Origin of the sequence: Arsenicicoccus sp. oral taxon 190 (assembly GCF_001189535.1) — a bacterium.
Classification (GTDB): Bacteria; Actinomycetota; Actinomycetes; order Actinomycetales; family Dermatophilaceae; genus Arsenicicoccus.
The window spans coordinates 1,344,392-1,399,262 of sequence record NZ_CP012070.1 but is presented as its reverse complement, the minus strand read 5'-3'; the positions used below and the strand labels follow the sequence as shown (position 1 = coordinate 1,399,262).

The window sequence follows — 54,871 nt, the reverse complement described above, 5'->3', positions numbered from 1 at the left end:
GGCAGAAGTGCTCGGCCGCGTCGCTGGGGATCCTCGTGGGCTCGGTGGCGCGGTCCGAGAGGTTCCGCCGCCAGCTGGTCGACGCGGTGCGCTCGCTGCGGGTGGGCTGGCCGCACGACCTCGGCACCACGATGGGGCCGATCATCGAGGAGCCCGAGGGCAAGCTGCGGCGTGCCCTCACCACGCTGGAGCCGGGCGAGTCCTGGCTGGTCGAGCCGCAGCAGCTGGACGACACCGGGCGGCTGTGGTCCCCCGGCCTCAAGGAGGGCGTCCGGCCGGGATCCTTCTTCCACCTGACCGAGGTCTTCGGTCCGGTCCTCGGCCTGATGACGGCCGACACCCTGGAGGAGGCCGTCGCGCTGCAGAACGCCACCGCCTTCGGGCTCACCGGCGGCCTGCACAGCCTCGACCAGGACGAGATCGACTGGTGGACCGAGCACGTCGACGTGGGCAACGCCTACGTCAACCGGCACATCACCGGGGCCATCGTGCGACGCCAGAGCTTCGGCGGCTGGAAGGACTCCGTGGTCGGCCCCGGCGCCAAGGCGGGCGGCCCCAACTACGTCGCGCTGCTCGGCACCTGGTCCGAGGAGCACCCGCCGCGGCAGGGCTGCGAGCCGAGCCCCCGGGTCCGGGAGACGGCGGAGCGACTGGCGCCGCTGGTGCCCGACGCCGACCGCGAGTGGCTCGCGGCGGCGCTGCGGTCGGACGCCCAGGCGTGGCGCACCGAGCTCGGGACGGAGCGCGACGAGACCGGCCTGTCCGTGGAGACCAACGTCTTCCGCTACCGCCCCCACCCGGAGGTGCTGGTGCGGCTCGAGCCCAGGGCACGCCCCGTCGAGCTGGTCCGGCTGCTCGCCGGCGCCCGGCTGGCCGGGTCGCAGGTCACGGTCAGCGTGGACCCGGCGGCCGCCGAGCCGTTCGAGGCGCTGCGCGCCGGGGACGGGCAGGCACGGCAGGCCGCGGACGACCTGGCCGGGATGCTGCGGGTCGAGTCGCGCGCCGACCTGGTGCGCCGGCTGGCCGACCTGGGCCCGGTGCGGCTCCGGGTCGTCGGGGAGCCCCAGCCGCTGCTGCGCGAGCTCGCCCAGAGCTCGGCGACGCCGCTGGCCGGTCCCGTCCTCGCCAACGGCCGGCGCGAGCTGCTGACCTTCCTGCGGGAGCAGGCGATCAGCCGCACCCTGCACCGCTACGGCCACGTGGCGCCCGAGCTGCAGCCCTGACCGGGGCACGACAGGGGTCCTGACGGGCCGGTACGGTCGAGGAGACCGACCGGCCCGTCACCGACCGCTCTGGAGGCACCTCGTGGCCCAGCCCGCCGCCCGACCCCGCTCCTGGACCTCCCGCCTGGGCGAGGGTCTCGTCATGGCCCTGTCGTTCCTGCTCTTCCGCCTGCTGATGGGCTGGATCGGGCTCTTCCGGCCCGAGTCGTTCTGGAGCACGCTGGTCAGCGCGCTGCTCTTCGGTGCGGCGTGGGTGGGGCTCACCCTCGCCTTCGACGCCTACCGCGCTCGCCGGGCCCGCCCATGACCTCGCGCCGGGAGGCCACCGACCCCGTGACCCGGCTGCTGGCGCCCGCGGACGCGCGCGCGTCCTGGGACCTCGGGGCCGAGTCCTTCGGCTACCCGGGGCCGGTCCCCGACCCGCTGCCCGACCCGACCCGCGACGAGCAGATCGCCGTCGGCTCCTTCGTCGGTGACCGGCTCGTCGCCCGGGCCGTCGCGCTGGCCGACCGGTCCTGGTGGGGTGGCCGTGAGGTCGCGACCGCGGGGATCGCCAGCGTGGCCATCGCCCTCGAGCAGCGCGGCGAGGGCCTGCTGGCGCCGCTGCTGGCCGACCTGCTCGACCGGGCGCGCCACCGCGGCGACGCCCTGGCCACGCTCTACCCCACCGCGCAGGGCATCTACCGCTCCAGCGGCTTCGAGACCGTGACGTCCTTCGACCAGGTCGAGCTGGACACCCGCGACCTGCTGGCCGCCCGGGCCGACCGGGCCGACCGGGCCGACCGGGCCGCCCGCGGCGCGGACGCCTCGCCGGTCACGCTGCGCCGGGGCACCGGGGCCGACCACGACGCGGTCCACCGCGTCTACACCGCCTGGGCGCGGCGGCACGACGGGCCCCTCACGCGCAGCGGACCGCGCTTTCCCGCCGACGCGGAAGCCTTCCTGCAGGCGCTGGACGGGGTCCAGACCACGGTGGCGGAGCAGGACGGCGAGGTCACGGGCTACGCCCTGTGGCAGCGCGCCGACGGCTACCACCGCGGCGTGACCGCCGTCGACGACCTGCTGGCCACCACGCCCGAGGCCTACCTGTCGCTGCTCCACCACCTCGGCAGCAGCTATGCCGTCGCACCCCGCACCACGCTGTGGACCAGCGGCGACGACGTGATCCGGGTGCTGCTGCCCAGCAACGCCTGGCGCCGCGTCGACTGCCGCCCCTACAAGCTCGCGGTGCTCGACGTCCCCGCCGCCCTCGCGGCTCGGGGGTGGGCGCCGCACGTCGACGCGGAGCTGAGGTTCGCCGTCACCGGGCCCGCGCCGGTGGCCGGGTGCTACCGCCTGCGGGTCGAGGCGGGCCGCGCCACCTGCGAGCCGGACGCGAGCGGGCGGGCGGACGGCATACGGGTCATGTCGCCCCGGTCCCTGGCTCTCACGTATGCCGGGGCCCGCTCCTCCGCCTCGCAGCGGGCCGTGGGCCTGCTCGACGGCCCCACCACCAACGACGCCACCTGGGACGCCCTGACGGGGGGACGGGCGGTGCAGGTGCGCGACTACTTCTGAGCCGCGACCTGGCGCAGCACCACCTCGGCGACCTCGGCCGCGTGCTCGACGGGCAGGCCGTGCCGGGCCCCGGGCAGCACCAGCAGCTCGGCCCCGGGGATCCGCTGCGCGAGCAGCTGGCCGTTGCGCAGCGGGTTGACCAGGTCGGCGTCGCCGTGCAGCACGACCGTCGGCGCGGTGATCCGGCCCAGCGAGCCCCAGGAGTCGTGCCCGTGGGAGGCGCGGAAGTGCAGCCCGCGCTGCGCCGAGCGCGTCGTCGTCGCCTGCGCCACGGCCTCCACCACCTCGCCGTGCGCCCCGAGCCAGGAGGGGGTGTGGTTGAGCAGCGCCATCTCCACCGGGTCGCAGCGGGCGATGGCGGCGTCGACGTCGCCCGAGCGGGGCTCGCCGTGGCGCTCCCCCGGCGAGGTGCACAGCAGCGTGAGGCTGCTCACCCGGCCCGGGTGGTTGATGGCGAGCCACTGCGCGATGCGGCCACCCATCGAGTGGCCCACCACGTGCGCCCGCGGCACGCCGAGCTGCTCGAGCAGGTAGGCCGCGTCGTCGGCGAAGCTGCCCATGGTCGGCGGCTCCCGCCGGGACATGTCGTCGCTGTCACCGGTGCCGCGCTGGTCGATCGCCAGGGTCTCGACGCGACCGTCGAGCGCCGCGACGAGGCGGTCCCACAGGCGGTGGTCCTGGCTCATCCCCGGCAGCAGCAGCACCGGCGCGCCGGCACCCGTGCGCCATACGGCCAGCCGGGCGCCGTCGGCGAGGGTGACCACGTCCTTCGGCATACGATCCGCTCCTCCCCGGGCGACGGACGACCGGCACGGTCGTCCCGGCCAACCTAGCGCCCGGTGACCAGCGTGGTCGGCGCCGCCGTGGGGTCGGTGCGCACCGTGACCCGCCCGGAGTCCATCTGCCAGACGAGCTCGTGCGGTGCCTGGGTGCCCCGCAGGGTCACGCCCTCGGTGGCCCAGCCGACGATCTCGCCCCGCCACTCCGCGGGCACGATGTAGGACGCGCGCGTGCCTAGCTCGCCCACGCGGTAGGCCTCGAGCCGCTCGCCGCCGTCGTCGTGGATCGCCACGACCACGAAGCGGCCGTTGGGGCTGGTCGCAAAGCTGCGGGCCGACCCGTTGCCGGCCGACGCGAGCACGATCGCGGACCCGTCGCTCGCCACGCTGAGCAGCCGCGCCTGGTTGGGCGGGGCGGAGTCGGTCGTGGAGTCGTGGGACCCCACGAGCGCCAGGTAGCGGTCCCCGGCCCGGGTGCCCGCGATCTTGACGCTGGCGCCGGTCGGGAACGCCACCGCGCCGAAGGGCGTGTCGAAGGTCGACCCCGGCGCCGCGGTCCCGGCCGTCGACGGGCTCGGGAGGTCCGTCGGCGTGGCGGAGGGCGAGGCGCTGCCGGTGTCCGTGGCCGTGGGGCTCGCGGGCGGCTGCGACCGCTGCGGCGACCGCTCGGTGGTGGTCGTCGGGCGCGGGGCCCGGGTGGTGCGGGAGGGGTCCGGGGACGGCGTCGTGGTCGTCGGCGCCGGCTGCAGAACCGTCCGGCTGACGGTGGGCCCGGCGGGCTGCGGCTGCTGCGGCTCGGCGCCCAGCCGCGGCACGATGACGGCCGCCGCGACCACCGAGGCGAGCCCGGCGGCCACGCCCGACGCGACCGTCACCCGGCGGCGCCGCTGCACGACCCGCCCGCGCTCCATGACCCACTCGCCGAGGTCCGGGGAGGGGTGCACGTCACCGGCGTGACCGTCCAGCGAGCGCCGGATCAGCCGCCCGATCTCGTCGTCATGCAACGTCCCGCCCCCTCTCCAGCTGCGGCTGCGCCGGCATCGCCTTGCGCAGGTTGGCCAGCCCGCGGGAGATCTGGCTCTTGACCGTGCCCGCCGAGCAACCCATGACGGCCGCGATCTCCGCCTCCGGCAGGTCCTCGTAGAAGCGCAGCACCAGCGCCGTCCGCTGCCGGGCGCCCAGCGTGTGCAGCAATGTCCACATCCCGTCACGTTCGTCGATGTCGTGCCGGTCCTCGTAGGGCCGGTCCGGTGTCGTCTCGGTCGTCAGCTCCCGGCGGCCGACCTTGCGCCACATCGAGATGTTGGTCCGCGTCAGGGCCGTGCGCGTGTAGGCGTCGACCGAGCCGCGGTCCGCGATCTTGTGCCACGACAGGTAGACCTTCACCAGCGTGTTCTGCAGCAGGTCCTCCGCCGAGGCGTGGTCACCGGTCAGCAGGTAGGCATATCGCAGCAAGGCTCCGGAGCGCGCCGCCACGAAGGCCGTGAACTCCTCGTCCCGCTCATCCATGCAGGTCCTTCCTCCCCCGAGGCACTGACACCCCCAGGACGCGGGCGCCGTCCCCCAAGGTTGCACGCCCCGCCGGGTTTGGCCAGCGCGAGGGCCGGGAGGCACCTTTGGTCACGATCTGCGCACCGTTCGGCTCATCCGGTGGCTCGGGCTGCGCGGTATGTCGCAGGTCACCGTTACTCTCCCGGCATGAGCACTGCCGCCACCCCGCCTGCCGGCGACCCCGCCGCCGAGCAGCCTGGAGCATCCCGCGCCGAGCAGCCTGGCACGTCCCGCGCCGAGCAGCCTGGCACGTCCCGCGCCGGGCACCCCGGCTTCTCCTCGGACGAGCGTCGACCGCTCGTCGTCATGGAGGGGGTCAACAAGCACTTCGGTCCGCTGCACGTCCTGCAGGACATCGACCTGACCGTCCACGAGGGCGAGGTCGTCGTCCTCATCGGGCCCTCCGGGTCGGGCAAGTCGACCCTGTGCCGCACCATCAACCGCCTCGAGACCATCGAGTCCGGCACCATCACCATCGACGGGCGACCGCTGCCCGAGGAGGGCAAGGCCCTCGCCCAGCTGCGCTCGGACGTCGGCATGGTCTTCCAGTCGTTCAACCTCTTCGCCCACAAGACGATCCTCGACAACGTCACGCTGGGCCCGACCAAGGTGCGCGGCGTCGGCAAGAAGGACGCCGAGGCACGCGCCCGCCAGCTCCTCGAGCGGGTCGGGGTCGCCCACCAGGCCGAGAAGTACCCCGCCCAGCTGTCCGGCGGCCAGCAGCAGCGCGTGGCCATCGCCCGGTCGCTGGCGATGGAGCCCAAGGTCATGCTCTTCGACGAGCCCACCTCCGCGCTCGACCCGGAGATGATCAACGAGGTGCTCGACGTCATGACCGGGCTCGCCCGCTCCGGCATGACGATGATCGTGGTCACCCACGAGATGGGCTTCGCCCGCAAGGCCGCCGACCGCGTGGTCTTCATGGCCGACGGCCAGATCGTGGAGCAGGCCACCCCCGAGCAGTTCTTCACCAACCCCCAGTCCGATCGCGCCAAGGACTTCCTCGGCAAGATCCTCACCCACTGAGCCACCTGGCTCAGCCCACAACCCGAGGAGACATCATGACGATCCGTCGCACCCTCACCGCCGGCGCCGCCGTGGCGCTCGCGGCCTCCCTCGCCGCCTGCGGCAGCTCCAACGACAGCGGCTCCGGCTCCTCCGGGGGCTCCGGCGGCGGCTCCGGCGACAGCATCAAGGTCGGCATCAAGTTCGACCAGCCGGGCATGGGCCTCAAGGAGGGCTCGTCCTACTCCGGCTTCGACGTGGACCTCGCCACCTTCATCGCCAAGGAGATGGGCAAGAAGCCCGACTTCGTCGAGGCGGTCTCGGCCCAGCGCGAGAAGATGCTGCAGGCCGGCCAGGTCAGCTACATCGTCGGCACCTACTCGATCACCGACAAGCGCAAGCAGTCGGTCGACTTCGCCGGCCCCTACTTCATCGCCGGCCAGGACCTGCTGGTCCGCAGCGAGGACTCCTCGATCACCGGCCCCGACGCCCTCTCGGGCAAGAGGCTCTGCTCCGTCAAGGGCTCCACCTCGGCGACCAAGATCAAGAGCAAGTACCCCCAGGTCCAGCTGCAGGAGTACGACACCTACTCCAAGTGCGTCGAGGCGCTGTCCTCCGGCTCGGTCGACGCGCTGACCACGGACAACACGATCCTCGCGGGCTACGCCGCCCAGTCGCAGTACAAGGGCAAGCTCAAGGTCGTCGGCCAGCCGTTCTCGGAGGAGAACTACGGCGTCGGCGTCAAGAAGGGCGACTCCGAGACCTGCAAGAAGGTCACCGAGGCGATCAACAAGTGGATCTCGTCCGGCGAGTGGCAGAAGTCCATCGACAAGAACCTCGGCCCGGCCGGCTTCAAGGTCGACACGACCAAGAACCCCCCGAAGCCCGCAGCCTGCGCCTGACCACGGTGACCAGGCCGTATGCCGGGGCGCCCCGGCATACGGCCTGATCCGCCCCCGCGGTGCCCAAGCCCCCCACCGTCCCCCCACTGCCCAAGGAGTGCGGATGCAAGAGCTCTTCAGCGAGTTCGACATCCTCGGCGCGTTCTGGATGACCATCAAGCTGACGGTCCTGTCCGGCATCGGCGCGCTCGTCATCGGGACGATCCTCGCGATCTTCCGCCTGTCGCCCGTCCCGATGCTGCGGTTGCTCGGCGCGCTCTACGTCAACGTCGTGCGCAACACCCCGCTGACGCTCATCGCGGTCTTCTGCAGCCTCGGGCTCGTCGCGCAGCTCGGCTTCCACCTGGCCGACACCCGGTCCGCGACCTTCATCAAGGACAACAACTTCCGCATCGGCGTCATGGCCCTGTCGGTCTACACCGCGGCCTTCGTCTGCGAGGCGCTGCGCTCCGGCGTCAACACCGTCCCGGTGGGTCAGGCCGAGGCCGCCCGCTCGCTCGGGCTCGGCTTCCGCCAGACGTTGTCGCAGGTGGTGCTGCCGCAGGCCTTCCGCGCCGCGCTCGTGCCGCTCGGCAACACCCTCATCGCGCTGACCAAGAACACCACCGTCCTGTCGGTGATCGGGGTCGCGGAGATCTCCTACCTGCAGGCGCAGGTCATCGAGGACCGCCCCGACGCGATGTACACCTTCTTCGCCATCGTCGCGCTCGGCTTCGTGATCCTCACGCTGCCGACCGGCCTGGCCTTCACCCGCGCCGCGGACCGCCTGGCGGTGAAGCGATGAGCTCCGACGCCTCCGTCCTCTTCGACGCCCCCGGCCCCCGGGCCCGGCGCAACCAGCGCATCGTCGCGGCCCTGCTGCTGCTGGCGGCCATCGGCCTCGGCGTGTGGGTGCTCATGCAGTTCGCCGCCAAGGGGCAGCTGACCGCGGCCAAGTGGCGCCCGCTGCTGTGGACCGACGTGTGGTCCAACTACCTGCTCCCCGGCGTGCTCGGCACGCTGCAGGCCGCGGCGCTCGCGATCCTCGCGGCCGGCGTGATCGGGCTGCTGCTCGGCATCGGCCGGCTCTCCCCCGTCGCCCCGGTGCGCTGGCTGTGCTCCGTGGTCGTCGAGGTCTTCCGGGCCGTGCCGGTGCTGGTCATGATGCTGTTCTCGTTCAACCTCTACCTGGCGCAGGGGTGGTTCCTCGGGCACGAGCCGCTGGCGGGCGTCGTCACCGGGCTGATGCTCTACAACGGCGCGGTCATCGCCGAGCTGGTCCGCTCCGGCGTCAACAACCTGCCCCGCGGGCAGGCCGAGGCGGGCCTGTCGATCGGGCTGACCCCCGGGCAGACGCTGGGCTCCATCCAGCTGCCGCAGGCGCTCACCGCGATGCTGCCGTCGCTGGTCTCCCAGCTGGTCGTGGTGCTCAAGGACACCGCGCTGGGCTACGTCATCCTCTACGGCGAGCTGCTGCGCAAGGCCGACCAGATCGGGTCCGCCTTCGGCAACGTGCTGCCCGCCATCATCTTCGTGGCGGTCCTCTACATCGCCATGAACTTCGCGCTCACGTCGCTCGCCCACACCATCGAGCGGCGGCTGCGCCGTCGCGGTCACACGGCCGGGCTGGCGCCCGCGCCGACCACCGACGAGCTGGCCACGCCCACGGCCGGGGCGGCGCCGACCCCCTGACCCTCAGTGCCCCCTCAGTGCCCCTCGACACCCGAGCCCGGTTCCGGCAGCAGCGCCGGCGCCGGGCTCGGGTGCTCCAGCGGCACGATGCACCACGGCAGCAGGTGCTGCACGATCGGCCCGATGCCGACGGCATACAGCACGGTCCCGAGGCCCACGCCGCCGCCGAGCAGCCAGCCGACCGCGAGGACGGTGACCTCCAGCGAGGTCCGCACGAGCCGCAGCGACAGCCCGGTGCGGTACGCGATGCCGGTCATCAGCCCGTCCCTCGGGCCGGGCCCCAGCTGCGCCCCGATGTACAACGCCCCGGCGAGGCCGTTGAGCGCGATCCCGGCCACGAGCAGGACCGCGCGCACCCACAGCGAGGACGGCGCGTGGAGCCAGCCGAGCGTCCAGTCCGTGGCGACGCCGATCCAGACCGCGTTGGCGACGGTGCCGAGGCCGGGCCACTGCCGCAGCGGGATCCACGCCAGCAGCACGGCCACCCCCACGACGATGACGGTGACGCCGATCGACATCGGCAGGTGCAGGGCCACCCCGACGTGGAAGACGTCCCACGGGTCGAGGCCGAGGGCGGCGCGGATGATCATGCTCATCGAGACGCCGTAGAGCGTGAGCCCCACCATCAGCTGCGTGATCCGTCGTGGCAGGCGGCCGGCGCGCAGCTGCTGCACCGGGGTCATCGGCTGGAGGTGGCGGGGCGGGGGCGTCATACGACCATCATCACCCACAACTGGACTGGTCTGACATAGCCACTTGAACCATAGTGGCCCGTATGACGCCCCGCCGCCTCTCCCCCCACCGCCTGGCGCAACTGCTCGGGCCGGCCGGTCGCGGCGTCCCGGCCTACCGTTGGCTCGCGGACGGGATCCGGCTGCTCGTCGCCGACGGTCGGGTGCTGCCGGACACCACGTTGCCGAGCGAGCGCGCGCTCACCGCCCAGTTGGGGGTGAGCCGCACCACCGTGGCCCGGGCCTACGCCGACCTGGTGGAGCGGGGCTACGCGGAGGCGCGGCAGGGCTCGGGCACCCGGACCCGCCTACCCGGCCCACCTGCCCCGGCCGGGGAGGAGCCGTTCGGGCCGGTGGGGAGGGTGCTGGGCGCCGACCACCCGCCCGGGGTGGCCGACCTCACGGCCACCGTCCCGCCGGCGGCGCCTGGGCTCGTGGCGGCGTTCGAGCGAGCCTCGGCGCAGCTCCCGCGCTACCTGGCCGGCAGCGGCTACCACCCGGCGGGGCTGCCCGAGCTGCGCGAGGCGCTGGCCGAGCGCTACGAGTCCCGGGGCGTCCCGACCCGCCCCGACCAGATCATCGTCACCAGCGGCGCGCTCGCCGGGGTGGCGGCGGTCCTGCGGGCCCTGGCCGCCCCGGGGGACCGGGTGGTGGTGGAGTCGCCGACCTACCCCAACTCCATCGCCGCGCTGCACCGGCAGGGGGCCCGGCCGGTCGCCGTCCCGATGGCCGAGGACGGCTTCGACGTCGAGGGGATCGTGGCGGCCGCGGCCGCGGGGGCGCGGGCCACCCTGCTCATCCCCGACTTCCACAACCCGACGGGCCACCTGCTCGGCGACGACGGGCGGGCCGCGCTGACCCGCGGCCACGCGCGCGCCGGCGTCCCGCTGCTGGTCGACGAGACGTTGCAGGACATGGCCCTGGACGCCCCGCGGCTCCCCCTCCCCACGGCCGCTCACGGGCCGACGATCACCGTCGGGTCCTGCAGCAAGTCGCACTGGGGTGGGCTGCGGCTCGGGTGGGTCAGGGCCGACGGGCGGCTGCCGGCGGCGATCCAGCAGGCCCGGCTCTCCCTCGACCTCGGCGCTCCCGTCCTCGAGCAGCTGGCCCTGGCCGACCTGCTGCGCCACCCCCGCCCCGACTCCGAGCGGCGCGCCGCCCTGGTCCGCCGCCGCGACCACCTGCACGCCCTGGTCACCGCGGCCCTGCCCGGGTGGGAGACGCAGGTGCCCCGCGGCGGGCTCAGCCTCTGGTGGCGGCTGCCCCGACCACGGTCGTCGGCGCTGGTCGCGGCCGCCGCCAGGCGCGGGGTGCGGCTGGCGTCGGGGCCGGCGTTCAGCCCCGACGGGACGGGGCTCGAGGGCTACCTGCGGACGCCGTTCACGCAGCCCGAGGAGACGCTCGGGCGCGCAGCAGCCGTCATCGCCGACGCGTGGGCCGAGGTCGGCTAGAGCGGGAGCACCTCGAGCTCGTACCTCAGGGTGTGCCGGTCCCCCGGGGCCAGGGTGATCTCGTCGGCCATGACGTTGCCGCCCTCGACGCAGAGCATCCCGGTCCACTCGTCGTCGCCGAGGTCGGACATCTGGGCCGCCTTGTCGGCCCACGGGTTCCACACGATGGTGCTGGCGGAGCCGGTCTTGGCGACCCGCAGCCGACGCCCGAGCACCGGGTCGACCACCGTCACCGCGCACGCCGAGCGGTAGACCCGGTCGGTCTCCCGGGTCAGCCGCAGCGGCCCCTCCTGACGGTGGGTGCGCCCCTGGTCGGTCTTGTCGACATAGCTCGCCCGGTCCAGCCCCTCGACGGTGACCTGGCGGACGTCGCCGACGGTGAGGTAGGCGTGCAGCGCCTCCTCGTAGGTGAGCTCGTCGGCCCCCGTGTTGGCCACCGTGAGGCTGAGCGTGAGGCGCTCGCCCGCCTCGACGACGTAGGTCGCCTCCAGGTCCGCGACCCCGAGCTCCGCCCCCGTGACGGCGTAGGTCACCGTGCCCGGCCCCTCCTCCACCAGCCGCCACGGCGTGATCCGCGCCGGGCCGTGCGAGGGCTTGCGGTCACCCGACCGCCCCGGCCCGAACCACGGCAGGCAGATCGGCACGCCGCCCCGGATCGCGACGCCCTCCTCGAGCAGCGTGTGCTCGCTGCACCACAGGACGGGTCCGGCCCCGTCCGGCGTCCACGCCACGAGGTGGGCACCCTGGTCGTAGACCGAGGCGGTGGCCGCGGTCCCGGTGATCTGGCGGGGCGGGGGCAGCGTCGTCATACCCAGACCGTATGCCGCGCCGCTGCGCGGCGGCACCCCGGGGCGGGGGCTTACATCGTGACGAGGCAGGACCGGGGCACGCCCGCCGCCACCAGCGCGTCGCCGAGGGCGCCGGGCAGCACCCGGATCTCGGCCTCGCCCTGGACGTGCCGGCCGACGAGGGAGGCGATGGCTGTCAGGGCGGTGGGGCTGACGTAGCCCGCCTGGCTGAGGTCGAGGGCGTGGGGTCGGCTGGGGCGGGCCACCGCGGCGAGGGCGTCGCGCAGCTGGGGCACGACCGTGCGGGCCCGGGCGACGTCGACGTCCCCGGCCAGGGAGATGAGGACGTGCCCGTCGACGCGGCGGGACTCGACGGTCGGGGTGCGCAGGTCGGGGCCCCAGGCCGCGTGCCCGTCGCGCACCGGGAGCAGGGTCTCGGCGCTGCGGGGGTCGAGCAGGGCGGACAGGTAGGTGTCGAGCTGCGAGGCCACGGCGGGACGGGTGCTCGCGGCGGCGGCTAGGCGGTCGGCGATGACCCGTACGCGGGTGTTGGTGCGCTGGGAGTACCACCCGAGCAGCTCGAACGCGTCCTCCGCGGTGATGCCGTAGGCGACCATCAGGATGCCCTTGGCCTGCTCGATGACGCCGCGAGCCTCCACCACCTCGCGGAGCTGGTGGGTGACCTCGGCGGAGACGGTCTCGTGCAGCAGGGCGCGCACGTCGAGGAAGACGCCGCTCACGGCGGTCAGGGTCCCGTCCTCGGAGTAGTCCCCCACGCCCACCACGAAGACCTCGAGGCCCTCGCCGTGCCGCAGCACGCGCCGCCGGTGCGCGAAGGCCCGGCCTCGGTGCAGCGCGTCGCCGGCGTCCTCGGCCAGCTGCACCTCGGACGCGTCGAAGCTGGACAGCAGCAGGTCCAGGCCCTGCAGCTGGCCGTCGGGCTCGGCGCCGAGCAGCTGGTAGACCTCCGGCGACAGGGACCATCGCAGGTCGCTGGGGCCGCGCACCCCGACACGCCACCAGGCCGTCGTCGGGGTGGGGGAAGGGTTGGTCACATCGCTCCAGGTGCCGTGGGGACGAAACCGCCTGCTGGGGGTGGCGGCGGGTCGTCGCTACGGTCTGAACGACGCACGTCCCGGCACGGCCAGGACGTATCGGCGCTCATCATAGGCACCTGGTCATGACCGTCCAAAGCGGCGCGGACGAGTGTCACGGCGGTGCGTCGCTGCTGGTCGGCGCGTGCGTGGCACAGTGAGGGCAGCGCCGGTTGACCACAGAGGTGACCCATGACCAGCCCCGTCCTCCCCCGTGCCCGGCAGGCCGCCCTGGTGGCTGCCGGGGTCGTGCTGCTGTGCGTGCTCGCGCACCTGGCGCTCGGCTGGCTGCGCCGCACGGGACCCGGCGCCGCCCCCACCGTCAACCCGGCCGTCGTCCTCGCGGGCCTGGCGGTCGCCGCCGGGCTGTCCGGGTGGGCCGTGCTGGGCCGCGCGCAGGACCGCGTCAGCGAGCGGATCCGCCGGCACCGGCCCGAGCTCCAGGTGGTCCTCTCGACCGCCGAGCTCCCCGGCCTCCCGGGCCTCCCGGACACCGGGTGGGCGCAGGCCGCCACCGAGACCGACCCCTCGTATGCCGACCCCACCGCCCCCGGCGCCACCGCCGGGACGGAGCCCGGGGCCCGCGAGGCGTGGCGCGCCCTGTGGCGGCCCCTCCTGCCCGTCGCGGCCCTGGCGGCCGGCTCGGCCGTGCTGCTGGCGCTGACCACGGCGATGACCGCGATGGCGGCCGGCGAGCTCACCGCCCGAGGGGTGCGGACCCCGAGCCAGGTCACGGCGACCGGCTGGTCCTTCACCGGCCTCGGCCACTCGCCCTGGGCCCGGGTGACCCACGTGGAGGACGGCCGCACCATCACCTCGACGGTCCATGGCGTCGACCCGGTCGTGCTGCCCGTGGGCACGCAGCTGACGATCCTGGTGGACCCGGACGACCCGGAGACCGTGCAGCTGCCCGACGCGGCCAACGTGTCGGCCGTGACCCAGTGGTGGCGGGCGGCGCTGGTCGTGGCCCTGGTGGTCGCGCTGGCGTGGCTCGCCGCAGCGGCGGCCCGCCGGCTCGCCTGGCGTCGGTCGATGCGGACCTCGCGCTGGTCGCGGTGGGAGCTGAGCGCCGACGAGCCCGGGCGTCACGTGCGGCTGCGGCCGGCCGAGAGCACGGCGGGCGGCATACGACCGGTGGTGGCGTCCGCCGCGCGACCGGTGGAGTCGGGTGAGGTGGGGCTGCTCGCCGGGCCGGCCGACTCGGTCCTGCTGCGGCGTTCGCTGCTGCTCGCGACCCCGGGCGGACTCGTCGAGGCCCGGCTGCCGGCGACGGTGGCCGAGGCGACCCGCTGGGGCGCCGCGACCGACCCGCTCCCCGCCTCCTAGCGCTCGAGCACCGCGACGAGGAAGTCGCTGGTCGGGCGCCAGGGGCGCAGGTCCCAGGTGGCGAGCAGCAGGCTCTCATGCAGGCCCGCGACCCGCGCGTCCATCCGGAACGCCCCGAAGTCGTAGTCGCGGCCCGCCCCGAATCCCACCACCAGCCGTCCCTCGGGCGCCAGGTGGGCGCCCATCCGCCGCAGCACCTCGACGCGGGTGGACAGGGCGAGGAAGGTCATCACGTTGCCGGCGCACAGGATCACGTCGAAGGGCTCGGCCACACCCCGGGCGGGCAGGTCCAGCTCGGCGAGGTCGCCGACGAGCCAGGTCGGGCCCGGGTGGTCGGCCTCGGCCGCCTCGATCAGCACCGGGTCGACGTCGACGCCCACCACGGTGTGCCCGACGGCGTGCAGGAAGGCGCCCACCCGCCCGGGCCCGCACCCGGCGTCGAGGATCCGCGAGCCGCGAGCCACCATGGCGTCGACCATCCTGGCCTCGCCACCCAGGTCGGCACCGTCCCGCTCCATCCGCCGGAACCGCTCGACGTAGCGCTCGGAGTGGGTCGGGTCGGCCGCCACGATCTGCTCCCAGCCGCTGGGCACTCGGGTCACGCGTCTCTCCTTCGCAGCTCACGCCGGATGCGCACGAGCCCCACCACCCGGCCCAGGATCGCGAGCCCCACGAGGCCCACGAAGATCAGCGACCCCGGCCGCTCGCTCATCGGCACCACCACCGCCACCAGCAGCAGGAGCCCGACGATCCACAGCACGCACCTTGTCGTGGGGGACATGCTCCCGAGTCTAGGCACGAGGCCGTATGCCGCCCGCCGCTGCCCCACTCCCAGTCGCAGCGGGGCCCCGTCTCGGCGGGTCGTCTCAGCGGGAAGCAGGCTCGTCCCAGCGGGGCCGTCTCAGCGGGCCGCGGCCAGCCGGGCCCGGCCTCGCGCCAGCGCCGCCTCGACCACGCTGCCTCCCGCCGCCTCCTCGACGAGCTCCAGCACCCGCGGCCCGATCGCGTCCACGGCCTCGATCAGCTGCGCCTCGGACCACCCCAGGGCGCGGGCGTGCTCGTGGATCACGCCGCCGGCGTTGGCGACGAAGTCCGGGACGAAGGTGATGCCGCGGGCGGCGAGCAGGGCCTCGCACGAGGCATCGTCGAGGACGTCGTTGGCCGCGCCGGAGATCACCCGGCACCGCAGCTGCGGGACCACCTCGCGGGTGACGACCCGGGCCACGGCCGCGGGGGCGAGCACGTCGCACGACGCGGTCACGACCTCCTCGACCCCGACCACGGTGCCGCCGCACTGCTCGGCGACCTGCGCCGCCCGGTCCTCGTCGACGTCAGCGACGAGCACCCGCGCCCCGTCGGCGGCGGCCAGCCGGGCCAGCTCGCCCCCGACGTTGCCGGCACCCTGGACGGCCACGGTGAGGCCGTCGAGCGTGGGGGCGGCATACGTGCTGCGGACCCCGGCCCGCATCGCCACGAAGGCTCCCCGTGCGGTCCACGGCGCGGGGTCGGCGTCCGCGCAGTAGACCTTGGCGCCGCGGCTGCGGAGGACGTCCATGTCGGCGAGCGTGGTGCCCATGTCCACGCCGGGGATGTAACGGCCGTGGGTGCGCGCCACGGCGTCGCCGAAGGCCTCGAGCAGGGCCCGGCGTCGCTCGCCCGTCAGCGGGGCGCCGTCCGCGAGGATCACGGACTTCGCTCCGCCGTAGGGCAGCTCGGCGAGGGCGTGCTTGTAGGTCATGGCGCGGGCGAGGCGCTGGGCCTCCTGGATCGCCGCCTCGGTCGAGGGGTAGGCCCGGTAGCGGACGCCCCCGAACCCCGGCCCGAGCGTCGAGTCGTCGATCGCGACGACCGCGCGCAGGCCGGTGGCCGGGTCGGCGCAGGTGATGACCTGCTCGGAGGTCCAGGGGTCCAGCCGCGGGGCGTCGGTGCTCATGCCTCGACTGTGCCAGACCGGCTGGTGCCGCGCTCAGCCGTCGGTGCGGGTGGCGCCGTCCGCCCGGGCGGCCCGGTCCTGGTAGGCGGACAGGTCGACCTGCGGGGTCGGCTGCAGCCGGTCGGCGGGGTTGACCGGCGACGGGACGCGACCGGGGCGGACCTCGGTGGCGTGCGGGTCGTCGTCCAGCGTGGCGTAGTCGAACGGCCGGTCGCCGGACAACACCGCACGCGCCTGCTCGTGGTTGAGGGTGCCGGTCCAGCGACCGATGACCAGGGTGGCCACCGCGTTGCCGGCGAAGTTGGTGACGGCGCGTGCCTCGGACATGAAGCGGTCGATGCCGACGATGATGCCGACGCCGTCCAGCAGCTCGGGGCGGTGCGCCTGCAGGCCTCCGGCGAGGGTGGCCAGGCCGGCACCGGTGACGCCGGCGGCGCCCTTGGACGCGATGATCATGAAGACCAGCAGACCGATCTGCTCGCCCATGCTCATGGGCTTGCCCATCGCATCGGCGATGAAGATCGACGCCATGGTCAGGTAGATCGCGGTGCCGTCGAGGTTGAAGGAGTAACCGGTAGGGACGACGACGCCCACCGTGGAGCGGTCCACGCCGGCGTGGGTCATCTTGGCCATGAGGTGTGGCAGCGCCGACTCCGAGGACGACGTCGCCACGATGAGCAGGAACTCCCGCCCGAGGTACTTCAGCAGCGTGAGGATGTTGATCCGCGCGACCAGCCACAGCACGGAGCCGAGGACGACCACCACGAAGAGCAGGCAGGTGAGGTAGAAGCCGAACATCAGCTTGAGCATCTCGCCGACGGCCTTGGGGCCAGAGGTGCCGACCACCGCGGCGATGGCGCCGAAGGCACCGATCGGGGCGAGCCACAGCACCATCGTCAGGATGCGGAAGACGACCTTCTGCAGCACCGCGACCGCGGCGAGTGCCGGCTCCCCGGCGCGCCCCATCTTTTGGATCGCGAAGCCCACGAGCAGCGCGACGAACAGGGTCTGCAGCACGGACCCGGAGATGAGCGAGCTGAACAGCGTCTCGGGGATGATCCCCTGGACGAACTCGACGGTCCCGCCGCCGTGCTCGACCTGCTCGGCGTACTTCTTGCCGGCGCCCGCGACGACCTTGATCCCGTGCCCCGGCTGCAGGAGGTTGCCCACGACCAGGCCGATCGCGAGGGCGAAGGTCGACATGGTCAGGAAGTAGGCGAGGGCCATGGAACCCGCCTTGCCCACCGTCGCGGCGGCCCGGACCGAGCCGATGCCGATGCCGATGACGATGACGATGACGATGGTGCAGAAGATGACGGGGCTGATCATCATCTTGATCAGGCTGACGAACGAGTCACCGACCCACTTCCAGCCCTTGGCCGCGTCCGGGGCGAGCATCGCCGAAGGCGATGCCCCCCAGCACCGCGATGATGACCGCGATGTAGAGCCAGTGCGAGCGATCCCGAGGGCGTTCCTTGGGCTCCGGGATGGTGGGGTTCGAGCTGTAGGCCATGTCAGCGTTCCTGTCACGTCGTTGGGCAGCGCGCAACAGGATGCGGGCAGGCGGGACCGCATACGACTCAGAAGTCTGAACGTCACCTGACCGATATGGACGGTGGCACAGTGTCGGCATGAGATCCCTGTGCGTCTTCTACGGCTCCTCCCCCGGCCGGTCCCCGTCGTATGTCGCCGCGGTGGCCTCCCTCGGGGCCGCCCTGGCCGCGCGCGGCACCCGCGTGGTGTACGGCGGGGCGCGGGTGGGCACCATGGGCGTGCTCGCGGAGGCCACCCTGGCGGCGGGCGGTGAGGTGGTCGGCGTCATCCCGCAGCACCTCATGGACCACGAGGTCGGCCACGACGGGCTGACCGAGCTGCACGTCGTGGGCTCGATGCACGAGCGCAAGGCGCTGATGGCCGACCTGGCGGACGGGTTCGTGGCCCTGCCGGGTGGGATGGGCACGCTCGACGAGCTCGCCGAGATCCTGACGTGGGCGCAGCTCGGGCTGCACCGCAAGCCGGTGGGTGCGCTCGACGTCGACGGCTACTGGCAGCCGCTGCTCGCCTTCCTGGACCACGCGCGCGACGAGGAGTTCCTGCGTCCGGCGCACCGCGAGCTGCTGATCGCCCGCCCGACGGTGGACGCCCTGCTGGACGCGTTGGAGGCGCACGCGCCGGCCGACGGGGACGCGCCCGACACGTGGGTGGACCGCTGACACCGCCCCGCCCCTCCAGACGGCCCGAACTGAGCCCCCAGCCACAGCCCCCAACCCACCGCCCACGCCCGCACGATCCCGGGGGCGCGAGGCGAGGGAGCGGTCAGGGGGCGAGGGCCGCCATGACCTCGGCGGCGGGCAGCTCCTGCGCGGCCTGCCAGCCGGCCCCCGCCCACAGCGACACGCCCTGCGGATCGCCACCGGCCGCAGCAGCAGCGCGCAGCGGCTTGGTCAGCTGGTCGACCTGCGGAAACACCGCGGGCGCCTCGCCGTCGTGCGCCTCGACGAAGGCGTTGCGCAGCCCCCGAGCGGGACGCCCGGAGAAGGCCCGGGTCACCACGGCCGAGGCTGCCGGCAGGCGCAGCCCCGTCCGGTGCGCCGCCGACGTGCCCGCCTCGGGCGTGAGGAGCAGCGCCGTGCCGACCTGGACGCCCACGGCGCCCGCCCCCAGCAGCCGCCGCACGTCCCCCGCCGTGGCCACCCCGCCGGCGGCGACGCAGGTCACGCCGAGATCGCTCACCGCCGGCAGGAGCCCCAGCGCGTCGAGACGGTTGGGCTCGTCCTCGACCCGGTGCGTCGAGCGGTGCCCACCTGCGTCGAAGCCCTGCACCACGAGCACGTCCACACCGAGCGCGGCAGCGTGGGCCGCCTCGTCCTCGCTGGTGACGGTGACCCACACCTCGCTGCCGGCCTCCTGCAGGGCTCCCACGACCTCCGGCGACGGAAGCCCGAAGGTGAACGACACGATCGCCACCGGTTCGGCGAGGGTGAGCAGGGCGATCTTGTCGTCATACGCGTCAGTGTCGGACCAGTCCGGCTCGGGGAGGGTGACGCCCAGCCGCTCGGCATCCGCCTGCAGGGTCGCGCGATAGGCCTCGACGGCCGCCGACCCGCGGGCCCGCACTGACCCCGAGGGCACGAAGACGTTGACCCCGAACTGTCGGTCGCCCACGAGGTCGTGGGTCTCGGCGATCTGCTCGGCGACCTGCGCCGGAGTCTTGTAGCCGGCGGCGAGGAGGCCCGTGCCGCCTGCCGCGCAGCAGGCCGCGACGAGTGCGGGGGTCGAGGGGCCACCCGCCATGGGAGCGCCGACGAGCGGGAGGTCGAGGGTCTCGATCAGGCTCATGCATCCAGCCTGGCAGACCGGCCCTCACCTCGCCGACCGGTCACTTCCGTGCGTCCCCCTCGGTCGTACGGAAGTGACCACTCGGCGGTGGTGTGGGGCGAGGATCAGTCCTCGGGCATCAGGATCATCAGGGCGAGGTAGATCAGCACCTGCGACCCGGGGATGATCAGCGACGCGATGAAGACGAGGCGCACGATGTTGGCGTCGATGCCCAGCTTGCGCCCGATGCCGGCGCACACGCCCATGGCGACGCGTCCGCTGCGGGGGCGGGTGAGGCCGTTGCGGCGCATGGTGGCGTAGATCGATTCCACGTGGGTCCTCCTCGGTAGTGGGTGTGGCACCAGCCTGGTAGACCTCGGTGGGCGCCGCCATGAGGGTCGTCCCTGATCCGACCCCGTCCGACCCTCAGGGGGCGGGCAGGATGCGCACGCCCTGGGCCTTGACGGCGAGGGTGACGGCGGTGCCGGCGCGCAGCCCGAGCTCGGCGCAGGCGAGGGGGGTGACGTCCGCCCCGACGCGGACCCCGGAGGGGGTGCAGGCCCAGAGGCGGACGGCACCTGCGTGGGTGGCCAGGTCGGTGACGACGGCCGGTATGACGGTCCGCGGGCTGCCGGTCACGGGTCCGACGTGCACGGCGATGTCGGCGGGATCGCAGAGGGCCACCGCCTCGCTGCCGACGGGCAGGTCGCCGCGGCCGTGCACGACCAGACCGTCGGGCAGTCGCACCTGGCCAGGAGCGATGACGGTGCCGCGCAGGAGGTTGCGTCCGACGAACCGCGCGGCGAACGCGCTGCGGGGGGCGTCGAGCAGCGTGACGGCGGGGCCGCGCTCGGTGACCCGGCCGCCCTCGACGACGGCGACGTCGTGGGCGAGGGACACGACGTCAAGCAGGTCGTGCGTGACGAGCAGGACGCGGGTGTCGCTGCCGTGCAGCAGGTCTCGCAGCACCTGACGCACGTCGGCGGCGACCTCGACGTCGAGGGCGGACAGGGGTTCGTCGAGCAGGAGCAGGTCGGGCCGGCAGGCCAGCGCGCGGGCGAGGGCGACGCGCTGCGCCTGGCCGCCGGACAGCTCGGAGCCGCGCCGCCCGGCCAGGTGGGCGATGTCGAGACGTTCGAGCCACGCGTCCGCGCGCGCCCCCGCCTCGCGGCGCGGGACCCCCTGGGCGCGGGGTCCGAAGGCTACGTTGCCCCGCACGTCCAGGTGGGGGAAGGCGAGCGGGTCCTGGCCGAGCAGCGCGACGCGGCGTCGGTGGGGTGGCAGCCAGGTGCCGGCGTCGGTGTCGACGAGGACGCGGTCACCCAGGACGACGCGGCAACGGCGCGGGCGCAGGAGCCCGGCGACGGCGGCGAGGACCGTGGACTTGCCGGCGCCGTTGGGCCCGACGAGCGCGGAGACCCCTGCGCCGTCGAAGGTCTCGTCGACGGCAACGCCCCGCTCGGGGATCTCCACGCGAACCTGCAGGGCCGTCACGCGCGGCCTCCGACGGGGCCTCCCGCGGGGCGGTGCACCAGCGCGACGACGACGCCGGCGACCACGACCAGCACCAGCGAGAGCGCCACGGCCGCAGCCGGATCCGTCTCGCGCTGCAGGTAGACCTCGAGCGGGAGGGTGCGCGTCACGCCCTGCAGGGACCCGGCGAAGGTCAGGGTCGCCCCGAACTCGCCCAGGGAGCGCGCGAAGCACAGCACCGTCCCGGACAGCAGCCCCGGCAGGACGAGCGGGAGGGTCACGCGCCGCAGCACCGTCGTCGGCGCGGCCCCCAGCGTCGCCGCCACGGCCTCGTAGCGCTCCCCCGCCGTCCGCAGCGCCCCCTCCAGGGCGACGACGAGGAAGGGCAGAGCCACGAAGGCCTGCGCGAGGACCACCGCCGTCGTCGTGAATCCCACGCGCACGCCGAGCAGCTCGAGGTGCTGACCGATCAGTCCGCGTCGCCCGAGGGTCAGCAGCAGGGCAAGCCCGCTCACCACCGGCGGCAGCACGAGCGGCAGCAGGACGAGGGCACGCAGGACCCCGAGCCCGGGCAGCCGCGTGCGGGCGAGGGCGAGCGCGAGCGGCACCCCGAGCACCAGGCAGAGCGCGGTGCTGGCGAGCGCGGTGCGCAGGCTCAGCCCCAGCGCGGCGACCGAGGACTCGCTGGTCACCAGCTCGCCGAAGCGGCCCCACTCGACCTGAGCGACCATCGCGACCAGCGGCAGCAGGACGAAGGCCGCGCCCGCCAGCGCCGGCAGCCAGGCCCACCCCGGCAGCCGTCCGGCGACGACGTGAGCACCCTTGTGGCTCACGGCTGCTGGAATCCGGCCTGGGCCAGGACGGCCCGGCCCTGCGGCCCGGTGACGAGGTCCACGAAGGCCTGGGCATCGGCGCCGCCCGCCGTCGCGGTGACGGCGATCGGATAGGTGTTGACGGCGGCGGAGGCCTCGGGGAGCGGTATGACGTCCACCGCTGAGCCCGCCGCACGGGCGTCGGTGGTGTAGACGAGACCGGCGTCCGCCTGGCCAGCCCGCACCTTGCCGAGGACATCGGTCACCGACTGCTCCTCGCTGACGGGCTTGAGCGTGACGCCCGCGGACCGCTCGACGCGCTCGGTCGCTGCGCCGCACGGCACGGGAGGGGCGCACACCACGACGGCCACCCCGTCCCGCGCGAGGTCGGCGAGGCGGGTGATCCGCCGGGGGTTGTCGGGCGGGGTGACGATGGTCAGGGTGTTGGTGGCGAAGGCGCGCGGCTCGGCGCCGAGCAGGCGGGCCCCGCGGGCCTTGGTCATGGTGCGCTCGTCCGCGGTGGCGAGCACGTCGGCCGGCGCGCCCTGCTCGAGCTGGGCCACGAGGTCGCTGGACCCGGCGAAGCTGAAGGTGACGGTCACGCCCGGGTGGGCCCTCTCGTAGTCCGCACCGAGCCGGGTGAAGGTCTGCCGCAGGCTGGCGGCGGCGAAGACGGTGAGCGTACGCGCTGCGCCGGAGCCGGTCTCGGCGCCACCGGGAGAGGAACTGCCCGGCACGGCACTGCCGGACGGGTCGGCCCCACCGGGCGACGTGCCGCCGCAGGCCGACGCGAGCAGCAGCGTGGCGGCGCCCAGCGCGGTGCGGATCCCCCGAGTGCGCCGGGCGGTCGGCATACGGCCGGTCATGACTGCCCTGCCGGGGTCTCGACGATCACGGTGGTCGCCTTGACGACGGCCACCGCCACGCGACCGGGCTCGAGACCGAGCGTCTCGGCCGACCGGCGGCTCATCAGGGACACCATCGTGAACGGGCCGCACTGCACGGACACCTCCGCCATGACGCCGTCCGCCACGACCTCCGTCACCAGCCCGACGAGACGGTTGCGGGCCGAGGAGCCGACCCCCAGCACGTCGGGCAGCGCGGCCGCCTGCTCGCGCGCCAGACGAGCCAGGTCGGGCCCGTCGACGACGAGACGCCCCGACGCGTCCTTGACCGCGGCGAGCCGTCCCTGGTCGACCCACCGCCGCACGCTGTCGTCGCTGACGCCGAGCAGCGCCGCGGCGTCCTTGATGCGGATGCCTTCCATGACAGACCTCAATCCTGACCGCGGATGCGGACAGCACTGAGCATAGTCGCCGCAGGTGCGGCGTCAGGTGCGGCGCGTCCCGATCGTGAAGCCCTGGTCGACGAGGCGCGCGGCATAGACCTCGCCCAGCCCCGTGGCCGGCGTGAGCATGCCGGCGGTGCCGGGCAGGCGTGGCCCGTCCAGGACCAGCGCCAGCGCGGCCTCGCCGATCATCACGGCGGTGCCGTCGTAGCCCGGGTCGAACGTTGCCGACACCGTGGTGACGTAGCGCGCGCCCGTCGTGGTGGTGGCGTGCACCTCCATGGCGAACTCTCCCGCCGCGCGGGACTTCTCACTCGGTCCCTCGCCCGGCGAGGGCAGCACGCGGTCCACCACCTGCCGCAGCCCAGGCGTCGAGAATCCCGTCACCAGCGCCGGCATGACGGCGGCCATCGCCATGGCCTTGAGCGGCGCGGCACCCTTGCGCCCGGTGTCCACGACCTCCCGATAGCGCATCCCCCGGCCGTAGGCCCACCCCGCGAGGGCGTTGCTGCGCCGCACGACCTGGGCGTTGAACGTGCCCATGAAGAACGGCGCCGCCCAGGACCCGGTGTCCGCGCTGCGCTCCAGCCACACCTGACCGATCCGGCCGACCGGCTCGGGCTCGGCCTCGCGGTCGGGGCTGAGGGCATAGGGGTCGATCGCGGTGCGGACCCGTGACCGGTCGCCCCGCACCGTGTCGACCTGCACGCGCATCGAGTCCAGGGTCCCGCCGCTGAAGCCGCCCTTCATCCGACGCACGTGCAGGGTCGTCTCGAGCAGCGTCCCCTCGCCGTCCTCGTGGGCCTGGTCCGCGGTGAGCAGCACCCCGAGGTCGGACGGCACGGAGTCGAAGCCGCACGAGTGCACGATCCGCGCCCCCGACTCCCGCGCCGCCTCCTCGAAGCGGTCGATCGACTCGCGGACGAAGAGGGTCTCGCCCGTGAGGTCGACGTAATCCGTGCCCAGCTCGGCGCACACACCGACCAGCGGCAGGCCGTGACGGGCATAGGGCCCGACGGTGGACAGCACCACACGGGTCCGCACCGCCATGGTGGCCAGGGACCCCGCGTCGTCCGAGTCGGCCACCACGAGCGGCCAGTCCGCGGCCCGGGCCGGCAGCCCCGCCCGCACCGACTCGAGACGCCCGACCGAGCGTCCTGCCAGGGCGATCCGCACGCCGTCCGGCGCGTGACGGGCGAGGTGGCCCGCGATCAGGCCCCCGACATACCCCGTCGCTCCGTAGACGACGATGTCCAGCTCGCGATCCGCGCTGGGGGTGGTGGGGTGCCTCGGGCTGGTCATGGCAAACCTCTCGCACGACGACGACGGCAGGATGTCGACCGATCCCACCACGCCCGCCGGACCGGGACAACCATCCCGCCCGGACCTCGGACGGTCTATGGACGCCGCACGCCCCGCCGCCTACGCTCTGGTAACCCTCGACCACGGGGGGGACCACGCCCCGTGCAACGACGCCAGGAGCATCCGATGGCCAACCTCGCCCAGATCCTCACCGACACCGCGTCCCGGCACGGGGACCGGATCGCCGTCCGGCAGGACGAGGAGCAGCTCACCTATGCCGAGCTCGACCAGCGCGTGGCGCTCGCGGCGGGGTGGTTGCGCAGCCAGGGCGTCGGTCCCGGCGACCCTGTCGTGCTGAGCCTGCCCAACATCACGGCGTTCGTGGTCGCCTACTGCGGCATCCTGCGCGCCGGCGGGGTCGTCGTGCCGATGAACCCGCTCTTCAAGCCCCGCGAGGTGGCCTACTACCTGCAGGACTCCGGTGCCCGCCTGATCATCGCCGCGACGCCCGACGCCGCCGAGGGAGCCGGGGAGGCGGGAGCGACCTTCGTGCCCGTCACCGACCTGCCCGGCCTGCTCGCGGCGGCCGAGCCCGTCACCGAGGCGGTCGAGCGGGACGACGAGGACACCGCGGTCATCCTCTACACCTCCGGCACCACCGGACGCCCCAAGGGTGCCGAGCTGCGGCACCGCAACCTGCGCAGCAACGCCGAGGTCTGCGGCCGCACCCTCCTGCGCCTCACCCCCGAGGACACGGTCGTGGGGTGCCTGCCGCTGTTCCACGTCTTTGGCATGACCTGCGCCATGAACACCGCGGTCCTGGCCGGCGCGACCCTCAGCCTGATCCCGCGGTTCGCGCCCGACAAGGCGCTCGAGGTCATCCAGCGCGACCGTGCCACGATCTTTGAGGGGGTGCCGACGATGTATGCCGCCATGCTGCAGGCCGCGCGGGCCGTCACGGCCGCCGGTGGCGAGATCCCCGACCTGTCCTCGCTGCGCACCTGCATCTCCGGGGGCGCGTCCCTGCCCGTCGAGGTGCTGCGGGCGTTCGAGGAGACCTTCGACGCGATGATCCTCGAGGGCTACGGACTGTCCGAGACGTCACCCGTCGCGTCCTTCAACCACCCGGAGCGGGTGCGCAAGCCGGGCTCGATCGGCACCCCGATCGAGGGCGTCGAGATGGACCTGCGCACCACCGAGGGCGAGCCGGTGCCCGAGGGCGAGATCGGCGAGATCGTCATCAAGGGCGCCAACATCATGCGCGGCTACTGGGGTCGGCCCGACGCCACGGCCGAGGCCATCCAGGACGGCTGGTTCCGCTCCGGGGACCTTGGGCGGCGGGACAGCGACGGCTACTACTACATCGTCGACCGCGCCAAGGACATGATCATCCGCGGCGGCTACAACGTCTATCCGCGCGAGGTCGAGGAGGTGCTCTACGAGCACCCGGCCGTCCTCGAGGCCGCCGTCGTCGGCCAGCCGCACGAGCACTACGGCGAGGAGGTCACCGCGTTCGTCGCCCTGCGGCCCGAGTCCGGCCTGGCCGGCGACGACGCCACCGCGGACGATCTGCGCGAGTTCTGCAAGGCGCGCCTCGCCGCCTACAAGTACCCGCGCCACATCGCGTTCGTGGACGCGCTGCCCAAGGGCGCGACGGGCAAGATCCTCAAGCGGGAGCTCCCCACCTCCTGACCGCTGGTGCGGGCGGCCCGGGCGAGCGAGACCGGGCCCTCCGCGGGCCCACGCCTGCGCTCAGGCCGTGGCGGCCATGGTGGTCCAGGGTTGGTGGCGACCGCGTCCGAGCGTATGCCGGTACGCCGCCGCCAGTCGGGCCGCCACCTCGCGCGTCGGCCCGACCGGGTCGAGGACGGGCACGGGCAGGTGCTGCACGGTCTCGCGCAGCCGCACGGTGAACGCCCCGGCCACCAGCTCCCACGGCACCACCACGACGTGACCCCGCGTGCGGGACCGGTGATGACGGACCTGCTCCTCCAGGCGGTCCGCTCGGCAGGGGATGATGCGGGCGGGGGTCTGCTCCTGGATCGCCATACCGGCCCACGAGAGCGAGACCTCCACCTCCGACTCCCAGCCGAACGGCGCGACCACCAGGCACACGTCCTCCGGCGAGTCGAAGCCTTGGTCGAGCAGGCGCCGTCCGAGGGCCTTGGCGATCGTCCCGTCCGTCCCCAGGGCGTTCGCGACGATCGCGCCGCTGCGGGACCGGGCGAGCTCGACCTGGATCTCCTGCAGGAGCCGGCGCTGGGGGGTGAGCGAGAGGGGCACGACCACGGTGGGGGCGCCGGAGGCCGCGTCGAGGTGGCCGGCCAGCGCGTGCGGGGTGGAGAGGCGCAGGTCGACGCCGCGGAGCTGCTCGCCGGCGCGGGAGATCAGCACGAGCAGCGGGGCGCGCTCCATCGGGGCGATGCGGGCGACGCCGATCACGGTGGGGCGGCAGGTCGCGGGCGTGGGGAGGTCGGTCACGTCCGGGACGCTAGGCGCGTGAGATCACGGCTGGGTGTTGTTGATGTTTCAGGCGCTTTACGCCTGCGGATGGTCATGCGTCAGGCTGGATGGAGTCACTGCGCGCGCACCGGCATCGCCTCCCTAGACTGGCGGCTCGCCGACCAGGAGGTGCGGTCACATGCAGGTGGCGTGGTGGGGGCTCATCCCCTTCGTGACGATGCTGCTGTCCATCGCGGTGCTGCCCCTGCACCCCGTGACGGCGCACCACTGGGAGCGACCCAAGGTGCAGGCGGCGGTGGCGCTCGCGCTGGGGCTGCCGACGGCCCTGCGGGTGATCCTCGCCGGCGAGCACGCGCTCGTCTGGCACGCCCTGCTCGAGTACGCCCAGTTCATCACCCTGCTGCTGTCGCTGTTCGTCGTCGCGGGCGGGCTCTTCCTCGCGGGCGACATCCGGGCGACCCCGCGCAACAACACCGCCTTCCTCGCGGTCGGCGGGGTCCTGGCGAGCTTCATCGGGACCACCGGCGCCGCCATGCTCATGATCCGCCCGCTGCTCAACACCAACGCCGACCGGCGGCACAAGGTCCACACGGTCGTGTTCGCGATCTTCGTGGTCGCCAACTGCGGTGGCCTGCTCACCCCGCTCGGGGACCCGCCGCTGTTCCTCGGGATGCTGCGCGGCGTGCCGTTCACCTGGACCTTCTCGCTCCTGCCCGAGTGGGTCTTCGTCAACGCGCTGCTGCTGCTCACCTACTACGGCGTCGAGCGGCGCGCCTACCACCAGGAGCGTGCGGCGGACCTCGAAGCGGATCTCGCCCACGCGACGCCGCTCGGGCTGCACGGCAAGGCCAACGTCGGCTGGCTGGTCGTGATCGTCGCGGCGGTCGCCTTCCTGCCGTCGGTGGACGCCCACGCCATCGAGTCCGGGCACGCGACCGCCCTGCAGCTGGTCCCCTGGCGCGAGCTGGTGATGCTGGGGGCGGCGGGAGCGTCGTACGCGCTGGGCGACAAGCGGACCCGCTATGACGACAACGGCTTCACCTGGGCGCCCATCATCGAGGTCGCCGCCTTGTTCATCGGCATCTTCCTGACGATGATCCCGGCGCTGCGCTTCCTGCGGCAGGTGGCGCCCTCGCTGCCGCTGGGCGAGGTCACCTTCTTCGTCTTCAGCGGCGGGCTGTCCGCGGTGCTCGACAACGCCCCCACCTACGCGACCTTCTTCGAGATGGCCTCGCAGCTGCCCGGCGAGCCCCGCGTCGCGAACGTGCCCGAGCTGTATCTGACGGCGATCTCGCTGGGGTCCGTGCTGTGCGGCGCGATCACCTACATCGGCAACGGCCCCAACTTCATGGTCAAGTCCGTGGCCGAGAGCGCCGGGGTGACCATGCCGAGCTTTGGCGGGTATGTCGTCCGCGCCCTGCGATGGCTGGTCCCCGTGCTGGCCGCGATGGTGCTGGCCTTCATCGCCGACCCGTGGTGGTGCCACCTCATGGGCTGGGCCCTGGGCGCCGGGATCGCGGTGCGCGGGTTGCTGGCGCTGCGCGTGTCGCTCACCCCGGCGGCGGACGACACCGCCACGCCGGCCCGGGGCTGAGCGCGCCCCAACGCCCACCCCCACGCGACCAAACTGCTGCCCCACCGCACCTCCACCACGCCCACCCCACCCCCACGTGACCAAAGTGCTGCCCCACCGCGCCTGGGACGCACCGGGCACCGCCACGTGTGGCAAAGGTGCTGCCCCGCCGCAGCTTGGACCGTGCACGGCAGCGCACGGATCGGTCGACGCCGTTAGGGGGCCTCCACCGGCGCGTAGATGGTGCGGTCATGGCCGTGCTGGGCCGCCCAGCGCTGCTCGCCGTAGGACCAGTGCCACCACTCGAGCGGGTAGGGCGCGAACCCGGCGCCGGTCAGCACCTGCCCGAGCAGACGCCGCAGGTCGCGCGCCACGCGCCGATGGGCCTCGTCGTCGTCGCCCACCGACTCCAGGGCCAGCAGGTGGGCCCCGTCGTCAAAGCTGTCGAAGTCGGTCCCCAGGGCCAGCCCCACCCCGTCATGCGCCAGCGTCAGGTCGACGGCACCGCCGGTCGTGTGCGGCGCCATCCGGGTCTGCGAGGTCGGGTCGGAGACGTAGCCGTCGAGCGCCTCGCCCGTCTGCTCGCGGTAGTGGGCCAGCAGGTCGGCCTGGAAGGCCGGGGTCCGCCACCCGTCCAGCACCAGCAGCGAGAACCCCTCCGGCAGGTCGCGCTGGGCCACCAGCAGCCGGTGCACGACGTCGCGGCGCAGCAGCATCTGCCGCGGCAGCGACGCGATCCCCAGCTCGGCGTAGCAGTGGCGGTGCGGCAGCTCCGGCGGCAGCTCGACCAAGGGTTCGCCGCCCTCTCCCGCCGTCACGGCGTCGACCTCGGCCTCGGTGGCCGCCGGCACCAGCGGGGGCAGCGGCGGGACCAGGTCCAGCAGGGCCGGGTCGGGCTCGGCGAGCCAGCGGGCGGGGGCGGGGCTCATCGAGTCACCTCCGGGTCCCGCGCCTGCAACGTCTGCGCGTAGTCCCCGAGCAGCGCGTCGAGCCCCTCCTCGCGAGGCAGCGGGCGGCTCACGGCATACAGGATCGCGCCGAGGACGAGCCACACCCCGAGGATGAGGTACTCGGCGGGCCAAACCAGCGAGATGCCGGTGCCCGGCCACAGCGCCATGACGATCACGAGCGCGGCGCCGGTCGCCCCGACCGCGGGGATCCACGAGGTCTGCAGCCGCCGGCGCGCCGCGAGGTGCGGATAGCGGCGCGGGAGCGCGTACTTCGCGAGGACGACCATGATCCAGACGGCGCCGAGGTAGATCCCGCCGGTGTCGAGGAACCACACCACCGCGGCCTTGCCGAGCCAGCCGAGGGCCAGCGTCACGATCACGGTGAAGATCAGGGCGTTGCGCGGGGTGCCGCGCTGCTCGTCCAGCCGCGCGAGGCCCGGGGGCAGCAGCCCGGCCCGTGCCATCGCCACGACGATCCGCGAGGTCGCGATGAAGAGCCCGAGGAAGCTTGTCAGCAGGCCGAGGATCGCGATCGCGAAGGCGCCCCACCCGAGCAGCGGGTAGCCCGCGGCCTTGAACGCGTCGATCGTGCCGAGCTTCATCCCGGCGACCTTCTCCCACGGCTGGATCCACGCGCTGGACAGCAGCACGAGGCAGTAGAAGGTGCCGGCGAGCAGGACCGTCCAGATGACGGCGCGGGCGATCCGGCGCGGCGGCAGGTTGGCGTCCTCCGCGAGCACGGCGACCAGCCCGAAGCCGGCCATGTAGGTCATCCCCGGCACGACGAAGCGCAGCGTGTCGGTGAGGGCGTTGTGGTCGGCGGCATACGGCGGCCAGAAGTTGCCGGGTGAGCCAGCGGCGAACCCGACCACCACCAGGGCCAGCCCGATCACCACCATCGCCGCGAACAGCACGACCTGCACCTGCGCGCCGACCTCCACGCCCCACCAGTTGAGGGCGAAGAGCAGCAGCGTCAGCGCCACCCCGGCGATCAGCACGGGCGCCGTGACCGCCTCCCCGTTGATGGAGTAGAGCGGGTGCTCCTCCATCACCGGCATGAACTTGCCGAGCAGCAGCCCGAAGGCCGTGACGTAGAACGCCAGGCTCGACACGTAGGCACCGATCAGCATCCACCCCGTCAGGAAGCTCGCGGGCCGCCCGAGGATCGTGAACGAGTAGACGACCTCCCCACCCGCGCGCGGGAACAGCGTGGTCAGCTCCGCGTAGGCCAGCGCCACGCACGCCGCCAGCAGCGTCCCGAGCGCGAGGCCGAAGATCATGCCGCCCGCGCCGTACTGCTCGAAGAACGCCGAGTTGGTGTAGATCCAGCTCGACCCGATGACCCCCGCCACCCCCAGCGCGATCAGCGGGAGGAACCCGAGGGTCTTCTTGAGCTCGGCCATGAGGGTGCCTCACCTTCGTCGGGGACAGGAGCCGTATGGCGAGTAGCCGCCACCTCCGTCATACTCCATCGTGGCTGCCGTGGCCACCTCCATCTGCCGGGTCCTGGACACGGGCGCCGGTGGTTCCCCCTAGGCTCGACGGGTCACAGCAGATCGATCGAGGGGGAAGTCTCGTGCGTCGGACGCTCGTCATCACCACCATCGCCGCCACCGCGCTGGGTCTCAGCGCGTGCGGGGGCGCACCCAAGGACCTGTCCCAGGACAAGGCCAAGTCTTCCATGCTCGAGGCCGGCGACCTGCCCGACGGGGGCTGGCAGGCCGGGTCCGTGGACGAGACGAAGCCGACGAAGGACGACAAGTCGGCGGACCAGATGCTCAACAACGCCAAGGACGTCCCCGCGGGCTGCAAGGAGGCCATGAACTCCCTGGCGTCCATGTCGGCGGACAGCCCGTCGTCCTACGCCAAGCGCAGCTACACCAAGGGCAGCGGCAAGGACAAGACCGAGGTCGAGGTGGTCGTGGAGACCCTCGGCAAGGCCAAGGACGTGCCGCCGCAGCTCACCAAGGTCGCGGAGACCTGCAAGACGCTCAAGATGGGCACCGGCGCCGCCACCGTCGACCTGAAGATGAGCTCGCCCAAGCTCGACACCAAGGACGCCAAGGGCCTGCAGATGTCGGCGGAGGCGATGGGCCAGAAGATGGCCGTCTCGATGGCTGCCGCCAACCGCGGCAACAACCTCGTGGTCGTCCAGACCCAGGGCACGGACGCCGACAAGGCCAACAAGCTCGTGGACACGCTCCTCGGCAAGCAGGCGGAGAAGGTGGAGAAGGCCGCGGGCTGAGGGCGCTGGCTGAGCCCGTCGGCCGGCCCGCCCCGCCCATGACGAAGCCCCCCACCGCGACGAACAGCGGTGGGGGGCTTGGTCATCCGGGTCAGCGCTGGGGGCCGAGCCCCGTCAGCTTGCCCGAGATGCCGCCGGCCGCACGCAGCGCAGCACCCTCCTCGAAGGAGGCGGTCGGCATACGACGGTTGGCGGTCTTGGCCTCCTCGACCATGGCGAGGAGCAGCTTGCCCGGGTCCTCGTCGGGCCACAGGTAGAGCGCCATCGCGCCGGGGATCGAGTTGACCTCGTTGACGTAGATGTCGGTGCCGTCGGTGAGGAAGTCGAGCCGGTTGATGCCGGTCAGGCCGGTGAGCTGCTGGACCTGGCGGGCCAGCTCGCGGGCCTGCGCCTCGAGCGCGGGGTCGATCTGCGCGGGCAGCTCGCGCGGCGCGGAGGTCATGCCGTCGGCGCCGCCGCCCATGTACTTGCCGGCGTAGTCGTAGATCGCGCCGCCCTCCTTGCGCAGGGGCTTCTCGATCAGCGAGGTCTTGAACTGCGGGGCGGTCGTGAAGGAGATGTTGAGGTCCCACAGGTCGTCGCGGTAGGGCTCGACGACCGCTCCGGCGCGCATGTGGAGGCTGGACTTGAGCAGCGCGAGCGCCGTGTCGTAGTCGTCGACGACCTCGATCCCGATCGACGAGCCGCCGAAGCGGGGCTTGACGATGTAGGGACCGTCGAAGCTGGGCCGGAAGTCCGGGGACACGATCTCGCGGCGCAGCGTGGGCACCCCCGCGTCGGCCATCAGCGCGCCGAAGGCCAGCTTGTCCATGCCGAGCGCCGCGGCGGCCGGGGACGAGCCGGTGGCCGGGACGCCCAGCAGCTCGAAGAGCGCCTGTGTGCCCCCCGACTCGCCCGCCCCGCCGTGCAGGGCCAGCAGGACCGAGCCCAGGTCCAGTGTCTTGGTGCCGCGGAAGCCGGCCTTCATCTGGAAGCCGTCCTCGGCACCCGCGCCGATCCTGAGCTCGACCTTCTGCGCCTTGGCCGGCGCGCCGTCGAGGTAGTCCCGCGCCTCGGTCTGCGGCGGCACGGCGTGCCAGCGGCCACCGCGGTCCCAGTAGAGGCACTGGACCTGGGCGCCCGCGCGCTGCAGGACGCGCTCGCACTGCAGGCCGGTGAGGATGGAGATGTCGTGCTCGGCAGACGGCCCGCCGAAGACGACGGTCACGGTCTGGGACATGGTCGTGAGACCTTTCTGCAGACGGCAGGGTGGCTACAGGCGATCGTATGCCGCCCGCCCGCCGCCCTGCGTGGTGGCGGTCCCGCGCGGCGCGCCACCCTGTGGCTGCCACCCGACCACAACCACACCCTCGGGGACGTTGTGGTCACCTGCGGGCGCCAGACCGCCCACAACCACAACCCCGGGACACCTTGTGGTCGCCCGGCGCGGCGGGCCAGCCGCCGGTCAGGGGTAGTTGTCGGGCAGGTCGTTCTCGAAGAGGACGACGTCGCCGGCCCTCGTCTCGGGCATGATCGCGGCGGCCGCGGCCTCGCGCGAGGCGTAGGTGCGGACCTCGCCCGGCTGGCCGGAGGCACCGGCGAGGAGGGCCTTCTTGTTGGTGAGCTGCGTGACCGCGAGCACCTGGTTGGGTGCGGCCGTCGCGTCGGCGCCGAAGGCACGGTTGCGCTCGACCTGCTGGTCGCCCAGCTCGACCATGCCGGGGGTGATGGTGAAGATGCGACCACCCTCGCCCACGGCAGCCCGTGCGGAGCGCAGCGCTGACGCGGCGCCGTCGGGGTTGGAGTTGTAGGTGTCGTCGATGACCGCGACCCCGCGCTCGTCGCGCTGCAGCTCGGCGCGGTGGGCCGCCCCGGGCAGGTCGACCATCAGCGGCGCCAGCGTGGCGGGGTCGACGTCGAGCGCGCGGGCGATGCCCACGGCGACGGCCAGGTTGATCGGGTGACCGGCCCCGGGCGCGTCGACCGTCGTGACGGGGGCCCCGTCGACGGTGACCTCCCAGCGGCCCCCGTCGACGGGCGCCACGACCACATCGGCCCGCGTCCCCGGCACGGTCGAGCAGCGAACGACGCGCTTGACCCCGTCGAGGCGGTCGGCCAGCGCGGCGAGCTCCGGCACGTCGACGTTGAGCACGGAGATCGCCGCGTCCTCGGTGATCTCGGACTTGGCGCGGACGATGGTCTCGCGGTTCTTCATCCGCTCGAGGTGGGCCTCGCCGATCGTCGTGATCGCGGCGATCGTCGGGGGGAAGACGCGGCACAGCTCGCGGATCTCGCCGGGCCCGTAGGTGCCCATCTCGGCGACGAACACCTCGGTGCCGGGCACGAGCCGGTCGTTGACGGTCCGCGAGAGCCCCATCAGGTTGTTGAACGACGCGGGTGAGGCCACGGCGGCGTGCGAGCGCGACAGCAGCTGGTTGACGTAGAGCTTGGTCGACGTCTTGCCGTAGGACCCGGTGATCGCGACGACGGTCGGGCGCAGCCGGCGCAGCTTGTCCTGGGCCTCGACGACCCACCGCTGGGCCAGCTTCTTCTCGATCGGGCGCATGATCGCCATCGCGAGGTCGACGGTGGGCACGGCGAGCAGGGCGACCACGGCGGCGGCATACGGCCCGGCGAGCAGACCGGCCGCAGCGGCGAGCACGACCTGCAGCCCCACGGTCACGCCGGTGAGTCGCTTCATCCGGTCGGTCCAGCCGAACTTCGCGCTCCGGCCCCGCACCGGCAGCCCCAGCGGCCACGCGGCGATCGCGGCCAGCCCGAGCAGCGTGACCGGGTGGACCCACAGGCCGCCGGCGATGCAGAGCGCGGCGGCGGCGAGCAGCAGCTGGTTCTCGGGCTTGACCTTGCTCCACAGCCCGGCCATGGCCGTCGCGCGCCCCGGCTCGTAGTGCTCGCGCTGAGCCACCCGCAGCCAGCGCGAGTCCTCGGCGGCGAGTGCGGCCGCGACGGCGGCCCAGGTGACGACGTCGAGGATCACGGCTGGGTCTCCTTGGGGGTGTCGAGCAGGCGGTCCAGGGCGGTGCGCAGGTGCGCGACCAGCTGGTCGTCCAGCAGGTGCGCCGAGCCCGCGACGACGTCCAGGTGGGCGGTAGGGCCGATCAGTCCGGCAGCGGTGCGGGCCATGGCGACCGACGCAGCCGTGTCACCCTCGCCCCACACCATCTCGGTCCGTATGCCGCCCGCCCGCGCCGCCTCGAGCTCGCGGGTGTAGTCCTCGTTGACGGCCTTGACCAGGACCGTCCGCAGGACGCCCTGCGCGGCGTTGTAGTCGGCCGAGCCGTACTTCTTGCGGTACTTGTCGACGACGGACTCCGGCACGATGCCGCGGCGGTGCAGCGCCTTGGCGAGGCGCAGGTCGAGCGGACCACCCCGGCGGGCGGGGGCGTCGGCGGGCGCCGGGCGCAGCAGCGGGACGCCGGTGAGCAGCAGACCCTGGACGGCCTCGGGCCGCAGCCGCGCGAGGTGCACGGCCACGCGTCCGCCGAAGCTGTGGCCCGCCAGAACCACCGGGGCGTCGGCGTCGAGGAGGGGCAGCAGGTGCTCGGCATACTGCTCGGTCGACCAACCCTGCGCGGGGGGAGGGGTGGCGCCGAATCCCGGCAGGTCCAGCGCGACGGCGTCGTAGCCGCGCAGGACCGGCGCCCAGTCGTGGCGGTTGCGCGCCCAGCCGTGCATCGCGAGGACGCGGGGGCGACCTGAGCCGTGCTTCTCGGCCATCACCTGGCCGTCGAGGAGGGTTGTCAGCACCGCGACAGTCTATGGGCCTGGCCCCCGGCCTCCGGGAAGGCACGGCCAGCGCTTTCGTCACGCCCCGTTACCGCGGGGTATCCCTGCGTACCATGGGCCGCATGAGCGGAGACGCCACGAGGGCCAGGACCGACGCGTGCGGCGTCGCCGGCCGTGTGGCGGGGAGCGAGGACGGCGACCCGGCACTGGAGCGGGCCTGGGACCTGCGCCAGGACCACCCCACGGAGTTCGCGCGGGCGGTGGGGGCGCTCCCACGCTCCCCGGCCGCCACCCTGCTGCGCGGCCGGCTGGCGCAGGCGCGCCTCGCCTGGGACGACGCGCTGCGCCTGTCCATGGAGGCCGAGCGCGACATCCCCGACGGCACCCGGTGGCACGCCCGCGCCCTGGAGATCATCGGCCACATCCTGGTGGTGCTGCAGCAGGACGATGCGGCGGTCTCCTACCTCGCCGCGGCGTCGGACGCCTACGACCTCGCCGGCTGCCAGATCGGTCGCGCCTCCTCGCTGCAGAACCGCGCGATCCTCGGCTTCCGCACCGACCGCGAGGCGCTCCCGATGCTGCTCGAGGCCCTGGAGCTGGCCGAGACCGCCGGCGACGACGGTCTGACCGGCACCATCCTGCTCAACATCGTCGAGGCCGGGGAGCGCCTCGGCATGCCCGAGCCTGCCCGGCAGGCCTACCTCGACCGGGCGCTGCGGCTGCTGCGGGGCAGCTGGCGCGACGGCTACGTCAAGGCACGGTGCTTCCAGGCCGACAGCCTGCTCGCGCGGGGGGACACCGAGGGTGCCGCCCGGATGCTGCGCGACATCCCCGACCCCAGCACCATCGCCACGCTCGAGGCGCGGTGCGCGACCGCCTGCACCCTCGCCGAGCTGGCGCTGCGCCAGGGCGACCCCGAGCGGGGCATCCAGCTGACGCGGGCCTGCCTCGGCGAGCAGCTGCCCGCCTTCGACGAGCAGATGGTCCGGCGCACCCTGTCCCGCTGCCTCGAGGCCGTCGGAGACCTGCGCGGCGCCCTGACCGAGGCCCGGCTCTCCGCGGACCTGCACGCCCGCCAGCTCGGGGAGAACGCCTCCGCGAAGGCCCGCGCCCTCGACGTCTGGCACCGCACCGCCCAGCTGCGCCGCGACCGGCAGCGGCAGGCGGCGCGCGCCGACCGCCTCGAGCAGGCGCTGGCCGAGCTCCGCGCGGCGCACGAGCGGATCCGTGAGCTCAGCATCCGCGACACCCTGACCGGACTGCACAACCGGCAGCACCTCCTGGAGGTCGCCGACGGGGCGCTCGCCGACGCCGGGCCGCAGCGGCCGGGGCAGGTGGCGATGATCGACGTCGACGGGTTCAAGAAGGTCAACGACACCCACGGGCACCCCGCGGGCGACTCGGTGCTGCGTGCCTTCGGGCAGCTCCTGCGGTCGCACCTGCCGGCCGACGACCTCGTGGCGCGGTACGGCGGCGAGGAGTTCGTCGTCATACGACCACCGCGCCCTGCGCCGACCGACCCCCGCGACGAGGCGGACGCGGCCGGCCTGGTGCGGGACCTGGACGGCTTCCGCGCGGTGGCGGCCGGCACGCAGTGGCGCGACCACCAGGGGGAGCCGCTCGCGCCCGTGACGGTGAGCGTCGGCGTCGCGCTGATCACGTCGCCGTCCCTGGAGCCCGCCCTGCTGCACGCCGACCAGACCATGTATGCCGCCAAGCGCGCCGGCGGGGACCGCGTCTGGACGGCAGACGGCTGCCCTCAGCCGGCGGTGTCACCCCGCCGCTGACCCGCGTGACGGCGCAGCTCGGCCTTGGCCAGGGCGTTCTTGTGCACCTCGTCCGGCCCGTCGGCCCAGCGCAGGGTCCGGATCCCCGCGAACATCCGGGCGAGCGGGGTGTCGGAGCTGACGCCGCCACCGCCGTGCACCTGCATCGCCTTGTCGAGGATCCACTCCACGGTGCGGGGGGTGGCGATCTTGATGGCCTGGATCTCGGTGTGCGCGCCCTTGTTGCCGACGGTGTCCATGAGCCAGGCGGTCTTGAGGGTGAGCAGGCGCAGCTGCTCGATCCGCACCCGGGACTCGGCGATCCAGTCGCGGATCACGCCCTGCTCGGCCAGCGGCCGGCCGAAGGCCACGCGCTCCGACGCCCGCTCGCACATGAGCTCCACCGCCCGCTCCGCGAGGCCGATCGAGCGCATGCAGTGGTGGATGCGGCCCGGTCCGAGGCGGGCCTGGGCGATCGCGAAGCCCGTGCCCTCGCTCCCGATCACGTTGCTCGCCGGCACGCGCACCCCGTCGAAGACCAGCTCGCCGTGCCCGCCGTGGTCGTGGTCGTCGTAGCCGAACACCGTGAGCCCGCGCTGCACGGTCAGGCCGGGGGTGTCGCGCGGGACGAGCACCATCGACTGCTGGCGGTGCCGCTCGGCGCCCGGGTCGGTCTTGCCCATGACGATGAAGATCTGGCAGTCGGGATTCATCGCCCCGGTGGTCCACCACTTGCGGCCGTCGATGACGATCTCGTCACCCTCCCGGCGCATCGTCATCTCGATGTTGGTGGCGTCCGAGGAGGCGACGGCGGGCTCGGTCATCGCGAAGCCCGACCGGATCTCGCCCGCGAGCAGCGGCCTCAACCACCGGTCCTGCTGCTCCGGCGAGCCGAACTGCGCCAGCACCTCCATGTTGCCGGTGTCGGGGGCCGCGCAGTTCATGGCCGGCGGCGCCAGCTCGATCGCGCGACCGCTGAGCTCGGCGAGGTGGGCGTACTGCAGGTTGGTCAGGCCCGCGCCGTGCTCACCGGGGAGGAAGAGGTTCCACAGGCCGCGCGACCGCGCCTCCGCCTGCAGCCGCTGGAGCGTCGGGGAGGCGGTCCAGTGCCAGCCCAGCTCGCCGCACTCGCGGGCGAAGTCGGCCTCGGCCGGGTGGATCTCCTCGTCGAGGAAGGCCCGCGTCCGGTCGATCCAGTCCTGCGTGGCGGCGTCAATCGTGAAGTCCATCAGCTCTCCTCCTTGAGGGCGCGCAGCCCGCCCGCGACGAGCGGCTCGACGTAGCCGCCGATCTCGGCGAAGCCCGCGCCCACGGTCTGTCCCTGGGTGTGGCGGTAGTAGATGCCCTCGAGGATCACGGCGAGCTTGTAGTAGGCGAGGGCGACGTAGAACCCGAGGTCGCGCACGTCGCGGCCGCTGCGCTCGGCGTAGCGGGCCAGCAGCTCGGGCAGCGGCAGGTAGCCGGGTGCCTCGGAGACGTCGGTGATCATGGCGCCACCCGCCCCGAGCCGCGCCAGCTGCTGATAGACGGCGAGCAGCCCCACGTCGGTGAGCGGGTCGCCGAGCGTCGCCATCTCCCAGTCCAGCACCGCCCGCACCTCGTCCCTCCCGTCGACCTCGGCGCCGACGGGGGCGACGGGGGCGACGGGGCCGATGAGCAGGTTGTCGAGCCGGTAGTCGCCGTGCACGATCGCCGGCGCCTGGTCGGCGGGCACGCGACGGGTCAGCCCGGCATACAGCTCGTCGGCCCCGGCCAGGTCCCGCGAGCGCGAGCCCTCGAGCTGGGTGCCCCACCGCTTGACCTGCCGGGCGAGGAAGCCCTCCGGTCGGCCGAAGTCGCCCAGCCCGACGGCCTGCGGGTCCACCGCGTGCAGCGTCGCGAGCACGTCGACCATGCGCTCGCTGATCGCCCGGGTGCGCTCGGGACCGAGCTGCGCCAGCTCGGTGGCTCGCCGGTATGGCGTCCCCGCCACGTGCTCCATGACGTAGAAGGCGGCCCCGATCACCGTCTCGTCCTCGCAGCACGCGTGGGTCACCGGCACCGGCACGTCGGTGTCCCGCAGGGCTGTCATGACCCGGTGCTCCCGGGCCATGTCGTGCGCCGTCGCGAGGACGTGCCCGAGCGGGGGCCGCCGCACGACGACGGTGGCCCCCGAGGCGTCGGCGACGACATACGTCAGGTTGGACTTGCCGCCCGCGACGACGCGCGCCGACAGCGCACCCTCGAGCAGGCCCGGCGTCTCGCGCTCGAGATACCCGCGAAGGGCGACCAGGTCCAGCCCGGGCACCTCGGTCTCGAGGCCCGTCGCTGCGGCGTCCATCACGGCACCAGGAGGTAGACGACCTCGGCGACGCAGGCCGGCTTGTCCGCGCCCTCGATCTCGACCGTCATCGCGAGGACCATCTGCAGGCCCGCCTTGCTCGGGCTCGTCTCCTGCAGCTGGATGCCGACGCGCACCCGCGACCCCACGCGCACCGGCGTAAGGAAGCGGATCTTGTTGGCGCCGTAGTTCATCCCCATCGTGATGCCCTGCACCTCGTAGACCTCGGGCAGCAGCCCGGGGATCAGCGAGAGGGTCAGGTAGCCGTGCGCGATCGTCCCGCCGAACGGCGTCTCGCGGGCCGCCCGCTCCGGGTCCACGTGGATCCACTGGTGGTCGCCCGTCGCCTCCGCGAACAGGTCGACCTGCTGCTGGGTCACCTCGTGCCAGTCGCTGTAGCCGAGGTGCTCGCCCGTCGCGGCGACGACCTCGTCGATCCCGTTGAAGACCTTCATCTCCCAGTCCTTTCCGTCGTCCGGTCGCTCAGGCTGTGCCCTCTGCGACTGAGCTCAACCCGCTCCGGGCCTCGCTCGTCCCTCGCTCGTGTCCTCGCGGGGTCGCTCAGTCGCGCGGCCCACCGGCCACGTAGATGACCTGACCACTCACGAAGCCCGACTCCTCGGAGCACAGCCACGACGCCGTCGCAGCAATGTCCTCGGGCTGCCCGACGCGGGCCACGGGGATCTCCTTGGCCGCCCCCTCGAGGAACTGCTCGAAGGTGATGCCCATGCGCGCCGCCGTCGCCTTGGTCATGTCGGTGGCGATGAAGCCGGGGGCGATCGCGTTGGCGGTCACGCCGAACTTGCCCAGCTCGAGCGCCAGGGTCTTGGTGAAGCCCTGCATGCCGGCCTTGGCGGCGGCGTAGTTGGCCTGGCCGCGATTGCCGAGAGCCGAGGTGGAGGACAGGTTGACGATGCGGCCGTACTTCGCCTCGGTCATGTAGCGCTGCGCCGCCCGCGTCATCAGGAAGGCACCGCGCAGGTGGACGCCCATCACGGCGTCCCAGTCGTCGACGCTCATCTTGAAGAGCATGTTGTCGCGGATGATCCCCGCGTTGTTGACCAGCACGGTGGGGGCGCCGAGCTCGCCGGCGACGCGCTCCACGGCGGCGGCGACGGCCGCCTCGTCGGACACGTCGACCGCCACGGCGAGCGCGCGCCCGCCGGCCCCGGTGATCTCGTCGACGACGCTCTGGCAGGAGGCCTCGTCGAGGTCCAGCACGGCGACGGCCATCCCGTCCTGGGCGAGGCGGCGGGCGACCGCGGCGCCGATGCCGCGGGCGGCACCGGTCACGATGGCGGTGCGCTGGGTCTGGTCGGTCATGTCTTCTCCTCCGGGAGGCTGTGGGTGGTCGGGTCGTATGTCGGGCCGTGCGGGTGCGGCGCTCGCGGGGCCGGGGCCACCGCGATCACCGCCAGTCTCAGGGGGTCAGCACGACCCGTCCAGTGGTGTCGCCGGCGCCCAGCCGGGTGAGCGCGTCGGGCAGCTCCTCCAGCGGGACGCGCTCGCTGACCAGGGGCGCGATGGCGCCGGTGGCGAGCAGCCGGGCGAGCTCCTGATGGCAGGCGAGCAGCGAGCGGGGGTCCTTGGTGGCGTAGAGCCCCCAGTGCAGCCCGAGGATCGCGTAGTTCTTGACCAGGGCGTGGTTGAGGGCGGGCGCGGGGATGTCGCCGGACGCGAACCCGACCACGACGATGCGCCCCTCGAAGGCGATGCACTTGGTGGACTGCTGGTAGGCCGCGCCGCCCACGGGGTCGTAGACGACGTCCGCGCCGTGCCCCTCGGTGATCTCCTTGACCCGGGCGGCGACGTCCTCGCTGCGGCGGTCGATGACGGCGTCGCAGCCGAGCCGACGCGCCACCTCGACCTTGTCGGTCCCACCGACGACGCCGATGACCCTGGCGCCCGCGGCCTTGCCGAGCTGCACGGCGGCGCTGCCGACCCCACCGGCGGCGGCGTGGACGAGCAGCCACTCGCCCTCCTGCAGGTGGGCGCGGCGGTGCAGGCCGAACCACCCGGTCTGGTAGGCGATGGTCAGCGACGCGGCCGCCTCGTCAGCGATGCCGTCGGGGACGGGCATGGTGGCGGCGGCGTCGACCAGCGCCTCCTCGGCGAAACCGCCGTGCGGGACGGCCGCCATGCCGGCGACGCGCTGCCCCGGCTGCACGTGCTGCACGCCGGCCCCGACGGCGATCACGTCGCCGCAGATCTCCACGCCGGGCACGAACGGCAGCGGTGGCCTGACCTGGTAGAGGCCCTTGATCATGAGCACGTCGGGGAAGTTGGCGGCGGTGGCGCGGACCCGGACGTGCACCTGCCCGGGGCCGGGCTCGGGCGACGGACGCTCGGTCAGCTCCAGCACGTCACGGGGCTCGCCGAGGGTGGCGACGGTCCAGGCCTTCATGCGCACTCCTTCCTTCCCCGCCATTGGTCACCAATGGCGCTTTTGATCGTTCCAGACGCCCCGGATTCGGTCATTGGTGACCAATGGCGCGCTCGGGCGGGGTGGCCGGGGATGGCGGGGAGTCGTAGCGACGCTGGAGGCGCTGCATGCCGCGCAGCCAGGCGTCGGTGTCGGTGGCCCGGGCGACGGCATACTGCCGGACCTGGGGGTGGGGCAGGACCTGGTGGCGACCCTGCTCGATCGCCTCGAGGAGCGCCGCGGCGACCTCGGCCGGGGTGAGCAGGCCGTCCGCGGCGAGCAGGCCCTGCACGGCTCCCGCGTCGCGATAGATGGCGGTGTCCACGCCCTGGGGGCACAGGCAGTGCACGTCGATCCCGCGATGGCCGTATGTCGCCGCCAGCCACTCGGCGAAGGCCACCGCAGCGTGCTTGGTGACGGAGTAGGGGGCCGCACCGATCATCGTGAGCAGCCCGGCCGCGGACGCGGTGACCACGAACCGGCCGCCCCCGCTCTCGAGCCAGGCCGGCACGAGCAGCCGGGCGGCGCGCACGTGCGCCATGACGTTGACGTCGTGCGCGAGCTGCCAGGTCTCGTCGGGTGTCTCGAGGCCGAGCCCGCCCTGGATGCCGGCGTTGCCGACCCAGACGTCGATGCCGCCGAGGTGCGCGGTCGCCAGCTCGAGGACCGCCTCGATGCCGTCGTTGGTCGAGACGTCGGAGGGGACGGCGTACGCGCCGAGGTCGGTGGCGGTGGCGAGCAGCCGCTCGGCGTCGAGGTCGGTGACCACGACCCTCGCACCCGCGGCCACGCAGGCCTCGGCAATGGCGCGGCCGATGCCTCCGGCCGCGCCGGTCACCACGACTCCCTTGTCGCGCAGCGCCTCCATCGCCTCGCTCAGCCCCCGATCGCGGAGCCGTCGATCAGCGTCGCGCCGCCGTCGAGGACGATCGTGTGGCCGGTGGTCCAGGCCGCGTCGTCGGACAGGAGGTAGGCGACCGCGCCGGCGATGTCCTCGGGCTCGCCGAGCCGCTTCATCGCGTAGCCGCGGGACGCCTTGTCCTCGCGCCCCTCGTAGAGCGCCTTGGCGAAGTCGGTCTTGACCACGGCGGGCGCGACCGCGTTGACCCGGATGCCGGGACCGAGCTCGACGGCGAGCTCCTCGGTGAGGTGCAGCAGCGCCGCCTTGCTGGCGCCGTAGAACGCGATCCCCGGCGCGGCACGGAGCCCCGCGACGGACCCCACGTTGACGACGGCACCGCCGTGCTCGCCCATCCACGCGGCGTAGGCCTTCTGCACCCAGGACAGGACCGCCACGACGTTGGTGTCGAGGATCTTGCGGGCGACGTCGAGGTCGATGTGCATGAGCGGGCCGTAGGCCGGGTTGATGCCGGTGTTGTTGACCAGCAGGTCCAGCGAGCCGAACCGCTCGATCGCGGTCCGGATCGCCTCGTCCTGGTGCGCGGGGTCACCCGCGTTGCCCGCGACCGCCACGCACCGCCCCTCCCCGCCCATCGACGCGGCGGCCTCGGCGAGCGCCTCCGGCTTGCGCGCCGTGATCACGACGCGGGCGCCCTCGGCGACGAGCCGCTGCGCGATGGCCAGCCCGATCCCCCGGGACGCCCCCGTGACGATGCCGACCTTGCCATCAAACCTGTTCACTACCTGACTCCTTCGTCATGTGCTGCGTAGCAGGGGGTGGGCGCTGGGCCAAGGCGCGCCCGGGAGAGGAGGAGCGCACGAAGAGTCCGGGTGTACCGGCCGCGGTCGTGGCGGGTCTGGCGGGAGCCGCGAGGGACGAGCGGCGGATGGTAGGCCGCGGCCGGCACACCCAGACGACGCCGCGCAGGCGTCATACGGACAAGCCCTAGAGACCCAGGTCCCGGCCGATGAGCTCCTTCATGATCTCGTTGCTCCCCGCCCAGATCTTGTGGACGCGGGCGTCGCGCCAGGCGCGGGCGACGCGGTACTCGTTCATGTAGCCGTAGCCGCCGTGCAGCTGGACGCACTCGTCGAGGACGGCGCACTGCACCTCGCTGGCCCACCACTTGGCCTTGGCGGCGTCGACGGCGGTGAGCTCGCCGCGGGCGTGGGCGATCACGCACTGGTCGATGAAGGCCTGGGTGACCTCGCACTTGGTGACCATCTCGGCGATCTTGAACTTGTTGTGCTGGAAGGTGCCGATGGGCTGGCCGAAGGCCTTGCGGTCCTTGGTGTACTGGATCGTCTCGGCGAGGATCTGGCGGGCGTTGGCGAGGTTGCCGACGGCGGCACCGAGGCGCTCCTGCGGCAGGTGCTTCATCATCTCGATGAAGCCCATCCCCTCGGGCCCGAGGAGGTGGTCGTTGCTGACGCGTACGTTCTCGAAGAACAGCTCGGAGGTGTCGGACTCCTCCTGGCCGACCTTGTCGAGCTTGTTGCCCTTGGTGAAGCCCTCCATGCCGGCCTCGAGGACGAACAACGAGATGCCCTTGGCGCCCTTGGTGGGGTCGGTGCGGACGGCGACGACGGCGAGGTCGCACTGGTGGCCGTTGGTGATGAAGGTCTTGGAGCCGTTGATGACCCAGTCGTCGCCGTCGCGGACGGCGGTGGACTTCAGCGCTGCCAGGTCGGAGCCGCCGGAGGGCTCGGTCATCCCGATGGCCATGATCTTCTTGCCGGCGGCGACGTCGGGCAGCCACCGCTGCTTCTGCTCCTCGGTTCCGAGGTGCACGAGATAGGGGGCGGTGATGTCGGCGTGGATGCCGAAGCACGAGCCAGCGGCGTTGGTGAACCTGCCGATCTCCTCGGCGAAGACGGCGTTGAAGCGGTAGTCGTCGATGCCGGCGCCGCCATACTCCTCCGGGATGCTGAGGCCGAAGAAGCCCTGGGACCCGGCCTCCTCCCAGATGTCTCGGGCGATGACGTGGTCCCGGATCATCTCCTCCGCCCGGGGCGCGAGGGTCCGGTCCACGAACTCCTTGACGGACTGTCGGAAGGCCTCGTGGTCCTCGTCGTAGATGGTGCGCTGCATCGCGTCTCCTCGGCTGGCGGATCGTGTGGGACGGGTTGACTAAGCGCTTGCTTAGTTCCTGGTCTCGCTAGAGAATCACCCATGACCCAGGCCCGGGTCAAGAGGTGAGAGGGGTGATCCGTATGCCGCCCGGCCCGACCCGTGACGCGCGCCACCGCATCAAGGCCGCGGCGCTGCAGTCCTTCGCCGCCAAGGGCTTCCACGCGACGACGACCCGCGACATCGCCGCGGCCGCCGGGATGAGCCCGGCCGCCGTCTATGTCCACCACGCCAGCAAGGAGTCGCTGCTGCACGCCCTCTCGCTGGAGGGGCACGCCGAGGTGCTGCGGCTGGCGCGGGAGGCGGTGGCGTCGGCGGACTCCCCCACCGAGCAGCTGCGGGCCCTCGTCCACGCCTGGGTGCTGACCCACGCCGAGCTGCACACGGTCTCGCGGATCGTCAACTACGAGCTGGACGCGCTGTCGGAGGAGCACCTGGCGGAGGTCGGGCTGCTGCGGCGCGAGATCACGGAGGTCTTCCGGGGCGTCGTGGAGTCGGGGCTGCGGTCCGGGGAGTTCGAGACGGAGCAGCCCCCGATGACGGTGACCGCGCTGATCTCGCTGGGGGTCGACGTGGCGCGGTGGTGGTCCGACGACGGGTCGTGGACCCCCCAGGAGCTGGCCGACCACTACACGACCCTGGCCCTGCGCCTCGTCCGCCCTGCCGCCGGCCCTCGGTCCAGCCGGCCGTAGCCGGCCGTAGCCGGCCGTGGTCGGCCGTGGTCGGCCGTGGTCGGTTGCAGCCGGCCCTAGCCGGCCGCAGCCACGCGCGAGGCGCCGCCCCGGGCTGGGGGCAGGCGCCTCGGCATACGGCCTGGCGGGGAGGTCAGGCGATGGCGTTGTCGTGCTCGTCGTCCGGGTCGACCGCGTCCTTGACGCTGGGGGCCTCGGCGGTGAGGGGGTCGGCCGCCAGGAAGGCGTTGGCCCACCGCGCCCGCGGGTCCGAGTCGACCAGCACAGCCTTGAGCAGCAGCGTCATCGGCAGCGCCAGGATCGCGCCCATCGGGCCCATGATCGACGCCCAGAAGAGCAGCGACAGGAAGGACAGCGTCGGCGTCACCCCGATCGCGTCGCCGGCGAACTTCGGCTGGATGATCGACTGCACCACGAAGTTGAGCACGCAGTAGGCCACGATCACCCACACCGCCGCCATCGGGCCCTTGGCCAGCAGCGCCATCAGGGCGGGCGGGATCAGGCCGATGACGAAGCCGATGTTGGGGATGTAGTTGGTCAGGAAGCTCAGCACCGCCCACACCGCGGCGAGCGGGACGCCGAGGATGAGCAGCGCGACCCAGTCGAGCACGGCCACGATGGCCCCGAAGACGGACGACACGATCCAGTAGCGACGCACGCCGCCGCCGAAGGCGTCCAGCGCCTCGACGATCCGCGGGTGGTGGCGCCGGCCGATGTCCATCCGGCGGCTCCAGCCGGTGGCGTCCATCATCAGGAAGAACAGCACCGTCAGGATCACGGCCAGCAGCCCGGTGAAGCTCTGCAGCCCGGTCAGCACCGTCGTGACGTAGCCCATGATGCTCTGCGGGTTGATGCCCTTGAGCTGCGCCTCGAGCTTGGCCTCGCTCAGACCGAGCCTGCCCAGCTGCGCCAGGGACTGGTTGTAGAGCTCCTGGAACTTGTCGCTGTACTGCGGCAGCTCGATGACCAGCGACGCCACCGCCCAGCCGAGGGTGAAGAAGAACCCGATGATCACGAGGAAGACCACGAGCCCGGCGACGATGGAGCAGATCCACTCGGGGACGCCCTTGCGGTGCAGCCAGCCCTTGAGCGGGTAGGCGGCGATCATCAGGTTGAGCGCGAAGAAGACCGGCGCGACGAGGTCCTTGGAGCCCTGCAGCGCCTGGACCGCCACCCAGGCCGCGGCCAGGCCGAGCAGGATGACGAGCATGCGCGGCATCGAGCCGGGCTGGGTCCACTCACGCTCTCGGCGGTCGGCGATCCGGGCGCCGTGGGCCAGGCTCGCCTCGTGCGCGACGTCGCGGGCCTCGAGCTTGGTCACCTTGCTCGAGCCCGGTGCGTCCTGCGTGTCCTGGGGCTGTTCGTCCATGCGGGCGCTGACCTCTCGTGGGTGCGGCTGGGGGTGGTCGCGGTCCGGTCCCCCCATGTCCGTCACCTAGGGTGCCTCATCCAGCCCGTATGACGGACCTTCCCCCGCCGCTGTCTCAGCCCGCGTCGCCCCCACCACCGGGGCTGCCCCGGTGGTGCGCCGTGGTCACGACCCGGCCGTACCCGTGGTGCAGGGCGGCGCGCTGCACCACCACGGTGATCACGCCGGCGATGACCATGCCGACGACGTTGATCAGGAGCTGCAGGCTGGACCCAGCGATCTCGGACCGGTCGAGGACCGCGAGCGCCAGCGCCAGGTTGCCGGCGGCGGGCACGGTGGTGACGGAGATGAAGACGCCCACGAGCGTCGTGGACTTCTCGCCGGTGAGGGCCAGGGTGCCGGCGGTCCCCGCCAGCAGGGCCACCACGAAGGACCACAGGTCCGGGCGCCAGATGAACCCGGTGAGCGGCCGCTCCTGCGCCACCGTCTCGGGGGTGACGGCGCCGGTGAGCCGGGCGAGCAGCGCGAGCAGCGCCACCACGGCCACCGCCACGGCGTAGCCCCGCAGCATCAACCACAGACCCCGCCCCGCCAGCCGGCCGTCGCGGAGCCCGATGCCGGCGCAGATGGCCCCGACCGGCCCGAAGTCCGGCCCGACGACCATCGCGCCGACGACGAGGATGGGTGAGTCGGTGATGACCGCCACCGCGGCGAGCGCCGTAGCGAGGCAGAGGAAGACGAAGTAGGTGGTGGACGCCTGCGACTGGTCCCGGGCGTCCTCGCGCACCAGGTCCCAGATCACGCCGTCGTCGGCCGAGCCCTCCGCCTCGTCGTCGATGCGCTGCGCCGCCGCGAAGGGCGACCCCGCGACCTGGGTGACCGACAACCCGCCGCGGTGGGCCAGGCCGGTCTCCTCCAGCTGCTCGATGACGTCGCTGGCCGCCTCCCGGGCGACGTCGGCGCCGACGAGGTCCCCGACGGGGTCCAGGCTGGCCCCCCGCTCCAGGGTGACGTTGGTGACCCGGGGGTCGTCGACGAGCAGGTGGATGACGTCGTCGGTGAGGTCGGTCGGCACGACGAGCCGCAGGTGGACGAGCATTCACCCATGGTGGCCCACCGCGCGCCATACTCCCGACATGCTTGCTGCCGCGTTCTGGGGTTTCGTGGGTGGGGCTGCGCTGCTGGTCGGCGCGGTCATCGCCCTCACCGCCAAGGTCTCCACCCGCCTCATCGGTCTCGTCATGGCCTTCGGCGCGGGCGTGCTCATCAGCGCCGTCGCGTTCGAGCTGACGCTGGAGGCCTACGACTCGGCCGGGGGCACGTCCGTGGTCGTCGGCCTGGTCGCGGGGGCGCTGGTCTACTTCGTCGGCGACTGGTGGGTCGACTCCGGGGGCGGGCACCGCCGCAAGTCCCCCACCGGCGAGCAGCAGGCGGGGGCAGGCGGCATGTCCCTCGTCCTCGGGGCGCTGCTCGACGGGATCCCCGAGTCGGCCGCCATCGGCGTGAGCCTGCTGGGCGGGGGCAAGGTCGGGCTGCCGATGGTGGCCGCCGTCTTCCTGTCCAACGTGCCCGAGTCGCTGTCCGCGACGGCCGGCCTCAAGGCCGCCGGCCGCTCGACGCGCTACATCGTGGGGCTGTGGTCGGCGGTGTGCCTGGTCTCGGCGCTGGCCGCGGCGCTCGGCTACGCCCTGCTCGGCGGGGCGTCGGACTCGGTCGTCGCGACGATCCAGGCCTTCGCCGCCGGGGCCATCATCACGATGCTCGCCGACACGATGGTGCCGGAGGCGACCGAGCACGCCGGCCGCTGGGTCGGGTTGTTCACCATGCTCGGGTTCGCGGCGGCCTTCCTGCTGAGCAAGTCGGCGTAGGGCCGCTCGGGCGGGCCGTCACGCCTGGGAGACACTGGACCCGTGAGCGCGCGCGGGTGGATCGTCTGGGTCGTCGGGGTCGTCGCCTACACCGCGGCCGTGCTGCAGCGCACCTCCCTCGGCGTCGCCGGGATCGACGCCGCGCACCGGTTCCACGCGCCGGCGGGCATCGTGGCGTCCTTCGTCGTGCTCCAGCTGCTCGTGTATGCCGGGCTCCAGGTCCCCGTGGGGCTGGCCCTGGACCGGTTCGGCACCCGCCGGATGGTCACGATCGGCGCCGCCCTGATGGCCGTCGGGCAGATCCTCATGGCCACCGCCCACGACGTCCCGACCGGGATGGCGGCACGGGTCCTCGTCGGAGCCGGTGATGCGATGACCTTCGGCAGCGTCATACGGCTCGTGCCGGCGTGGTTCCCGCCGGGGCAGGTGCCGCTCTTCACCCAGCTGACGGGCCTGCTCGGGCAGGCCGGCCAGGTCCTCGCCGCGGTGCCGCTGTCGGCGCTGCTGCACGGGCCGGGCTGGACCGTGGCGTTCGGGACGGCCGCCGCGGTCTCGGCCGGCTCCTGCGTGCTGGCCGGGCTGCTGCTGCGCAACGCGCCGCCCGGGACGACGGTGGCCCTGCCCGCCGAACGCCCGCCGATCCTGCGGCAGATCAGCGCCGTGCTGCGTCACCCGGGGACCCGCCTCGGGCTGTGGACCCACTGGGTGACGGGGTTTGCGCCGATGGTCTTCGCGATGATGTGGGGCGTCCCCTATCTCGTGCAGGGAGAAGGACTCTCGCCGCAGACCGCGTCGGGGCTGCTGACGCTCTTCGTGGTGCTCGGGCTGGGCGTCGGGCCCGTCCTCGGGCTGCTCACCCAGCGCCATCCGCTGCGCCGGTCCAACCTCGCGCTGACCGTCGCGGCCTGCAACGTGGTCCCGTGGGTCGCCGTGCTTCTGTGGCCGGGGCGCGCACCGATGTGGCTGCTCGTCGTGCTCGTCGTCGGGCTCGCGACGGGTGGCCCGGGGTCGTCGATCGGGTTCGACTTCGCCCGGACCTTCAACCCCTCGCACCGCCTCGGCGCCGCGACCGGCGTCGTGATCATGGGCGCCTTCACCGGGGCGCTGCTCGCGATCCTCGGGATCGGGGTCGTGCTGGACGCGACGTCGGCGGGCGGGCGCTACACGCTGTCGGGGTTCCGGCTGGCGATGGCGGTGCAGCTGCCGGTCTTCGCGGTGGGGCTGGTCGGGCTCTATCGGTCGCGGACGCTGGCCCGGCGCCGGTGGCGCGAGGAGGAGGGCGTCGAGGTGCCCACGTGGAGCGAGGCGCTGACGCGGGAGTTCGGGCCGTGGGCGCAGCGGCTGCGGCGGCGCCGGGCGGGCTGAACCGACCACAACCACACCCTCGGTGACGTTGTGGTCGCCCGGGGGCGGCATACCGACCACAACCACACCCCCAGGACACCTTGTGGTCGCCCTGGGCCGGCATACCGACCACAACCACACCTCAGGGACACCTTGTGGTCGCTAGCGGATCAGGGCCCACCGACCCCCGACGCGACGCAGCGCCCGCCCGTTGCGGCAGCGGGCGACCTGGGCGACGGCGTGCACCATGCGGGCGCGGACCACCCGGGCCTCGTGGTCCTCCTCGTCCCGGCTGCTCGGGTCGATCGTGAACCGCACCGTGATCCGCGGCACGCCACCCACCACGTCGAGCTGGTCGGCCTCGACCACGTGCGTCTCGGCGACCGTCGCGACGGCCGTGGCCATCACCTCGGGCGGCGCGTGGCCGGGCAGGACGTCGAGGACGTCCAGGGTGATCCGGTATGACGGCACGCCCGCCGCCTGCTCAGAAACCGTTGAGGGCGCGGATGACGCGCGTCGCCTCGGGGTCGGTGCGCAGCGGCACGCCGTCGAGCTCCAGGATCGGGGCGACCCCTCGGACCGACGACACGAGCCAGGCTGCGTCGGCCCCCGCGAGCTCGGTCGGGGTGACGAGACGCTGCTCCCCGCGCCAGCCGTGCTCGCCCGCCCCGCCCAGGATCTTGCGGGCGCTGATGGAGTCGAGGATCCCTGTCCCCCCGGTCGGCGTCGTCCCGACCACGCCGTCGCGCAGCCAGACGACGGCGGAGGTCGGCGCCTCGAGGACGTACCCGTCGCTGGACGTGAAGACCGGGTCGTCCGCCCCGCGGGCGGCGGCCTCGCGCTTGGCGGCGACGTGGACGGCATACGACAAGAGCTTGACCCCGCCGAGCAGCCACGGCGCGCCCTCGAAGGCGTCGCTCGCGTAGCCGCGCGGGAGGGTGACGACGCGGATGCCGTCACGCTGGGCGATCATCCGGGCAGCGACGCTGGTCAGGGTCAGGAAGGCGAGGGGCGTGCCGTCGCCGTGCTCGTCACCGCGGGTCAGGACGAGCTTGAGGGCGGCCTCGTCGGCGCCCTGCCAGACCTGGAGGGCGTCACCGATCAGCTCTATCCACGCGTCGTCGTCGGCGAGCGGGATGGCGAGGGCGTCGGCCGACCGCCGCAGCCGCGCCAGGTGCTCGTCGAGGTCGTGGACCAGCCAGCCCTCGCCGTCCCAGGCCACCAGCGTCGCGTCGAAGCAGCCGTCGCCCCGGGTGATCCCCAGGTCGTCGCCGGTGGCGATCGGCGTGCCGGCGTCGACGACTCCGCGGCCCATGACCGCCACGACCTGCTGCATCTGCCCAACCTACCGCGGGCGGTCACCTCCGACCGGGTCAGCACGCCAGGTCGATGTCACGGAGCCCGGCTGATCTAGGAGCCCGCACCTGCGCGGCCCCGAGGCGGTCACCCCCGGGGTCGGGATCCCCGGACGTCCTGCATGAGACGAGGGGTGCGCCACTGCGTGACGGTGCCGGGCCACCTGGTCACCGGGTAGGAGAGGCGCACCACGAAGTAGTTGAGGTACTCCACGACGCCGAACGCCCAGGCACCGAGGGCCAGTGCGGCACCGCCCGGGCTCGCCGGCCAGTGCCGGACGACGAGGACGAGCCCTGCGGCGAGCAGCACCAGGTCCGCCCCGCGAAAGACCCGGTAGGTGGTCGCCAGCGCGGGTGGCATCGTCGCGTGCGGGGTCCAGCTGCGCGCGAGCAGCCAGTACGCCCCCGCCTGGACGAGGATGACGAGGAGCGGGGCGAGACCTCCCCACAGAGCAGGCCGCTCGAGGGAAGCCCACCCCGGCAGCACCACCTGGAGCGCGATCACCAGGAAGACAGCAGCAGCGACCAGCTCCCCCACCCCGAGGCTCAGGTACCGCCGGCGCAGGGTCGCCTCTCGCTGCGGGTCCATGTCACGGTCCATGACGTCGATGGTGGCACGCGCAGCTCTCGGCTCAGGCGAGACGGGCGCGGATCCCGTCGACGAGCAGGGCCAGGCCGTAGGCGAACCGCTCGTCCGGGTCGTCGGGCACGGCTCCGGCAGGGGCCACGCCGAAGGCCCGCATCTGCGCGTGCCCCTGCTCGTCCACGGCATGCCCCATCACGAAGTGGAGGACGCTCGCCGCAGCGGCCCGCGCATCGGGGGCCCGCAACCCGGCCTGGTGCAGGATCGCCACCAGCCCCCGGGTCGGTTCCACACCCTCGGCGCGCATCGCCAGGACGGAGGCGACCAGCTCGGCGCCGTCACGGTGCGCCGTCACGGCGCGGCGTAGGCCGTGCGCCCAGACCCGCACCTGCTCGTCCCACGGCGCCTGCGCGGACGGCGCCGGCATCGCGCCGAGCCACCCGGTCGCGACCGCCGCCAGCAGCGACTGCTTGTTGGCGAAGTGCCAGTAGAGCGCCGACGGCTGCACCTCGAGCGCCCCGGCCAGCTTGCGCATCGACAGGTCGGCGAAGCCGTAGGCATCGAGCGTCCGGACCGCCTCGTCGAGGACGGCCTGCCGCGTGAGCGCCATACGGGTCCTCCTCCTGACGATCGCTCGCGGGGGGCCGGGACGAGAGCCCGGCCACACCAGGGCCCCTCGCGTTGAGCGACCACCACCCCCTAGTTAACATGAACAGCGTTCATTGAACGGTGTTCATGACGCCGCTGACCGCTGATCGACCGCTCGACGAGGAGAACCCCATGGACCTGCAGGCGATGGCGACACGCGGCTGCGCCGGCGAGCCGTGCACCCGCGAGGATGCCCTGGCGATCCTCGCCCTCCCCGACTCCGCCGTCCTGGACCTCGTCGCGAGCGCGGGCCGGGTGCGCCGCACCTTCTTCGGCAACCGGGTCAAGCTCAACTACCTCGTCAACCTCAAGTCGGGGCTGTGCCCCGAGGACTGCTCCTACTGCAGCCAGGCGCTCGGCTCCACGGCCGACGTCCTGAAGTACTCCTGGCTGAGCACCGACAAGGCCGTCGAGGCCGCGACGGCGGGAGTCTCCGGCGGCGCCCAGCGCGTCTGCCTCGTCGCCAGCGGTCGCGGCCCCTCCGACCGGGACATCGACAAGGTCACCGGGATCGTCGAGGCCATCAAGGACGCCGACCCGGCCGTCGAGGTGTGCGCCTGCCTCGGGTTCCTCAAGGGCAACCAGGGCGACCGGCTCAAGGCGGCGGGGGTCGACGCCTACAACCACAACCTCAACACCGCCGAGAGCAAGTACGACCAGATCTGCTCCACGCACACCTACGCCGACCGCGTCGACACGGTCCGGCAGGCGCACCTCGCCGAGCTGTCCGCGTGCTCGGGCTTCATCGCCGGGATGGACGAGACCGACGAGGACCTCGTGGACCTGGCGTTCGCGCTGCGCGACGTGGGCGCGGACTCGATCCCGGTCAACTTCCTGCTCCCCTTCGAGGGCACCCCGATGGCGGGGCACGGGATGATCAGCCCGCAGCGCTGCCTCAAGATCCTGGCGATGATCCGCTTCGTCAACCCCACGGCGGAGATCCGGATGGCCGCGGGGCGCGAGGTCCACCTGCGCACCGCGCAGCCGCTCGGCCTGCACGTCGCCAACTCGATCTTCCTCGGCGACTACCTCACCAGCGAGGGCGCACCCGGGCGCGCGGACCTGGAGATGCTGCGGGACAACGGGTTCGTGCCCGAGGGCGCGCCGGCCGACTGGGCGAGCGGGCTCGGCCCCATCGACCTCAGCTCGTATGCCGAGCCCCCCGCCGTCCCGGGCTGCGGCGACAGCGCAGGTGGCGGTGCTGGGGGCGCCGCTGGTGACGGCGCTGGTGACGGCACCGGCGGCTTCTCGGCGGTGGCGGCCTTCGACGTGCCGCTGGTCACGCCGCGGCGTCGCGGCGCCGGCACCCCGCTGCCGGCCAACAGCTGAGGACCGGTCTCAGGCGGGGCGGCCCGCCTGGTCAGGGAACCTCGCGGCGTTGCGGGCCCGCGCCCTGGCGGCCAGCTCGTCCCGGCTGCGGACGGGCGCGGTGGTGACGAGGTCGTCCAGCAGCGTGGCGGTGGCGGCGGCCACCTGCTCGACCGCGCGGGCGTAGGCCTCCTCGTTGGCCTTGGACGGCTTGGCCGCCCCGGCGACCTTGCGGACGTACTGCAACGCAGCCGCCCGGACCTCCTCCGACGAGCTCGGAGGATCGATGTTGTGGAGCACTCGGATGTTGCGGCACATGCCTCCACGGTAGGCGCGGAACGGGCGCCGCGTCAGGCCTTCGCGAGGGCCTGCATCTCGGTGATCTCGCGCTGCTGCGCCGTGACGATGCGCTGCGCGAGGTCACGGACCGCAGGGTCCTGGGTCGTCGACAGGACCTGCTGCGCCATGGCGACCGCGCCCTGGTGGTGCTTGGTCATCAGCTCCAGCCACCGCTGGTCGAAGGCCTGCCCCTGCAGCGCGGCCAGCTCGCGCATCTCCCCCTCGGGCACCATGCCCTCCATCGGCATCCCGTGGTCCGCCGGCATCTCGGGAGCGCCCCAGGTCTTGAGCATCCCCTGCATCTGCTGGATCTCCGGGTCCTGGGCGTCCTGGATGCGGCGGGCCAACGCCTGCACCGGGGCGGAGGCGCCATGTCCCTTCAGCGCGAACTCGGCCAGGTCCAGGGCCTGCTCGTGGTGCGGGATCATCATCTGCGCAAACATCACGTCGCCCGCACGCCCCTGCGCCCCCGGCGCCGCGGAGGTCGCCGAGCCGCTGGGGGACGCGGAGGCCGAGCCGGTGTCGGACCCGGCCGACGAGCCGGCCGCCGAGCTGGGCGACGCGCTCGACGTCGCGCCGTGGTCGCCGTGCGAGGCGGAGGTGGTGCTGGTCGTGGTGCTGCCGGTCGTGGTGCTGCTGGTCGTGGCGCCGCCCCCGCAGGCGGT

At 73.3% G+C, this 54,871-nt stretch carries 56 protein-coding genes and 1 pseudogene (2 of these 57 cut by a window edge); 18 read left to right on the top strand and 39 right to left on the bottom strand.

The genetic code is table 11. From position 1 onward, the window contains the following. The 3 genes from ADJ73_RS06625 to ADJ73_RS06615 form a co-directional block, all read left to right on the top strand. Positions 1-1,223 carry the 3' end of a proline dehydrogenase family protein gene (locus ADJ73_RS06625; protein WP_050347615.1) on the top strand. It extends 2,266 nt beyond the left edge of the window, so only the last 1,223 of its 3,489 coding nucleotides appear in the window; the start codon falls outside the window, past its left edge; the stop codon is at positions 1,221-1,223. 82 nt (positions 1,224-1,305) lie between these two features. Beyond that, positions 1,306-1,530: a hypothetical protein gene (locus ADJ73_RS06620; protein WP_050347614.1), complete on the top strand. Its 225-nt coding sequence runs from the start codon at positions 1,306-1,308 to the stop codon at positions 1,528-1,530. Continuing rightward, entirely contained in the window at positions 1,527-2,780 is a 1,254-nt protein-coding gene (locus ADJ73_RS06615; protein ID WP_050347613.1) for a GNAT family N-acetyltransferase, read from the top strand. The genes ADJ73_RS06620 and ADJ73_RS06615 overlap by 4 nt, the downstream gene beginning before the upstream one ends. On the opposite strand, the gene ADJ73_RS06610 is transcribed toward ADJ73_RS06615, so the two are convergent. The 3 genes from ADJ73_RS06610 to ADJ73_RS06600 are packed head-to-tail and all read right to left on the bottom strand — an operon-like array spanning position 2,771 to position 5,068. Continuing rightward, the gene (locus ADJ73_RS06610; protein WP_050347612.1) at positions 2,771-3,556 is read right to left on the bottom strand and encodes an alpha/beta fold hydrolase; all 786 of its coding nucleotides are present in this window, start codon (positions 3,554-3,556) and stop codon (positions 2,771-2,773) included. The two genes, ADJ73_RS06615 and ADJ73_RS06610, sit on opposite strands and share 10 nt — an antisense overlap. A gap of 53 nt (positions 3,557-3,609) precedes the next feature. Then, the gene (locus ADJ73_RS06605; protein ID WP_050347611.1) at positions 3,610-4,563 is read right to left on the bottom strand and encodes a hypothetical protein; all 954 of its coding nucleotides are present in this window, start codon (positions 4,561-4,563) and stop codon (positions 3,610-3,612) included. Further along, entirely contained in the window at positions 4,556-5,068 is a 513-nt protein-coding gene (locus ADJ73_RS06600; protein ID WP_050347610.1) for a SigE family RNA polymerase sigma factor, read from the bottom strand. Before ADJ73_RS06600 ends, ADJ73_RS06605 begins: the two co-directional genes overlap by 8 nt. Before the next feature lie 348 nt (positions 5,069-5,416). Here ADJ73_RS06600 and ADJ73_RS06595 point away from each other — a divergent pair, with 348 nt between their 5' ends. The 4 genes from ADJ73_RS06595 (at position 5,417) to ADJ73_RS06580 (ending at position 8,688) form a co-directional block, all read left to right on the top strand. Then, the gene (locus ADJ73_RS06595; protein ID WP_050349288.1) at positions 5,417-6,136 is read left to right on the top strand and encodes an amino acid ABC transporter ATP-binding protein; all 720 of its coding nucleotides are present in this window, start codon (positions 5,417-5,419) and stop codon (positions 6,134-6,136) included. Positions 6,137-6,171: 35 nt separating this feature from the next. Beyond that, a complete protein-coding gene (locus tag ADJ73_RS06590) occupies positions 6,172-7,017 on the top strand; it encodes a glutamate ABC transporter substrate-binding protein (protein WP_050347609.1) in 846 nt (281 codons plus the stop codon). Positions 7,018-7,120: 103 nt separating this feature from the next. After that, positions 7,121-7,801: an amino acid ABC transporter permease gene (locus ADJ73_RS06585; protein WP_050347608.1), complete on the top strand. Its 681-nt coding sequence runs from the start codon at positions 7,121-7,123 to the stop codon at positions 7,799-7,801. Beyond that, positions 7,798-8,688: an amino acid ABC transporter permease gene (locus ADJ73_RS06580; protein WP_082176789.1), complete on the top strand. Its 891-nt coding sequence runs from the start codon at positions 7,798-7,800 to the stop codon at positions 8,686-8,688. The genes ADJ73_RS06585 and ADJ73_RS06580 overlap by 4 nt, the downstream gene beginning before the upstream one ends. 14 nt (positions 8,689-8,702) lie before the next feature. Here the strand turns inward: ADJ73_RS06580 and yczE are convergent, their stop codons facing one another. Then, positions 8,703-9,401: a membrane protein YczE gene (gene yczE, locus ADJ73_RS06575; protein WP_050349287.1), complete on the bottom strand. Its 699-nt coding sequence runs from the start codon at positions 9,399-9,401 to the stop codon at positions 8,703-8,705. A 62-nt stretch (positions 9,402-9,463) separates the two neighbouring features. Here yczE and yczR point away from each other — a divergent pair, with 62 nt between their 5' ends. Continuing rightward, positions 9,464-10,870 (top strand): MocR-like transcription factor YczR, encoded by a 1,407-nt coding sequence (gene yczR / locus ADJ73_RS06570; RefSeq protein WP_050347607.1) that lies wholly within the window; start codon positions 9,464-9,466, stop codon positions 10,868-10,870. Here the strand turns inward: yczR and ADJ73_RS06565 are convergent. Further along, positions 10,867-11,679: a D-hexose-6-phosphate mutarotase gene (locus ADJ73_RS06565; protein ID WP_050347606.1), complete on the bottom strand. Its 813-nt coding sequence runs from the start codon at positions 11,677-11,679 to the stop codon at positions 10,867-10,869. The two genes, yczR and ADJ73_RS06565, sit on opposite strands and share 4 nt — an antisense overlap. Positions 11,680-11,729: 50 nt before the next feature. Then, a complete protein-coding gene (locus tag ADJ73_RS06560; RefSeq protein WP_050347605.1) occupies positions 11,730-12,713 on the bottom strand; it encodes an ANTAR domain-containing protein in 984 nt (327 codons plus the stop codon). 231 nt (positions 12,714-12,944) lie between these two features. Between ADJ73_RS06560 and ADJ73_RS06555 the strand changes: the two genes are divergently transcribed. After that, positions 12,945-14,078 (top strand): hypothetical protein, encoded by a 1,134-nt coding sequence (locus ADJ73_RS06555; RefSeq protein WP_050347604.1) that lies wholly within the window; start codon positions 12,945-12,947, stop codon positions 14,076-14,078. Here the strand turns inward: ADJ73_RS06555 and ADJ73_RS06550 are convergent. From ADJ73_RS06550 to ADJ73_RS06540, 4 genes and pseudogenes are all read right to left on the bottom strand, one after another. Beyond that, a complete protein-coding gene (locus ADJ73_RS06550; RefSeq protein ID WP_050347603.1) occupies positions 14,075-14,680 on the bottom strand; it encodes a class I SAM-dependent methyltransferase in 606 nt (201 codons plus the stop codon). The two genes, ADJ73_RS06555 and ADJ73_RS06550, sit on opposite strands and share 4 nt — an antisense overlap. After that, positions 14,677-14,859, bottom strand: a complete 183-nt coding sequence (locus ADJ73_RS16910) for a hypothetical protein (protein WP_156188146.1) — start codon at positions 14,857-14,859, stop codon at positions 14,677-14,679. The genes ADJ73_RS06550 and ADJ73_RS16910 overlap by 4 nt, the downstream gene beginning before the upstream one ends. A 120-nt stretch (positions 14,860-14,979) precedes the next feature. Further along, complete coding sequence (locus ADJ73_RS06545) at positions 14,980-16,011, bottom strand: Glu/Leu/Phe/Val dehydrogenase dimerization domain-containing protein (protein WP_050347602.1); 1,032 nt, start codon at positions 16,009-16,011, stop codon at positions 14,980-14,982. Positions 16,012-16,044: 33 nt separating this feature from the next. Then, positions 16,045-17,524, bottom strand: a pseudogene (locus ADJ73_RS06540) (cation:dicarboxylate symporter family transporter). Between the two features lie 118 nt (positions 17,525-17,642). Between ADJ73_RS06540 and ADJ73_RS06535 the strand changes: the two are divergent. Continuing rightward, complete coding sequence (locus ADJ73_RS06535; protein ID WP_050347601.1) at positions 17,643-18,224, top strand: TIGR00730 family Rossman fold protein; 582 nt, start codon at positions 17,643-17,645, stop codon at positions 18,222-18,224. 103 nt (positions 18,225-18,327) lie between these two features. Here ADJ73_RS06535 and ADJ73_RS06530 read toward each other — a convergent pair whose 3' ends face one another. From ADJ73_RS06530 to ADJ73_RS06500, 7 genes are all read right to left on the bottom strand, one after another. Then, positions 18,328-19,350: an NAD(P)H-dependent flavin oxidoreductase gene (locus ADJ73_RS06530; RefSeq protein WP_050347600.1), complete on the bottom strand. Its 1,023-nt coding sequence runs from the start codon at positions 19,348-19,350 to the stop codon at positions 18,328-18,330. Positions 19,351-19,454: 104 nt separating this feature from the next. Continuing rightward, entirely contained in the window at positions 19,455-19,661 is a 207-nt protein-coding gene (locus tag ADJ73_RS06525; RefSeq protein ID WP_253272684.1) for a PspC domain-containing protein, read from the bottom strand. Between the two features lie 94 nt (positions 19,662-19,755). Further along, the gene (locus tag ADJ73_RS06520; protein ID WP_050347599.1) at positions 19,756-20,823 is read right to left on the bottom strand and encodes a sulfate/molybdate ABC transporter ATP-binding protein; all 1,068 of its coding nucleotides are present in this window, start codon (positions 20,821-20,823) and stop codon (positions 19,756-19,758) included. Then, the gene (locus ADJ73_RS06515) at positions 20,820-21,635 is read right to left on the bottom strand and encodes an ABC transporter permease (protein ID WP_050347598.1); all 816 of its coding nucleotides are present in this window, start codon (positions 21,633-21,635) and stop codon (positions 20,820-20,822) included. Before ADJ73_RS06515 ends, ADJ73_RS06520 begins: the two co-directional genes overlap by 4 nt. After that, positions 21,632-22,468, bottom strand: a complete 837-nt coding sequence (modA, locus tag ADJ73_RS06510; RefSeq protein ID WP_050347597.1) for a molybdate ABC transporter substrate-binding protein — start codon at positions 22,466-22,468, stop codon at positions 21,632-21,634. Before modA ends, ADJ73_RS06515 begins: the two co-directional genes overlap by 4 nt. 8 nt (positions 22,469-22,476) lie before the next feature. Next, positions 22,477-22,881 carry a TOBE domain-containing protein gene (locus ADJ73_RS06505; RefSeq protein ID WP_050347596.1) on the bottom strand — a complete coding sequence of 135 codons (405 nt, stop codon included), beginning with the start codon at positions 22,879-22,881 and terminating at the stop codon, positions 22,477-22,479. A gap of 63 nt (positions 22,882-22,944) precedes the next feature. Continuing rightward, positions 22,945-24,204: a saccharopine dehydrogenase family protein gene (locus ADJ73_RS06500; RefSeq protein WP_050347595.1), complete on the bottom strand. Its 1,260-nt coding sequence runs from the start codon at positions 24,202-24,204 to the stop codon at positions 22,945-22,947. A gap of 186 nt (positions 24,205-24,390) precedes the next feature. On the opposite strand from ADJ73_RS06500, the gene ADJ73_RS06495 reads away from it, so the two are divergent. Next, positions 24,391-25,896, top strand: coding sequence for a long-chain-fatty-acid--CoA ligase (locus ADJ73_RS06495; protein ID WP_050347594.1), 1,506 nt, complete (start codon positions 24,391-24,393; stop codon positions 25,894-25,896). Positions 25,897-25,956: 60 nt separating this feature from the next. Here the strand turns inward: ADJ73_RS06495 and ADJ73_RS06490 are convergent, their stop codons facing one another. Next, complete coding sequence (locus ADJ73_RS06490) at positions 25,957-26,685, bottom strand: sirohydrochlorin chelatase (protein ID WP_050347593.1); 729 nt, start codon at positions 26,683-26,685, stop codon at positions 25,957-25,959. Positions 26,686-26,845: 160 nt separating this feature from the next. Here ADJ73_RS06490 and ADJ73_RS06485 point away from each other — a divergent pair, with 160 nt between their 5' ends. Beyond that, positions 26,846-28,261, top strand: coding sequence for a sodium:proton antiporter (locus ADJ73_RS06485; protein WP_050347592.1), 1,416 nt, complete (start codon positions 26,846-26,848; stop codon positions 28,259-28,261). Positions 28,262-28,455: 194 nt separating this feature from the next. Here ADJ73_RS06485 and ADJ73_RS06480 read toward each other — a convergent pair whose 3' ends face one another. Both ADJ73_RS06480 and ADJ73_RS06475 read right to left on the bottom strand, forming a co-directional pair. Continuing rightward, the gene (locus ADJ73_RS06480; protein WP_050347591.1) at positions 28,456-29,169 is read right to left on the bottom strand and encodes a M15 family metallopeptidase; all 714 of its coding nucleotides are present in this window, start codon (positions 29,167-29,169) and stop codon (positions 28,456-28,458) included. Beyond that, positions 29,166-30,593, bottom strand: a complete 1,428-nt coding sequence (locus ADJ73_RS06475) for an APC family permease (protein WP_050347590.1) — start codon at positions 30,591-30,593, stop codon at positions 29,166-29,168. The genes ADJ73_RS06480 and ADJ73_RS06475 overlap by 4 nt, the downstream gene beginning before the upstream one ends. Before the next feature lie 173 nt (positions 30,594-30,766). Between ADJ73_RS06475 and ADJ73_RS06470 the strand changes: the two genes are divergently transcribed. After that, complete coding sequence (locus tag ADJ73_RS06470; RefSeq protein ID WP_050347589.1) at positions 30,767-31,435, top strand: hypothetical protein; 669 nt, start codon at positions 30,767-30,769, stop codon at positions 31,433-31,435. 91 nt (positions 31,436-31,526) lie between these two features. On the opposite strand, the gene ADJ73_RS06465 is transcribed toward ADJ73_RS06470, so the two are convergent. The 3 genes from ADJ73_RS06465 to ADJ73_RS06455 all read right to left on the bottom strand — a co-directional run bounded on the left by ADJ73_RS06465 (position 31,527) and on the right by ADJ73_RS06455 (position 35,182). Next, on the bottom strand, positions 31,527-32,654 hold the full coding sequence (locus ADJ73_RS06465; RefSeq protein WP_050347588.1) for a D-alanine--D-alanine ligase family protein: 1,128 nt from the start codon (positions 32,652-32,654) through the stop codon (positions 31,527-31,529). A 225-nt stretch (positions 32,655-32,879) separates the two neighbouring features. After that, complete coding sequence (locus ADJ73_RS06460; protein WP_050347587.1) at positions 32,880-34,412, bottom strand: Mur ligase family protein; 1,533 nt, start codon at positions 34,410-34,412, stop codon at positions 32,880-32,882. Continuing rightward, positions 34,409-35,182, bottom strand: coding sequence for an alpha/beta fold hydrolase (locus ADJ73_RS06455; RefSeq protein WP_156188145.1), 774 nt, complete (start codon positions 35,180-35,182; stop codon positions 34,409-34,411). The genes ADJ73_RS06460 and ADJ73_RS06455 overlap by 4 nt, the downstream gene beginning before the upstream one ends. Before the next feature lie 101 nt (positions 35,183-35,283). Between ADJ73_RS06455 and ADJ73_RS06450 the strand changes: the two genes are divergently transcribed. Beyond that, positions 35,284-36,948, top strand: a complete 1,665-nt coding sequence (locus ADJ73_RS06450; RefSeq protein ID WP_156188144.1) for a tetratricopeptide repeat-containing diguanylate cyclase — start codon at positions 35,284-35,286, stop codon at positions 36,946-36,948. Here ADJ73_RS06450 and ADJ73_RS06445 read toward each other — a convergent pair. The 8 genes from ADJ73_RS06445 to ADJ73_RS06410 form a co-directional block, all read right to left on the bottom strand. Next, on the bottom strand, positions 36,921-38,156 hold the full coding sequence (locus ADJ73_RS06445; protein ID WP_050347584.1) for an acyl-CoA dehydrogenase family protein: 1,236 nt from the start codon (positions 38,154-38,156) through the stop codon (positions 36,921-36,923). The genes ADJ73_RS06450 and ADJ73_RS06445 overlap by 28 nt on opposite strands. After that, entirely contained in the window at positions 38,156-39,247 is a 1,092-nt protein-coding gene (locus ADJ73_RS06440) for a phosphotransferase family protein (protein ID WP_050347583.1), read from the bottom strand. The genes ADJ73_RS06445 and ADJ73_RS06440 overlap by 1 nt, the downstream gene beginning before the upstream one ends. Further along, positions 39,247-39,702: a MaoC family dehydratase gene (locus ADJ73_RS06435; RefSeq protein WP_050347582.1), complete on the bottom strand. Its 456-nt coding sequence runs from the start codon at positions 39,700-39,702 to the stop codon at positions 39,247-39,249. The genes ADJ73_RS06440 and ADJ73_RS06435 overlap by 1 nt, the downstream gene beginning before the upstream one ends. A gap of 106 nt (positions 39,703-39,808) precedes the next feature. Then, positions 39,809-40,570, bottom strand: coding sequence for a 3-oxoacyl-ACP reductase FabG (gene fabG / locus ADJ73_RS06430; RefSeq protein WP_050347581.1), 762 nt, complete (start codon positions 40,568-40,570; stop codon positions 39,809-39,811). A gap of 97 nt (positions 40,571-40,667) precedes the next feature. Then, positions 40,668-41,651: an NADPH:quinone oxidoreductase family protein gene (locus tag ADJ73_RS06425; protein WP_050347580.1), complete on the bottom strand. Its 984-nt coding sequence runs from the start codon at positions 41,649-41,651 to the stop codon at positions 40,668-40,670. 70 nt (positions 41,652-41,721) lie between these two features. Continuing rightward, positions 41,722-42,537: an SDR family NAD(P)-dependent oxidoreductase gene (locus tag ADJ73_RS06420; RefSeq protein WP_050347579.1), complete on the bottom strand. Its 816-nt coding sequence runs from the start codon at positions 42,535-42,537 to the stop codon at positions 41,722-41,724. A gap of 8 nt (positions 42,538-42,545) precedes the next feature. Further along, complete coding sequence (locus ADJ73_RS06415; RefSeq protein WP_050347578.1) at positions 42,546-43,310, bottom strand: SDR family oxidoreductase; 765 nt, start codon at positions 43,308-43,310, stop codon at positions 42,546-42,548. A 205-nt stretch (positions 43,311-43,515) separates the two neighbouring features. Further along, a complete protein-coding gene (locus tag ADJ73_RS06410) occupies positions 43,516-44,661 on the bottom strand; it encodes an acyl-CoA dehydrogenase family protein (RefSeq protein ID WP_050347577.1) in 1,146 nt (381 codons plus the stop codon). A 122-nt stretch (positions 44,662-44,783) separates the two neighbouring features. Between ADJ73_RS06410 and ADJ73_RS06405 the strand changes: the two genes are divergently transcribed. Continuing rightward, positions 44,784-45,392, top strand: coding sequence for a TetR/AcrR family transcriptional regulator (locus tag ADJ73_RS06405; protein ID WP_050347576.1), 609 nt, complete (start codon positions 44,784-44,786; stop codon positions 45,390-45,392). 133 nt (positions 45,393-45,525) lie between these two features. Here the strand turns inward: ADJ73_RS06405 and ADJ73_RS06400 are convergent, their stop codons facing one another. Both ADJ73_RS06400 and ADJ73_RS06395 read right to left on the bottom strand, forming a co-directional pair. Continuing rightward, positions 45,526-46,761 carry an AI-2E family transporter gene (locus tag ADJ73_RS06400; RefSeq protein WP_253272683.1) on the bottom strand — a complete coding sequence of 412 codons (1,236 nt, stop codon included), beginning with the start codon at positions 46,759-46,761 and terminating at the stop codon, positions 45,526-45,528. A 115-nt stretch (positions 46,762-46,876) separates the two neighbouring features. Beyond that, positions 46,877-47,860: a DUF389 domain-containing protein gene (locus tag ADJ73_RS06395; RefSeq protein WP_082176788.1), complete on the bottom strand. Its 984-nt coding sequence runs from the start codon at positions 47,858-47,860 to the stop codon at positions 46,877-46,879. 37 nt (positions 47,861-47,897) lie between these two features. Here ADJ73_RS06395 and ADJ73_RS06390 point away from each other — a divergent pair, with 37 nt between their 5' ends. Both ADJ73_RS06390 and ADJ73_RS06385 read left to right on the top strand, forming a co-directional pair. Beyond that, entirely contained in the window at positions 47,898-48,629 is a 732-nt protein-coding gene (locus tag ADJ73_RS06390) for a ZIP family metal transporter (RefSeq protein WP_050347575.1), read from the top strand. Positions 48,630-48,671: 42 nt separating this feature from the next. Then, positions 48,672-49,994: an MFS transporter gene (locus ADJ73_RS06385; protein ID WP_082176787.1), complete on the top strand. Its 1,323-nt coding sequence runs from the start codon at positions 48,672-48,674 to the stop codon at positions 49,992-49,994. 141 nt (positions 49,995-50,135) lie between these two features. On the opposite strand, the gene ADJ73_RS06380 is transcribed toward ADJ73_RS06385, so the two are convergent. From ADJ73_RS06380 to ADJ73_RS06365, 4 genes are all read right to left on the bottom strand, one after another. Continuing rightward, entirely contained in the window at positions 50,136-50,444 is a 309-nt protein-coding gene (locus ADJ73_RS06380; RefSeq protein WP_050347573.1) for a hypothetical protein, read from the bottom strand. Positions 50,445-50,457: 13 nt separating this feature from the next. Next, the gene (locus ADJ73_RS06375; protein WP_082176786.1) at positions 50,458-51,309 is read right to left on the bottom strand and encodes an aminodeoxychorismate lyase; all 852 of its coding nucleotides are present in this window, start codon (positions 51,307-51,309) and stop codon (positions 50,458-50,460) included. A gap of 107 nt (positions 51,310-51,416) precedes the next feature. Then, on the bottom strand, positions 51,417-51,929 hold the full coding sequence (locus tag ADJ73_RS06370) for a hypothetical protein (RefSeq protein WP_253272682.1): 513 nt from the start codon (positions 51,927-51,929) through the stop codon (positions 51,417-51,419). Positions 51,930-51,960: 31 nt separating this feature from the next. After that, positions 51,961-52,521, bottom strand: coding sequence for a TetR/AcrR family transcriptional regulator C-terminal domain-containing protein (locus tag ADJ73_RS06365; RefSeq protein ID WP_050347571.1), 561 nt, complete (start codon positions 52,519-52,521; stop codon positions 51,961-51,963). A 125-nt stretch (positions 52,522-52,646) separates the two neighbouring features. On the opposite strand from ADJ73_RS06365, the gene bioB reads away from it, so the two are divergent. Next, the gene (gene bioB, locus ADJ73_RS06360) at positions 52,647-53,888 is read left to right on the top strand and encodes a biotin synthase BioB (RefSeq protein ID WP_216593681.1); all 1,242 of its coding nucleotides are present in this window, start codon (positions 52,647-52,649) and stop codon (positions 53,886-53,888) included. Between the two features lie 9 nt (positions 53,889-53,897). Here bioB and ADJ73_RS06355 read toward each other — a convergent pair whose 3' ends face one another. After that, positions 53,898-54,185 (bottom strand): DUF2277 domain-containing protein, encoded by a 288-nt coding sequence (locus ADJ73_RS06355; RefSeq protein ID WP_050347569.1) that lies wholly within the window; start codon positions 54,183-54,185, stop codon positions 53,898-53,900. Positions 54,186-54,217: 32 nt separating this feature from the next. Continuing rightward, positions 54,218-54,871 carry the 3' portion of a DUF305 domain-containing protein gene (locus tag ADJ73_RS06350; RefSeq protein WP_050349284.1) on the bottom strand. 54 nt of this gene lie beyond the right edge of the window, so only the last 654 of its 708 coding nucleotides appear in the window; its start codon lies beyond the right edge, outside the window — the gene reads right to left on this strand; its stop codon occupies positions 54,218-54,220.

Bases quoted from the DNA above. Each gene is read 5' to 3' on its own strand.
- ADJ73_RS06530 (WP_050347600.1), bottom strand. From the start codon at position 19,350: ATGAGCCTGATCGAGACCCTCGACCTCCCGCTCGTCGGCGCTCCCATG.
- ADJ73_RS06420 (WP_050347579.1), bottom strand. From the start codon at position 42,537: ATGGAGGCGCTGCGCGACAAGGGAGTCGTGGTGACCGGCGCGGCCGGA.
- ADJ73_RS06465 (WP_050347588.1), bottom strand. From the start codon at position 32,654: ATGTCCCAGACCGTGACCGTCGTCTTCGGCGGGCCGTCTGCCGAGCAC.
- ADJ73_RS06475 (WP_050347590.1), bottom strand. From the start codon at position 30,593: ATGGCCGAGCTCAAGAAGACCCTCGGGTTCCTCCCGCTGATCGCGCTG.
- modA (WP_050347597.1), bottom strand. From the start codon at position 22,468: ATGCCGACCGCCCGGCGCACTCGGGGGATCCGCACCGCGCTGGGCGCC.
- ADJ73_RS06500 (WP_050347595.1), bottom strand. From the start codon at position 24,204: ATGACCAGCCCGAGGCACCCCACCACCCCCAGCGCGGATCGCGAGCTG.
- ADJ73_RS06480 (WP_050347591.1), bottom strand. From the start codon at position 29,169: ATGAGCCCCGCCCCCGCCCGCTGGCTCGCCGAGCCCGACCCGGCCCTG.
- ADJ73_RS16910 (WP_156188146.1), bottom strand. From the start codon at position 14,859: ATGTCCCCCACGACAAGGTGCGTGCTGTGGATCGTCGGGCTCCTGCTG.
- ADJ73_RS06495 (WP_050347594.1), top strand. From the start codon at position 24,391: ATGGCCAACCTCGCCCAGATCCTCACCGACACCGCGTCCCGGCACGGG.
- ADJ73_RS06535 (WP_050347601.1), top strand. From the start codon at position 17,643: ATGAGATCCCTGTGCGTCTTCTACGGCTCCTCCCCCGGCCGGTCCCCG.
- ADJ73_RS06600 (WP_050347610.1), bottom strand. From the start codon at position 5,068: ATGGATGAGCGGGACGAGGAGTTCACGGCCTTCGTGGCGGCGCGCTCC.
- ADJ73_RS06400 (WP_253272683.1), bottom strand. From the start codon at position 46,761: ATGGACGAACAGCCCCAGGACACGCAGGACGCACCGGGCTCGAGCAAG.
- ADJ73_RS06580 (WP_082176789.1), top strand. From the start codon at position 7,798: ATGAGCTCCGACGCCTCCGTCCTCTTCGACGCCCCCGGCCCCCGGGCC.
- ADJ73_RS06440 (WP_050347583.1), bottom strand. From the start codon at position 39,247: ATGGACGCCGCAGCGACGGGCCTCGAGACCGAGGTGCCCGGGCTGGAC.
- ADJ73_RS06595 (WP_050349288.1), top strand. From the start codon at position 5,417: ATGGAGGGGGTCAACAAGCACTTCGGTCCGCTGCACGTCCTGCAGGAC.
- ADJ73_RS06445 (WP_050347584.1), bottom strand. From the start codon at position 38,156: ATGGACTTCACGATTGACGCCGCCACGCAGGACTGGATCGACCGGACG.
- ADJ73_RS06450 (WP_156188144.1), top strand. From the start codon at position 35,284: ATGAGCGGAGACGCCACGAGGGCCAGGACCGACGCGTGCGGCGTCGCC.
- ADJ73_RS06410 (WP_050347577.1), bottom strand. From the start codon at position 44,661: ATGCAGCGCACCATCTACGACGAGGACCACGAGGCCTTCCGACAGTCC.
- bioB (WP_216593681.1), top strand. From the start codon at position 52,647: ATGACGCCGCTGACCGCTGATCGACCGCTCGACGAGGAGAACCCCATG.
- ADJ73_RS06425 (WP_050347580.1), bottom strand. From the start codon at position 41,651: ATGAAGGCCTGGACCGTCGCCACCCTCGGCGAGCCCCGTGACGTGCTG.
- ADJ73_RS06435 (WP_050347582.1), bottom strand. From the start codon at position 39,702: ATGAAGGTCTTCAACGGGATCGACGAGGTCGTCGCCGCGACGGGCGAG.
- ADJ73_RS06365 (WP_050347571.1), bottom strand. From the start codon at position 52,521: ATGGCGCTCACGCGGCAGGCCGTCCTCGACGAGGCGGTCCGGACGCTC.
- ADJ73_RS06370 (WP_253272682.1), bottom strand. From the start codon at position 51,929: ATGGACCGTGACATGGACCCGCAGCGAGAGGCGACCCTGCGCCGGCGG.
- yczE (WP_050349287.1), bottom strand. From the start codon at position 9,401: ATGACGCCCCCGCCCCGCCACCTCCAGCCGATGACCCCGGTGCAGCAG.
- ADJ73_RS06555 (WP_050347604.1), top strand. From the start codon at position 12,945: ATGACCAGCCCCGTCCTCCCCCGTGCCCGGCAGGCCGCCCTGGTGGCT.
- ADJ73_RS06355 (WP_050347569.1), bottom strand. From the start codon at position 54,185: ATGTGCCGCAACATCCGAGTGCTCCACAACATCGATCCTCCGAGCTCG.
- ADJ73_RS06375 (WP_082176786.1), bottom strand. From the start codon at position 51,309: ATGCAGCAGGTCGTGGCGGTCATGGGCCGCGGAGTCGTCGACGCCGGC.
- ADJ73_RS06395 (WP_082176788.1), bottom strand. From the start codon at position 47,860: ATGCTCGTCCACCTGCGGCTCGTCGTGCCGACCGACCTCACCGACGAC.
- fabG (WP_050347581.1), bottom strand. From the start codon at position 40,570: ATGACCGACCAGACCCAGCGCACCGCCATCGTGACCGGTGCCGCCCGC.
- ADJ73_RS06405 (WP_050347576.1), top strand. From the start codon at position 44,784: ATGCCGCCCGGCCCGACCCGTGACGCGCGCCACCGCATCAAGGCCGCG.
- ADJ73_RS06545 (WP_050347602.1), bottom strand. From the start codon at position 16,011: ATGAGCACCGACGCCCCGCGGCTGGACCCCTGGACCTCCGAGCAGGTC.
- ADJ73_RS06610 (WP_050347612.1), bottom strand. From the start codon at position 3,556: ATGCCGAAGGACGTGGTCACCCTCGCCGACGGCGCCCGGCTGGCCGTA.
- ADJ73_RS06485 (WP_050347592.1), top strand. From the start codon at position 26,846: ATGCAGGTGGCGTGGTGGGGGCTCATCCCCTTCGTGACGATGCTGCTG.
- ADJ73_RS06390 (WP_050347575.1), top strand. From the start codon at position 47,898: ATGCTTGCTGCCGCGTTCTGGGGTTTCGTGGGTGGGGCTGCGCTGCTG.
- ADJ73_RS06615 (WP_050347613.1), top strand. From the start codon at position 1,527: ATGACCTCGCGCCGGGAGGCCACCGACCCCGTGACCCGGCTGCTGGCG.
- ADJ73_RS06505 (WP_050347596.1), bottom strand. From the start codon at position 22,881: ATGGAAGGCATCCGCATCAAGGACGCCGCGGCGCTGCTCGGCGTCAGC.
- ADJ73_RS06585 (WP_050347608.1), top strand. From the start codon at position 7,121: ATGCAAGAGCTCTTCAGCGAGTTCGACATCCTCGGCGCGTTCTGGATG.
- yczR (WP_050347607.1), top strand. From the start codon at position 9,464: ATGACGCCCCGCCGCCTCTCCCCCCACCGCCTGGCGCAACTGCTCGGG.
- ADJ73_RS06565 (WP_050347606.1), bottom strand. From the start codon at position 11,679: ATGACGACGCTGCCCCCGCCCCGCCAGATCACCGGGACCGCGGCCACC.
- ADJ73_RS06590 (WP_050347609.1), top strand. From the start codon at position 6,172: ATGACGATCCGTCGCACCCTCACCGCCGGCGCCGCCGTGGCGCTCGCG.